The organism is Phyllobacterium sp. GQ127 (assembly GCF_059758635.1).
In genome coordinates, this window is record NZ_JCAXDZ010000005.1 from 230,686 (window position 1) to 288,356 (window position 57,671).

The window sequence follows — 57,671 nt, forward strand, 5'->3', positions numbered from 1 at the left end:
AGCGCTCCGCCAGATCGAGCAGGCGTTCCGTTGCATCATCGCGCCGGTTGAGCACCACGTCTTCGCAGGCCTCACGCAGTTCCGGATCAATGGATTCGTAAACCGCGAGCTGACCCGCATTGACGATGCCCATATCCATGCCGACCTGAATGGCGTGATAGAGGAACACCGCATGCATGGCCTCGCGCACCGGCTCATTGCCGCGGAACGAGAAGGACAGATTGGAAATGCCGCCGGAAATATGCACATGCGGCAAGGTTTCGGTGATCTGTTTGGTCGCCTCGATGAAGGCGACGCCATAGCCATTATGTTCTTCGATGCCCGTTGCGACAGCAAAGACATTGGGATCAAACACAATATCTTCCGGCGGGAAGCCAGCCTCTTTGGTCAAAAGCTCATAGGCGCGGGTACAGATCTCGACCTTACGCTCCAGCGTATCGGCCTGCCCCTCAGTATCGAAGGCCATGACCACAACCGCAGCGCCATAGGCACGAACCTTCTTGGCATAGGCGATGAAGGCTTCCTCGCCTTCCTTCATGGAAATGGAGTTGACCAGAGGCTTGCCCTGCACGCATTTCAGACCAGCCTCGATAACATCCCATTTGGACGAATCGATCATCACAGGAACACGGGCAATGTCCGGTTCAGCGGCAATCAGATTAAGGAACTCGATCATCGCCTTTTCGCTGTCGATCAGGCCCTCATCCATATTGATGTCGATGATCTGAGCGCCGTTCGCCACCTGATCGCGCGCCACATCCAAGGCTGTTGCATAGTCGCCAGCGGTGATGAGCTTGCGGAACTTCGCCGAGCCGGTGATATTGGTACGCTCGCCCACATTGACGAAAGGAATCTCCTTGGTCAGCGTGAAGGGTTCAAGACCCGACAGGCGCATATGGGTTTCAATTTCAGGTATTTTGCGCGGCGGATATTTGCTCACTGCCTCGGCAATGGCCCTGATATGCTCCGGTGTCGAGCCGCAGCAGCCGCCAACAATATTCAGCAAGCCCTCGCTGGCGAAGCCTTCAAGCTGCGCCGCCATTGCTTCGGGGCTTTCATCATATTGACCGAACTCATTGGGAAGACCGGCATTGGGATAAGCGCACACGAATGTGTCGGCAACGTTTGAAATTTCCGCCAGATGCGCGCGCATGGCATTGGCGCCCAAAGCACAATTGAGGCCGATGGTGAATGGCTGCGCATGGCGCACCGAATTCCAGAAGGCGGTGGGGGTCTGGCCGGACAGCGTGCGCCCGGACAGATCCGTGATCGTGCCGGAAATCATCACCGGCAGGGTGATGCCCTTTTCCTCAAAGACTTCGTTGGTGGCAAAGATTGCCGCCTTGGCGTTGAGCGTGTCAAAGATGGTTTCGATCAGGATAATATCTGCGCCGCCATCAATCAGGCCGCGAACCTGATCGGCGTAGGCAATGCGCAGATCGTCGAAGGTGACAGCGCGATAGCCGGGATTGTTCACGTCGGGAGACATGGAGGCGGTGCGGTTTGTCGGACCGAGGGCACCGGCCACAAAGCGCCTGCGTCCATCCTTCTGTTCCGCCTTGATGGCCGCGCGGCGCGCAAGCCTCGCCCCGTCGCGGTTCAGCTCATAGACGACCTCTTCCATACTGTAGTCAGCCTGGGCAATGGTGGTCGACGAAAAAGTGTTGGTTTCCAGAATATCGGCCCCGGCCATCGCATAGGCATAGTGGATATCTTCAATCGCCTGTGGCTGGGTGAGAATCAGAAGGTCATTATTGCCCTGTAGATGACAGGAGCAATCACCAAACCGGTCGCCGCGAAAATCATCTTCATTGAGGCTGAGACTTTGAATCTGCGTGCCCATAGCGCCGTCGAGAATCAATATGCGTTCTTTGGCAGCCTTTGTCAGCGCTGCAAAAACTTCCCTGCCGTCCCGTGGCGCGCCCATGGGACCGAAGAGATTATCAACCGCATTATTCATAACTCGAACGCCTCAAAACCAACATTGGGATGAGGTTTAAGGTTCACATAAAGATATGTTTATGTCAACAAATCAATTCTGCAAGCGGCATAAAATGTCGTAGTTGAACAGGGCGTCTTTTCGTGTTTTCCCGTGCTCTGATGGCTCGCCCTCCTGAGCTAGTCGAAGGGCGAACCACGCATTACATCAATGCCCTCTTCCGGCCCTCTTGACCCTCTCGAAGGACGAAGCACGCATAGCTTCATTGCAATGTCGGTTAACTGTCAGATGGCGGCGGATTGCGGCAGAACAAATGGCATTTGTCCCGCTGGCAAGACACCTACTTTAAGGGCGCATTCATAGACGCGTAAAATACGCTCGTCAGTCAGGACATCCTGCGGGGCTCCTACCTTATCCACATGACCCTTATGCATGACAATGACGCGATCCGCATACATGGAGGTCAGATTGAGATCGTGAAGAATCGCGATCACACCGCCGCCGCGTTTGGCAAAGGATTGCGCGATTTCCATGATGATCAGCTGATGCTTGATATCGAGGCTTGAGACGGGCTCATCGAGAAAGAGAAAGCGCGGTTGATTATCCAGTACCGGCTGCCAAACCTGGCATAATACGCGGGCAAGTTGAACACGTTGCTGCTCACCGCCGGAAAGCTCCTGGTAGAAACGACCGCCGAATCCGGCAAGGTCAACCATTTCAAGAGCTTCGTCAGGCAGGTGTTCAACATTCTTTACGGTGCCAAGTGAGCGGCCGCTCGTCAGTCCAAGCTTGATAATTTCACGGACCGTAAATGGAAATGCCAGCGTGGTGGATTGCGGCAGGACGGCGCGCATTGCCGCCATCTGCCAGAGCTTTAAATGTTTCAGGGAATGCCCGTTGATGGTGGCTGTCCCGCTATAGAGCAAATCACCCGAGAGCGCGCGCATAAGCGTGGTTTTGCCCGAACCATTGGGCCCAACAATGACAGTGATCTCTCCGGCCAAAGCGTCAAAGCTTGCATTGTGCACGATTTGGGTCTTGCCCAGATGAACACCTAAGTCCGAGACGTGAATCATTGTTATAAATCCAGAATGCCGCGTTTGCGCAGCAATATCCAAAGGAAGACCGGAGCGCCGACAGCCGCCGTGACAATACCTATCGGCAGTTCTGCGGGCGCAACGACTGTCCGGCTGACAGCATCGGCCAAAAGCAAAAGGCTGGCTCCAAACAGCGCCGATGCGGGCAGAAGATAGCGGTGATCGGGTCCGATGACGAGCCGCAGCAAATGGGGGACAACCACGCCGACAAACCCGATAACACCGCTCACGGCCACGGAAGCGCCTGTCGCTGCCGCAACGGCGATGATCGCTATGATCTTGAAGCGCTGCACCGGAATGCCGAGATGGTTGGCTGTCGCCTCGCCCAAGGCAAGACCATTGAGGCCGCGCGCCAAAAAGGGCGATACGAGCAATGCAACCACGATGAACGGAGTTGTTGCGGCGATTTTCATCCAGCTTGCTCCGGCCAGTGATCCCAATAGCCAGAAGGTCAGATCGCGAAGCTGGCGATCGTCCGCAATATAGGTAAGCACGCCCATATAGGCTGTCGCCATGGCGCCAAGGGCAATGCCTGCGAGAAGCATGGTGGCGATGGAGGTTTGGCCGCGCCGCGTGGCAACCGTGTAAAGTATGAAGGTGAATGCCAAGGCGCTGACGAAAGCGGCGAGCGGCAGCGAATATAGGCCCAGAAGCGCCATGACGGGTGCCAAGACCGTATTGCCGAGCACGATCACGCTAAGCGCTCCAAGGCCAGCCCCGGACGAGACGCCGACAATGCCAGGATCGGCCAGCGGATTGCGGAAAAGCCCCTGCATGACGGCACCGGAGACGGCAAGCGAAGCGCCGATCAGCGAGCCTAGAATGACACGGGGCAGACGAATATCATAGATGATGATGCTGTCGCGCGCCGACAAAGCGTCTGTGCCGCTATTGCCTGTCTGAAACCATGATCCGACAACGGAAACCACCGATGCATCAGAGGCTCCGGCCGTGAGACTGAACAGGAAAGTCACGGCAAACGCCAAGCCGAGCAACGCGATTACGAACCTGGCCAGAAAAGACCGGTCGCCATCCGCTCGGCCTTTCCTGCTGCCCCGTTCTGAGCGCAGGGAAGCAGGTTTCATGAGAATGGCCTCGCTCATTGGCTTACTGCGTCGCCGTAAAGTCGCTTGGACAAGTCACGAACTGCGCTCGCTGTCCGTGGCCCAAAGCCTAGCAGATATTGCCCGCCCATACGTATGATTGCTTTGTTCTCACCTGCTGGTGTTGAGGCAATCGCCTTATTGGCAAGCAGTTCCTTGTCGACTGTCGCGTGATTGTCGCCGCGATCCATTACCAGGATCACATCGGGTTTTGCCAGCAGGATGCTTTCATCGCTCAAAGCCTTGTATCCGGTAAAACCTTCGACAGCATTGTCTGCGCCTGCGAGTTTAATGATGCCGTTTGCAGCTGAATGGTCGCCAGCGGCCAGAATCTTTCCGCCCTGAATGCTGAGAACGAACAAAACGCGCTTGCGGGTTTTGATGTCTTTCGTTTCAGCCTGAGCGGCAGCAAGATCGGCTTCAACATCGTCCGCAAGCTTTTTGGCCTTGTCTTCAACGCTGAGCGCTTTGCCGACGATCCGGATTTTCTCCGAAACGCTTGTGGCCGTGTAATTTTCAGGAACGAAAACGAAAGGAACACTGGCCTTTTTCAGAAGATCGACAGCTTGCTCCGGGCCGCTGCCTTCCACGGCAATAATCGCAGTCGGATTGATCGAAAGAACACCTTCAGCCGACAAAGCCCGCATATATCCGACATCAGGCAGCGCAAATGCTTCCTTTGGATAGACGCTGGTCGTATCGCGCCCGACGAGACGGCCCTGTTCCCCGAGTGCGAAGATGATCTCGGTGATCGAGCCGCCAATGGATACGACCCGGCTGGTATCGGGTAGCGACCCCGAGACTTCCTTGGCAAATGCATGGCTGGAAAGAGCCAGAACCCCGAAAATCCCGGCAAGAGCAGCTAATTTGACAGACTTGGTCATTTTATGCGGCCACACGCATCAGGCGAGGCAGACTCTCCACGAGATTGCGCCAGTCGGGACGTTCATGAGAACCTTCATGACGTTTTCCAAAGAACTGGATAATCATCTCGCCTTCCGCACCATAGGCCTCAAGAGAGGTTACGTGACCATCTTTGGTCGGTTTGCGTACGGCCCAAAGCTCGGCAATATGATCGGTACGCAGATGCAGATGGAAGGTTTCGTCCATGACATTGATCCATGGACCCATTGGTTTGACATTCTGGACCGGACCGGAATGAATCTGAATGCAGCCGCGATTGCCAACAAAGCACATGATCGGCAATGCTTCCTGTGCCGCATGGTGAACCATTGCCGTCAGCGCATCATTATCCAGCTGCCAGGCATAGTCCTGACCAATCACCTGTACCGCCTGATGACGGGTCATTTCCAGTGAATTCAGGATGCCGAAAAACTCGTGCACATCCTTCATCTGGGTCCAGCGATCCCGCAGGCCGGCAGTATCAAGCTCTTCAAGCTCCCGCTTTTTCTGCTCGAGCTTCGGCAATTCGGTGGTCTCGATCGTCTGGGACTGATCTTCCAGTTTCAGCTTTGCCACCAGAGCTGTGTAGGCTTCCAGATTGGAAGCGGGGCGCAGATGAATCTTGTGAATGGCTTCGCCTGCGGCATCGAAGAATTGCAGGCTACGGCGAACCACATCGCCATCGTCCTTCTCAACGGCAAAACCATGCGCCCAGGATTTGGGAAACAGGCGCAAGTCGATCTGTTCGCCGAGCATCATCGAGGCATGTTTGCCGACGATGGGCTTGTCATAGACGCCGATCTTTTCATGAACGGCGCTTTCATTGCGGGTAAGCGCCATGACTTCGCCGAGAGCTTCGATCTCGGTCAGGAATGTTTCAATCTGTGGTGTGATACGGGTTGCACTGATACCGCAATAGGCGGCGACGAAATCAGCTTCGGATATAGTCAACTGCTGCGCCAGATCGCGCTCACGCATTTTGGGATTGTCTATTCTTGCCTGGCGGATCGCTTCGGGTGTCATTTTATTACCATTCGTAACGTTGGTGATCGATTGCTGGGTCATTTATTCAGGATGAGTTTGCCTTGGCGCGTGATTTTCAAACGATAGAGCGAGCCGGCATGTTCAATGCCGACTTCGCTTGATCCGTCGAATAGAAGATCACTGCCAAACACGCGGATATCTGATTGTACGGGGCGGCTATAGTCTGCTCGCATGGGCGTCATGTTAGGAAGGCGAACCTGCAGATCGATGATTTGGCGTCGCGACATGGCAATGGCCTTTTCGTGCCTTTCTCAAAGGGTGATGGTTGGTCCAAGACCCCTCTATTTAAACTTGACTACAAGTTTCATCTTTATTACTCAAATTAAATAAGAGTCAATGAGTCATGTTTCAGAATTGACAAAACTGTGATCAGGAAATGGACGTCATGGTACACAATACACAGGGCCATTTTATCAGGTTTCTGACGCGGCATTCCCTCGGCCTGCTTGCCGCAACGGGATTGCTGGTTCTCGCCGCAGCAGACATTGCGCCAGCGCAGGAGGGTGCCCCACCGGCGCTGACCTTGGAGCTGAATGCACTGCAGCCTTCGGAAAAGGGCTGCCGGCTAACCTTTGTCGTTACCAATAGTCTTGGCGTGGCCTTGGACAAGGTGGGTTTTGAGGTCGCGCTGTTCAATCAGGCTCAGGTGGTCGACCGTATCACCGTGCTGGATTTCAAAGAACTGCCGCAGGGAAAAACCAAAGTGCGCCGCTTTGATCTTGGTGAGCTTGATTGCACGAAAATAACGCGTGTTCTGGTGAATGATTCAACGGAATGCGCGGGGGCGGGGATAGACCCGAAAGCCTGCATCCGGCAGCTGAATCCTACCACAAAATCCGGTATTCAATTTGGAAGTTGATATTGCACTGATGCTGTGCGTGGTTCGCCCTTCGACAAGCTCAGGAGGGCGGAAGAGGCCATTGATCTAGTGCTTGGTTCGACGGGGCTCACCATGAGGAAAGTAGTGGGTTGCACATCTACCTGAAACATCTTGCTCGAAACGTCTCAAACCAGCTCCCTGCCAAATCTTCACTTTCCGCATGGTGAGCCCCGTCGAACCACGCACAGCATCAGTGCAATGTCCCAGTTGATCGTAAAGATAGGCTGGCGGCTAGTAGCTATTGCAAAACGCTGTTGCAAAAAAGGCCCCTCGCAGGGCCTTTTCCAGCTTCATTCATGTGTCTGATCAGAACGGTGAATCAGGGAAATAGAATTCAGCGGCATTATCCTTGGTGACGAGTGTTGCATCAAGAATATAGCTGCCCCGAACCGGAACCTGATCGTAGAAATTGGCAACGGTCAGTTCCATTGCAGTTGCGATCATTGAAGGTGGATAAAGCACGTTGATCGGCGTCATTGTATCGCCATCAGCAACACGCTTGATCATGTCCTTCATGCCCGCACCACCGATAACCATTTTGATATCGGTACGCTTTGCCTGGCTGATGGCTTCAAGAACGCCAACGGCCATATCGTCATCCTGGCACCAGACCGCATCGATCTTCGGGAATTTGGTCAGATAGTCCTGCATGACCTTGAACGCGTCATCGCGCGACCAATTACCAAACTGCTTGTCGAGTACCTTGATGCCGCTACCTGCAATGGCTTCGTCGAAGCCCTTCTGGCGCTCTTCATCGATAACGATAGGAAGGCCGCGGATAACCACGACGTCACCGGTCTTCAGTGTGTCTTTCAGATAGGTTCCCGCTACGCGGCCAAGCTCCGGATTGTTGCCAGCAACGTAGAGGTCCTGAACTGTCGGATCGGAAAGCGCGCGGTCAACAACCGTGACGAAGATGCCCTTTTCCTTGACCTGGCGAAGCGGGTCGGTCAATTCATCCGAATTGTGTGGCAAGGTCACCAGAGCGTCCATGCCCTGTGTGGTCAGATCTTCCAGCGCATTGGCCTGCGAAGCGCCGTCAGGCGAAGTCTTCACAGTGATCTTCAGACCCGGATGGGCTTTTTCAAGCAATTTGGCGGCACGTTCAGCGTGATAGACAACGCCGCCGGTCCAACCATGGTCAGCCGCCGGAATCGACACGGCAATATTGACCTGTTTGTCTTGCGCGTAGGCGAAGGTCATTGTCGAGGCGAGTGCCGCCCCCACCAGACCCATCATGAGTTTACGCATTTGTTCTCTCCCAATTTTTCGTTCGGGCCTTGATTTCGGCTCGGTGGGTGGCCCCTTTTCCCCCGTCCCGTCTGAAGAGGCAGCCTCCCGCCCCTATTCGTTGTCATCATTTCTTCTTTTGCAGCGTCCGTTGGACGAGCATTGCAATGATGATAATCGTGCCCTGAACGGCTCCGATCAGATATTCGCTGACAATGTTGGACAGCACCATGATGTTGCCGACGATCTCCAGCATGAAAGCACCGCAGATCGTGCCCCAGATACGCCCGACGCCGCCGCGCAGCGCAGTGCCGCCAATGACCACAGCCGTGATTGCCTGCAACTCCCACAACATGCCGGTTGTTGTCGTTGCGGCCCCAAGGCGCGGAATATAAACGACGACGGCGATGGCGACGCAAATACCTTGCAGCACATAGGTCATGGCGCGCACACGGTTGACGTGGATGCCGGAATATTTCGCTACATCCTCGTTAGAACCGACGGCGATCACATGCCTTCCGAAAGATGTTTTGTACAAAATGAAAGCTGCCAGAATACCGACAATTGCGATGATCCAGACGGGAATGGGCAGCCCGATGAATGTGCCGGTGTAAACAGGCCTGAACAGAGCACGCATCGAGGTTGATTTCATGGCGATGGACCCGCCATCTGCCAGCCAGACCGTGACAGACCGGAAGATTGCCATGGTTCCGAGCGTCACGATAAAGGGTTCGATCTTGCCGATCGTGATGATTGCGCCGTTGAGCAGACCCGCCAAGGCGCCGACACCAATAGCGACGACAACGCCAACGCAAAGCATCGCCATGTCGCCATCAATCGCCGCTGAATTCAAGAACAGCAGCATGATGCCCGCAACCAGCGCAGCCATGGATCCGACAGACAGATCAAGACCGCCAGCCGAGATGACGAAGGTTGCGCCAACGGCAATGATTGCAATGAAAGACGATCTGGTCAGAACGTTGAGAAGATTGTCTATCGACAGGAAGTTCGGATTGATGAGCGCACCAAGGACGAACAGCGCCGCGAGCGCAAGGAAGGGAGCAACGGCTGTCTTGTCCAGATCAGCCAGTTTGCGAAAGGCACCGCGTGTATCGGTATTTGTTGATGTGTCGCTCATGCGTTCCCCGCACTGTAAAGCTCTGCTTCGTTGATCTTGACGCCTGTGGCGTGGACGACGATTTCTTCTTCGGTCATTGCATCGCCTGTCACCTCGCCGACGATGCGCGATGAGCGCATGACGAGGATGCGGTGGCAAATGCCTATCAGTTCCTGCATCTCGGACGAGATAACGATGACGGATTTCCCTGCCTTGGCGAGGTTTGCAATGAACTGATAAATCTGTTCCTTGGTGCCGATATCGATGCCGCGCGTCGGCTCGTCGATAATGACGATGCTTGGTTCCAGCAGCATCATCTTTGCCAATAGGAGCTTCTGCTGATTGCCGCCCGAAAGCTGCCCGGCCAGAAGATCACGGCGACGGGCGCGAATGTCGAAATCGCTGATCGCTTTATCGAGACTTTTATCCTCCCGCTTGCGTTCGATCAGCGGCCCTTTGGTAAATTTTTCGAGCGTGGCCAGCGTAAGGTTTGTACGCAGGTCCTGCGCCAGAAGAAGTCCTTTGCCCTTGCGATCTTCGCTCAAGTAAACAATGCCTGCCGCCATGCTGTCACGCACGGTGTGGAATGTGATGGGCTTGCCATTAAATTCAATCGTGCCACTGCCATGGCGCAATCCGACGATGCCCTCAAGCAGCTCTGTACGGCCAGCGCCGATCAGACCGGCAAAGCCGAGGATCTCACCTTTCCGCAAGGTAAAGGATGCGTCACGGGCATAGCCCGGCACGTCGAAATTCTTGACTTCAAGCACCGTCTGGTGCGCGGCCGTATCCTCGCGCTCAGGATAAAGTTTTGACATATCCCGACCGACCATTAATCGCGCCATGTCGACTGGCTGCAATTCAGAGGCGTTGCGGGTTGTAATGAGCTTACCATCGCGCAAGACTGTGATGCGATCTGCAATCGCAGCCACTTCAGGCAGGCGATGCGAGATATAGAGAATGGCCACGCCCTTGTCGCGCAGGTCGCGGATGACTTTGAGCAGCGCTTCGGTTTCGATGGGGGTGAGCGAGGCTGTCGGCTCATCGAAAATGACAACCCGGTGCGGCACCTGCAACGCGCGGGCGATCTGGACCAATTGACGCCGCGCAATGGAAAGGCGGGCAATCTGCGTGGTCGGATCGATATCGGCTCCGAGGCTTCGAACAGCCTCCGCCGACTGCCTGTTCATCTCACGGTCGTTGACCATAAGGCCGCGCTTTAGCTCACGCCCCATGAAAATGTTCTGGGCAACGGTCAGGTCCGGTGCAAGCAGAATTTCCTGATGCACCAGAACCAGACCGCGATGTTCCGCATCGACGGGACCGGCAAAACTCACGGGCTCATTATCAATGGCAACGGAACCGCGTGTCGGCTTGAGGTGCCCGCTGAGGAGTTTCATCAGCGTGGACTTGCCCGCGCCGTTTTCGCCGATGATCGCATGGACCTCACCCGGCATGATCGACAGGCTGATATCGGTCAAAACTTCCACGGGACCAAACGCCTTGGCAATGCCGCGTGCTTCCAGCACCGGTACGTTCGAGGCGTTCAAGGGTTTATTTGTCTCCATCACACCTTCGTCCAAACGCCGCCAGCCTTCGAAGACTTGACCGCAGCTTCAATGAATTCCATGCCGGCCAAGCCATCTTGAACGGTTGGATAAATGACATCCTTCGGCAGTTTTTTGCCGCTGCGAGCCGCAAGAATTGCCTGCGCTGCCTCGGTATAAATATTGGCAAAGCCCTCAAGGTAGCCTTCTGGATGCCCGCCGGGAACGCGCGTTACGCGCGCCGCTTCCGGCGATGCACCGGCGCCGCCGCGGGTCAGCAATTGCTTGGGCTTGCCGAAGGGCGTGTACCAGAGATAATTCGGATCGGCCTGCGTCCATTCCAGCCCACCCTTGGTACCATATATGCGCAGCTTCAGGCCATTCTCATTGCCCGGAGCGACCTGGCTTGCCCAGATCATACCTTTTGCGCCGCCCTCAAAGCGCATCAGAATCTGAACGTCATCATCAAGAACGCGGCCTTCGCCAAAACTGGTCAGCTCGGCGCAAAGTTGCTTGAGCTTCAAACCCGACACGAAGCAAGCAAGATTATAGGCATGGGTGCCAATATCGCCGATGGCGCCGCCGGCACCCGAACGCTTGGGATCAACGCGCCATTCGGCCTGTTTCGAACCGGAGCTTTCTGTTTTCTCGGTCATCCAATCCTGGGGATATTCAGCCTGCACCACGCGTATGGTTCCGAGCAAACCCTTTTCCACCATGGCACGCGCCTGCCGCATCATGGGGTAGCCAGTGTAATTATGGGTAACCACGAAAAGCTTGCCGGTCTTGTCTACCAGAGAGACAAGCTCCTTTGCTTCCTTGACAGTCGTGGTCAGCGGCTTGTCGCAAATGACGTGAATGCCAGCTTTGAGAAAAGCCTTTGCTGCCGGTGCGTGCATGTGGTTTGGCGTGACGATGGAAACGGCCTCGATGCCATCAGGACGCTTGGCCTCCGCTTTTGCCATTTCTTCGAAAGATGTATAGGCGCGATCATCGGCGATGCCGAGTTCGCGGGCTGACGCCTTGGCGCGCGCCGCATCGGATGAGAGTGCGCCTGCAACCAGCTCAAACTGGTCATCCATACGCAGCGCGATGCGGTGAACCGCGCCGATGAAAGCGCCCTGCCCGCCACCGACCATGCCGATACGGATGCGCTTGCTCGCAGGCTTTTCTTTTGATGCTCCAATGGCCATTGCTTTACCCTCTTACTTCAAGCCAAGAATACGGCGATTGGCCGCGTCGTCGGTGCCGGACCCGGCAAAATCGTCAAATGCCCGCTCGGTTACGCGGATCAGATGAGCGTCGATGAATTGGGCACCTTCGCGCGCCCCATCTTCGGGGTGTTTCAACGCGCATTCCCATTCCAGAACTGCCCAGCCATCGAAATCATAGGCAGTCAGCTTTGAAAAGATTGCGCCGAAATCCACCTGTCCATCGCCCAGCGAGCGGAAACGCCCGGCACGGTTCACCCAGGATTGGAAGCCGCCATAGACACCCTGCCGCCCTGTCGGGTTGAACTCGGCGTCCTTCACATGGAAGGCTTTGATACGCTCATGGTAGATGTCGATATAATCAAGATAGTCGAGCTGCTGCAGCACGAAATGCGAAGGATCATAAAGAAGATTGGCGCGCGAATGGTTGTTCACCCGCTCCAGAAACATCTCGTAGGTTATGCCGTCATGCAGATCTTCGCCGGGGTGAATTTCATAGGCAGCATCGACGCCTTGCTCATCGAAATAGTCGAGAATAGGTGTCCAGCGTTTTGCCAGTTCATCAAACGCCGCTTCGACCAGACCCGCCGGACGCTGTGGGAATGGATAGAGAAAAGGCCATGCCAGCGCACCGGAAAAGGTGGGAACGGTCTTAAGGCCCAGATGCTTGGACGCCCGCGCCGCCCGCTTCAGCTGATCAACAGCCCATTCCTGTCGCGCCGCTGGGTTGCCATGCACTTCAGGCACAGCAAAGCCATCCATGAGTTCGTCATAAACAGGATGAACGGCAACGAGCTGACCTTGGAGATGGGTTGCAAGCTCCGTGATCGTCAGGCCGTGGGACGCTGCTGTCCCGGCGATCTCATCGCAATAGTCCTTGGAGTCGGAAGCTTTCTTCAGATCAATGAGACGCCCGTCCCAGGCGGGAATCTGGATACCCTTATAGCCATGGCCAGCGGCCCAACCGCACATGCCATCCAGCGTATTGAACGGCGCAGCATCGCCCGCAAACTGTGCGAGAAAAATGGCGGGTCCTTTAATCGTCTTCATATGTATTCCTCCAATTCCAAAATATAGCCGTCAGGGCATGTTGTCCCTGAGAAAGATATCGATGCGGATATGCTCCTGCCCCGAAACAATGGGGCGGCCCTCTTTCAGGGCAGTCAGGATCCGTGCGGCGCTGCGGGCCATGTGGCCCACATCCTGATTGATGATTGCGTCGATTGTGCCACGCACAAGGTGACGACGTGTTGACGACGTCAATTCGTGGGCAACAAAAATCATGTCAGTTGTGCGCCCGGACGTTTCCAGGGCAGCGATGACACCAGCCTGCCCTCCCCCGGCATTATAGATCGCAACTGTGTCGGGGTGATCTTCGATCAGTGACCGGCAAACGGCTTCCACCCGGGCATTTTCGTCGCGTGCTTCGCGAACCGGCAGGACTTCAAGATTTGGGTATTCGCGTGCAAGAACCTGTTCAAACCCGAATTGCCGCTCGACATGATCACGCAGTGCCAGCGAACCTGCAATCATCCCGACCTTGCCTTTGCGGGTTCCAACGAAGCGGCCGATCAGTGATGCGGCGGTGCGGCCTGCCGCAAAATTGTCGATGCCGACATAATGCGCCCGCCGTGAGTTGGGCACGTCTGATACGAGCGTCAGGACAACAACGCCGGAATCGGCCAGGGTATTTATGGCCTCGGTAACAGCAGGGTGATCCAGAGCGACAACGGCGACACCATCAATGCCTCTTGGAAGCTTTTCCAAGGCGGTGGCAAGTGCTTCGCCATCGAATGTATCGACATATTGAATGGTCAGGCGCACCCGCTCCTGCAATTGACGTTCGCGAGTAGCGCGAAACTCGGCAGCAAGAGCCTGCATGAATTCATTTTCGCCGGTAGGGAGAATGATGCGGAAATCGTAATCGCGTCCGCGAGCTAGCCGCGACGCATGGGGATCAGGAAGGAAGCCAAGCTGTTTGATAGCCGCATTGACGCGTTGGATCGTGCGCGCATGCACACCTATCCTCCCGTTTACCACGCGATCAACCGTTGCAAGACTGACACCGGCTTCTCGGGCGACGTCTTCAAGCGTCATTTTCACCACGAGAATTCTCCTCCGCCTGAAATAGTAATTCAGTCAAATGAGGTGTGCAACTCTTTTTGAGCTTTTTTGATGGGAATTTGATGGGATTGAAATACTGCTTGCAGCGCTACAGCCTGCGCCTCCATCGATGATGAAGGGCACGCGGCGGAAGCGATGCGGAAACGCGGCGAGAATCTGAGGGGGCGAGGAGCAAGTCAATCAGCTTCCTGACCCCATCTTGTGATCATTGGCGTTCAGGGTTCGTTTCGGCCTGTCTTGAACGGCAATATCATTTCATAAGACCTCGCAAGGCTAAGCAGGCGAGCATCCGTTCTAGGTCGGCCTATGAGCTGCATACCCATCGGGAGGCCATTGCGAAACCCGACTGGTACATTGACAACCGGACATCCGGAAAGCGTCGCCAGAGCAACGACTTCCATCCAGCGATGGTAACTGTCCATTTTTCTGTCGCCGATCATTTCGGGCCAATGCAGGTCGGCATCGAACGGGAAAACCTGTGCGGAAGGAATGGCGAGAAAATCATATGTCTGGAACAATTCAAGCATGGTTGCATACCAGGCTGTCCTTGTCTGACTGGCATTAAGGATGTCGATTGCAGACAAGGAAAGACAACCTTCCACCTCCCATTGCGCTTCATCCTTGAGAAGAGCCCGCTTTGCCGGATCGTCATAGAGTGGCTTGAGTCTGGCGCTCAAATTGAATTGACGAAGGGTTGTAAAACAACCCCAAAGTGCCTCAAAGTCGAAATTTGGCAGGACTGGCTCTATTGTGCATTCAATATCGGTCATGGTTTTCAAAGCAGTTTCGCAAAGATCGATAATGCCAGGCTCGAAAACCAGATGGCCGCCAAGATCGCCCAGCCAGCCTATACGAGACGGACCAATTTGTTCATGGCAACTTTGGACAAAGGAAGCAGCCGGTCGCTCTATAGATAGAGGCGCTCGCGGTTCATATCCGGCTTGCACATCCAACAGGAATGCCAGATCTTCGACGCTGCGGGCCATGGGACCTTCAGTGCCGAGCTGGGAAAAAAATGAATCCGCCGCGGGCCAATTTGGCACCAGCCCCTGAGAGGGACGAAAACCGAAAATATTGTTGAATGCCGCAGGATTGCGCAAAGACCCGCCAAAATCACTGCCATCAGCAACGGGTAGCATTCTCAAGGCAACAGCGACCGCAGCTCCGCCGCTCGAACCGCCCGCAGATTTCGACGCATCAAAAGCATTGCGGGTGATGCCGAAAACAGGATTGTAGGTGTGAGATCCCAAACCGAATTCAGGTGTGTTCGTTTTTCCAATAATCAGGGCGCCCGCACTTCGCAATCGTTCCACCGAGAGCGAGTCCATTTCGGGCACAAAGTTTGCATAGATCGGGGACCCGAATGTGGTTCTCAAGCCCTTTGTCATGGACAGGTCTTTAATGGCAATGGGAAGACCGTGAAGTGGACCCGTCGGGCCGTGACGGGAAAGCATCTCATCGGCAGCGCTTGCTTCTGCCAGGATTTCGTCTCGAGGGCGTAAGGATATGATGGCATTGTGAACCGGATTTAAACTGTCGATCCGGCCCAGAAAATCCAGTGTTATATCATAGCAGGAAGCAGTTCGAGCTTGGACGAGACGGCTGAGTTCGGCGGCACCAAATATGGAATAATCAGTCAATAGTCACTCCTGATCGCATGAGAAATGCGGTATGTATTTGCAACCAGGCGTTGAATTTGCGGCTGGCCTTACCGAGCAAGCCAGGCATTGAAGCGCTCTGTCAATACTTCCAGATTGTCGGTCCAGAAATTTTGATTCAGGCGGAATGCCGGATTATCCCCAACGGGCATGATGTTTTTTCTTTCACCCGGCACGCGAGCTGGTTCGTCCAGTTGAATGTGGCCGGCATTGCCGGCCACAAGATTTTATGCGGGTCTTTCTTCGGCAGCATTGGGTCGCCACTTGATGAGCTTGCCTTCAGCGACATCGAGAATTCTGTCGATAATCAGGACGAACACTGCCAGAATAATGATGCCGGCAAATACGCCAACCGCGTCGAAATTGCCTTCTGCCTGGGCGATAAGGTAGCCCAATCCAGCGGAAGCACCGAGATATTCCCCGATAATGGCGCCGACCACTGCAAAGCCTACTGACGTGCGCAGCGATGATAAAATCCAGCTTGCCGCAGCAGGAAAATAGACATGCCTCAACAAATCCGACCGTTTGGCACCGAGGATTTTCGCGTTGGCAAGCACAACAGGATTGACTTCGCGTACGCCCTGCATGGCATTGAAAAACGTGATGAAGAACACCAGCGTGACAGCCAACGCTACTTTCGACCAAAGGCCCAAGCCGAGCCAAAGAACAAAGATCGGCGCGAGAACGACACGGGGTATTGCATTGAGGCCCTTGATAAAGGGATCAAGGATGCGGGCTGCACTGCGGCTGAGACCAAGCCAAACACCGGCGGCGACGCCGAGCGCCGTGCCTATGACATAGCCGAGAACGGTTTCTGTCAACGTAATGGAGACATGCTTGTAGAAGCTTGGTTGGATAATCCAGGTAACAATCTGGTTGAAGATATCCAGAGGAGCTGGGAAGAAGAATACGTCGATGACACCGGCGGTTACGCCCAGTTGCCAGCCACCGAGAATAAAAACCAGAATACCCAGCTGGATGATGCGTTCAGTCACGACGTTCATAGCTTTTCTCCACTTCGCCGCGCAGGCTTGCCCAGATATTTCGGTACAGATCCATAAAGCGTGGATCGAGTTTGATTTCCGCGACATCGCGAGGCCGTTCCAGCTCAACGGGGAAGCTTTCTATGACCCGTGAACGCGGCCCGGCCGCAAGGATGGCGACGCGGTCGCCAAGAGCAATGGCTTCCTCCAAATCATGCGTGATCATCACGACGGCCCGACGCTCTTCCTGCCAGAGCCGTAGAAGTTCGTTCTGCATCAAATGTCGGGTGTGGATGTCGAGCGCGGAAAATGGCTCGTCCATCAAGATGACCTTTGGCGCTGCGATCAGCGCCTGCGCCATCTGTACGCGCTTGCGCTGGCCGCCCGACAACTGGTGCGGATACCGATGCTCGAACCCTTTAAGGCCAACCTTTGCAAGCCAGTTCATCGAGCGTTCGCGGCGCTCTTTGACTGCAATACCTTTAAACATCAGACTGAGTTCGACATTTTCGATGGAGGTCTTCCACGGCAGCAACGCATCTTGCTGGAAGAGATAGCCAATATCATTCTGGATGTTATTGATGAGCGCGCCATCAATACTCACCGTTCCCTTCGTTGGTTTCAGCAGACCGGCAATAGCATTCAAAATGGTGCTCTTGCCGCAGCCCGTGGGCCCAACGATGGCGAGAAACTCGCCATCGGCAACAGTCAAGTTGACATCCTGTACAGCTACATACGTGCCAAATGACATTTCAACCGAGTCAATCGATACCATTGGCCTCGTATCTGGCTCGCCCGGTTGGACGGGCACGGGTTTTAACATAGCCAATGACATGGCTTCCTCCTCGGATCAGTTAGTGGTCTTGCCAGTCACCTTGTTCACGAAATCATTCGTGTAGGTTTTAGAAAGATCGATGGTTGTATTGGCTACTTTCTCATTGAAGCTTTTGAGGACAGCCAACGGCGTTTGAACGTCTGTATCGTTGAATTTGCCACCAACCGAGAAGATGGGCTTGGCATTCTGGACTGCCTTCACATAGGTTTCCCGATCTCCGGAAATGAACTCTTTGGGAAGCTTCTCAACGATATCCTCAGCGCTGTGTTTGTTCATCCATTCCAGTGCTGCAACGGTCGCATTCGTGACCTTCTGGATCGTTTCAGGGTTTTCGTCGATGTAAGACTGCGTGGCATAGAGTACCGATGTGGGATAAATTCCGCCGTAGATTTCCTTGGCACCTTCATCGCTACGGGCATCGATCAGAATCTTGCCGACACCCTTGGCTTCGATGAATGTCGCCGCCGGATCGTAATTGACCAGCAGGTCGACCTTGCCCTGTTCCAGCGCCGCAACAGCAGCCGAACCGGAACCGACGCCGATCAGCGAAACATCATCCGCCGACAGTTTGTGACGCTGTAAATAGTAACGAACGAAAAAGTCTGATGATGAGCCCGGGGCGGTGATGCCGATTTTGGCTCCTTTGATCGTTTCGGGCTTGGCCGGATCGAAAGTGGCGTTTTTTCCTCCGGCAAGAACGAGGCCTGAATTGCGTGCCAGAAGCACGAAACCGACGACTGCCTTGTTCTGCGACTGCATCTGGATCGTATGGTCGTAGAAGCCAACGGCGATATCGGTTGAGCCCGCGACAAGCGCCTGGAGCGTCTTCGATCCACCGGAGGCAAAATTCTCAACAGTTACCTCAAGGCCCTCTTTTTCATAGAGACCCAACCCAGCCGCTACCGGAAAAGGCAGATTGTTGAGATTATAGGATCCGACGCTGATGCGAACGGGTTCGGCGAGAGCCGTTCCAGCAAAAGCCACGGTTGCCGCAAGCGCGAGCACGAGTTTACGCATGATGTTTCCTCCGATTGTAATGTTGTTTGGCTACCCTCCCGGTAGCCATTTCAAATTATGCCGCGCGAACGATGCTGCCGAGCGGCTTTGCAAAGACATGTCCTTCGAATAGTCTCCGCGCTGTTCTAAGTATTCCTGCCACGACCTTTCCTTCGCGGGAATCCAGTTTTACGTCCAGGTGACCACTTGGATGTTCCAGGCTGAGGATCACTGGCGGGGTGTGTTTGCCGATCAGCGATGATGCGATCGTACCTTCACTAATGCATGCGGTTGCAATGCCAACGGCACCCGTCGTCGCCAGGGATGGATGACATTCGTCCGGCATGAAATAACGGACATTGAGATCTCCGCCATTTCTCGGTTTGGAAATCAATACCGGCTTTGGCGTGACCTGATTGCTAACATCTCCCATTCCCATGAGCCGGCCAGCTTCGAGCCGCAAATGCTTCAGCCGTTTCAGCAAGGCGTCATTGCTGTTGAGATCGGCCGCCGTTTCATATCCGCATACTCCGACTGCTTCAGCCTCAACCAGCACCATAGGCATGGCGCAATCAATACAGGTAACGTCGACACCATCGATGCGATCACGTGCGTTTCCCGTGGGGAAGAGTTTTCCCGTTCGAGCACCGGCTGCATCCATAAAAGTCAACGCGATCGGCGCCGCCAGTCCGGGAACGCCGTCGATTGCCGCATCTCCGAGATAAGCAACCTTTCCACCGGGGGTTGGAACCTCCGCTTCGATCAACTTGCCGGTATTCACATTGTGAATTCTGACGCGAGTCAAAGGCCCTGTCGCCGCTACGAGCCCCGCCTCAATCGCAAAGGGTCCAACGGCTGCCAACATATTCCCGCAATTTGGCGAGGTATCGACCAATTGCTGATCAATCCGAATTTGCGCAAACAGATAATCGACATCCGCGCCAGCAATGCTGGAGGGTCCGACAATGGCCACCTTGCTTGTGACCGGATTGCCGCCCCCTATCCCGTCGATTTGAAGTGGATGTCCGGAGCCCATTAAAGACAGAAGAATCACATCACGCTCTGCGCTATTGGAAGGCAGGTCTGACGAAAGGAAGAAGGGTCCTTTTGAGGTGCCGCCCCGCATGAGAACACAGGGAATGGACATCAGGTCGTTCATTATTGCATCACCTACCGATGTGATTTAGGTATCAATGGCCTTATTTGTTCCAGTAAACGGTATCATGATTGATATGTGAAATGCGAAAATCCGAGGGAATGATGCGTTATGAGCATTAATTGCGAAATTCTGGACTTGCGTGCTTTCCTGGCTGTTGTCGAACTGGAGAACTTCCATCGCTCGGCTGAGGCGCTCAATCTGTCTCAACCTGCATTGAGCCGGCGCATTCAAAAACTCGAGCAGGCGATTGGGGGGCCACTGCTGGAACGTACGACGCGGCACGTTTCAACAACTGCACTTGGCGCTGAACTCATCCCGCTTGTGCGCAGAATGCTGGAGGAGTTCGACACCTCGCTTTTCGCAGTTCGGGATACGGGATCGCAGCGTAGTGGATTGGTGACCATTGCATGTCTTCCGACAGCCGCGTTTTACTTTCTTCCCACGGTAATCAAGCAGTTCAACTCGGAGTATCCGCATATTCGTTTTCGAATCCTCGACCTGACCGCCACCGATGGATTGCAGGCAGTTGCGCGGGGAGAAGTTGAGTTTGGTATAAATATTATGGGGTTATCCGATCCCGATCTCATCTTTGAGCGCCTGATAGAAGACCCATTCGTGCTCGCTGCGCGCAACGATCATCCGCTGGCGGCAAAAACCGAATTGGAGTGGGGTGACCTGACGCCGTACCAGTTGATCACGGTTCACAGGTCCAGCGGCAATCGAACCTTGCTGGATGCAGCCCTTGCCAAATCCAATCTCAAGCTTCGCTGGTCCTATGAGGTGACGCATTTGTCGACATCGCTTGGGCTGGTTGAAGCCGGGCTTGGAATTTCCGTCTTGCCAAAATTGGCGACACCTCAGGAAGAACATCCCTTTTTGGTTACAAGACCAATCCGCAATCCAGAGATATCCCGAACAATAGGCATTGTACGTCGACGAGGCGGAACGCTGTCACCCGCTGCTGAGAGGTTTATGACGCTCCTTATCGGTACTTGGGCTGACCCTAACACCCCATAGCCCGTTGCGAGCAGTTGCACGCAATAGAAAATTTCTCTGCCTCCTGCCCTTGAATCGGGAACTGCGGCCGCCTAACTCTCCCCCAACCCGCTGGTCCGGGCCCCTCTGGCAAGTGCCCCGGCGAACTTGTGATGTCGGACCGTTTCCCGACAACGCACGCCGGTGGAGAAATCCTCAATGGAATTCGATTTTTTGTTCATCGACTGGCTGGGTAAGCCGGTCTGGATGTGGCTAAGCTTTTTTGGCCTCGTTCTCGCTATACTGGCATTCGATCTCGGCGTTCTTCACAAGGAAAACAAGGAGATCAATGTGGTTGAGAGCTTGAAGCTCTCTGTTCTTTATATTTCCCTCGGCCTCGCTTTCGGCGGGTGGGTCTGGTGGTATATCGGTGCTGATGCGGGTATGGCCTATATAACGGGCTTCGTCGTCGAAAAGACGCTAGCGCTGGACAATGTCTTTGTTATCGCCCTGATTTTCTCCTTCTTTGCCGTCCCCCGTCTCTATCAGCACCGGGTCTTGTTCTGGGGTATTCTCGGCGTCATCGTGCTGCGCGCCATCATGATCGGCGTTGGTGCAACGCTCGTTGCTGAATTTGCGTGGTTGCTTTATATCTTTGCGGCTTTCCTGATCTTCACCGGCCTGAAAATGCTGGTTATGGAAGAATCCGAGCCTGACATTGCCAATAATGCGCTGGTCCGCTTCATGCGCCGCCGGTTCAACGTGACCGAAACCCATCATGGCGAACATTTCTTCGTGCGGCAGGCGGACCCCAAGACGGGCAAGCTGATCTGGTTCATTACGCCGCTGTTCATGGCGCTTGTTCTGGTCGAGGTTGCCGATGTGATCTTTGCCGTTGACTCGGTACCAGCCATCTTCGCCATCACCACTGACCCGTTCCTAGTCTATACGTCCAATATCTTCGCCATCCTGGGGTTGCGCGCGCTTTATTTTGCTCTTGCGGCAATGATTCACCGCTTCCGCTATCTCAAACCAGCCCTTGCTCTGGTTCTGATTTTCATCGGTTCGAAGGTTTTCGTCGCTGATATGCTGGGCCTTGAAAAGTTTCCTGCCGCGCTGTCGCTGGGTGTCACCTTCGCGATCATAGCCGGCGGAGTGGTCTGGAGCCTGGTCAAGACCCGCAAGGATGAGGTTGAAGTATGACGAGCGACCAAGCCTCGAGCAGGCTTTGAGCGATGCAAATTGCGGGAGGGGGCGTTATGCCCCCACCTCTTGCCTGATCTCGTCCAGCACCTGTTCAATCCCTTCAGCCTTCCCGTGGGCATCAGCACCGTCAGCCTTGGCGGCTTTTACATGATCTGGCTGCTATTATGGGGAAGCTCATAAACTTCGCCCTGGGAATTATATTTTCGCTATAGCAGGAGCAAGTCGCATGGAGCCGGCTGTTGGTGCATTGGCAGCCGGCTATGTCCACATCCGCCTCAAGCACTCAACAATATTGTCACTGTAGTCACTCTGTCTATTTGTTCTGCCGAGTACAATAATGGAACAGGGTGCCCGGCATGCCATGGCTTCAAGAGATCGATATAATGCGGAGAATCTGGCAATCCTGATTGTCCTGGATTATTGACGAAAAAACTGTTGTCCCACGCCCCAACATCGATGACCATTCGAACCGACGGCCCTGAGATGACTGAGAAGTCGTTCAATCGGTAAGTGGCATAGTTAAGCGTGGAACTGCTCCCGCCCAAGGCGATTGGCCCAGTTGACCACTCTTTGTCCGTGAGCGCCTGTAGAGGATGGCGCAAGTGAAGCCTATGGATGGAACCCCACGGAGGGTTCGCGGCGCCCGCTTCCCCCAAAGCAGTATATTCCGTCCAAGCATCTCTAAGGCTTTGGCGAAGGGCTTTAGCAATCTCGGGACTATCCGGCGCTTTTTCCAGCCACGAAGCAATGCTTGGTGCATCAAATGGCATTAACAACGGAATAATTTCCGGTGCGGCCCCTGCCAGTCGAGCGACAAGAGGACCGAGATGCTTGCTGAACCATATCTCAAAAATTGCTGCGGGCGCGGAATGTGCAGCCAGATCGCCATCCCAATTCTGCAGAAGCCGCCACGCCTGTTCATTATTGTCATTGCCAAATACTCGTTGGACTCGCTTCAACACGCGGACGGCAATCGGTGACCGCGTTGAACTCTGAAGCGCTACGCAATCTTCGAGGGAAATCGGCTCGCTGCGGGAAAGCTCATTGTGGAGCGTGTCGTGCCTGCTGCTGTCGAGCCACTCATAGCCGATAGCTGGATTGGATGCGGTCCAAGTGACCGGTACATTCATAGCATTGGCGGTCGCTATAAAACCGCGTGAAGGGTTAATCTCCAAGGGCCCCGATTGCGGTGACAGATAGCCATTCCATTCAAATCGCCCATCGCCAGGAACTGGAAGCAAGCCATCCCAATTGTTGCGAACTGGCGTGGCACCAGACGGCTTCCATGCAATTGTGTTGGCCGTATCAGCATAAATATGATTGACGGAAGGGCAGCCCCAGCCTTCCAGCGTGCTGGAATATTCCGTGTAGTTCGTCGCTTTCATCACGGAGAGGCTAGCCATATAGGGCGCCATGCCCGCGTCCATCCAAACAGTTCGCAAGCCGAAAGCGCGATGGTTTTTTTCATCCTGGTAGATGATCGGACCATGGCGGGTGAACTTTAATTCGACTTTTTGATCGGGGTATCCTTTGACGGGAATTGTCTCGGTGATGGTTTCGACCTGTTCCCAATCGTCTGCGTAGGCATATTGATCAGGATCATCTTTCTTCGTCTGATAGACATAGATATCCTCTTGGTCTGCACCGAAAATGGTAAGACCGAAGGCGATCTTGCCATTATGCCCCATCGATATTCCAGGAACCATCGGCTCGCCTGCACCGATCACGTCTAGACCCGGCATGGTCAGGTGAACGACATATCGTATGGATGGCAAACTATGTGTGCGATGCGGATCGAGAGCGAGTATAGGGCGACCGGTTGTGGTTTTCTCCGCCGATATGGCCCAGTTGTTGGAGCCCTCTTCAAAAGAAGCGCGAACAATATCGCCAGTCGGAGCCACTGTCGTCCAAAGGGCTGCCTCATCCAATGTGGCAGCCAGCCGCTCTTTTGAAAATGTCGCGGGGCTGATGGCAAGGTTGAAATCACGTAGCACCCTGTCCGTCATAATTGCCGGGTCAAAGCCTTCGACCGGCTTGGGCACAATGCCGTGGGACAAATCCTTGCGAAGCATGTCGAGCTTTGCGCCAAGCTCAACGCCCGCAGCAGCCATGACTTTGGAGCGTAAAAGTTCGGAGGATGCATTGCGCGTCAGCGAATGGGTGCGCACCCGCACAACATCTTCCGCCTTCCAGTGTTCTGGCCGATGACCAAGCAATAGGAACTCTGGCGGAAGCGCTATCGAGCCTGCATTGCAGGCATCGACATAAGCATTGATACCGCTCGCAAATGCAGTGCAGATTTCTTCAGAATCCTGCCCGTAAGCTCGCCATTCGGCCGCCATGTCGCCGCGGTAAAGCAACAACCGAGCTGCCCTGTCCTGCTCCAGATAGCCTGGGCCAAAATCACGCGCCAGCAGACCCAGCCCGCGTTTGCGGGCTGTGTCGATCTGCCAGAGACGATCTCGCGCAGCATTCCAGCCTTGCGCAACAAAGAGATCGTGAAGGTTGCTGGCTCTGATATGAGCCACCCCCCACTGATCCACATTAATAGTAGCGTCATCCTTCAGGCCCGGAATCTGGGCTTTGGTCAGTCGGCTTGCATCAGACATGGTAGGACCCGTTGCGCCTTATTCCAGCCGCAGGAACAAGCCTGCGTGAAGACGCGCGCGCTCGATCAGACTGGCTTCGAAGATATGCTCGCCCAAGGTGTGCAGACCATCACCACGCACGCCGATGGAATCAAGTGTCGGCACACCGAGCGCGCCGGTAAAGTTTCCATCGGAACCGCCACCCGAGCTTTGGGCCGTCATGGTAAATCCGACCTCTTTCGCAATATCATTAGCGAAGTTGAAAAGCTGCATATCTTGCGGCTGCCCGGGCTCCCAAACTGGCCGCGTCACCCCGCGCGTGACGATCAGTTCCACATCATCTTTCGCGCCCGCAAGAGCCATGATACGTGAAACACCCTCTTCGAGATCCTTTTGGGTTTTCGCCATGCTGAGCGCCTCGGCTTTGCAGCTTGATGAAACGCAATTGACCCATTGCCCGGCCTGAATAACACCGACAGAGAATGTACAATCTTCCGTCGTGAGTGCTTCGATCTCGATGATCTTTTCGGCCATGCGGCGGATGGCTGAGCGTCCTTCCTTGAGCAGCCAGCCAGCATGACTTGGCCTGCCAATAGTTTCGAGATTGTAGCGCGCAATGGCATAGCGCCCCACGACGGCGCCACCATCACGCCGTGCGGGTTCCGGCACCAGAACATATTTGTTCTTGAGCGCTTCCTGCTCAATCAGATCACGCGTGGAAGGCGTTCCCACCTCTTCGTCGGGCGTCAACAGAAAGGTGACAGGAAGCTTGGTTGCGAGCCCGTTTTTTGCAATCTGACGCATGGCCTCAAGCGCAACGAAATTGCCACCCTTCATATCCTGGATGCCAGGGCCGTAAATCTTGCCATCATCCCGGCGAAACGGATTTACATCAATGACGCCAAGCGGATGGACGGTATCGAGATGCCCTGACACCAGAATGCCGGGCTTGCCATGATGTTCGTGCGGAAACCTTGCGCGCAAAGACCCGCCAAATCCCATTCGCCCCGGAATGAATTCAACGCTGGCACCTGCAGCAGCAAAGTCATAGGCGGCAATGTCCACCATTCGATTGACCGCCGCTGCATCGAAAGTCGGGCTTTCGGTTTCGATCCAGGGGCGCAAACGCGCAATCATGTCATCAAGGTCAAATGGAAGTTCAAACGCGCTCATGCAGCCAATTCCTTGTTAACAGACAAGCGGGTTTCCACGATCCGAGCATAGATAGACGCGCCAATCGGAAGCACTTCCGGTTCGAGTGTAAATGCCGGATTGTGCAAGGCGGCCTTGCCGGCGTGCTGCACGTTAATGTAAGCACCTGGCACCCGGGCGAGCATATCGGCGAAGTCCTCGCTGCCCATAAAGGCTGGGCAGTCATCGCTGACATTTTCCTCGCCGAGCACATCGCGTGCAGCGGCGATATAGGCGTCGGAAAGCTCGTTATCATTACGCAAAACATCGAAGACGTTGCGAATATCGACATCAACGGTCACGCCGTAACCAGCTGCCACGCCTGCGCAAATTTCTCTCAGGCGGCTTTCCGCCACATCGTAGACGTGACGCTCGAAATAGCGGATCGTACCGGTGATCGTGGCGACTTCCGGCACGATATTATAGGCGCTGCCGGTGTGAAATTGGGTGCACGAAACAACGCAGGCTTCAGTCGCGGGGATATTGCGCGAAACGATGGTCTGAATCTGACCAACAAGATCGGCGCCGATTACCAGCACGTCACGTGAATTATGCGGCTGGGCCGCATGACTGCCTTTTCCCGTTAGTTTGATGTCGAAAAAGCTGGCCCCGGCCATGGCGGGACCCTTGCGTATCTGCGCTTTGCCGAGCGTACCTAATGGCTGATTGTGCATTCCGTAGATTTCGTCGCAGGGAAAGCGCTCGAACAGACCTTCGGCGATCATGGTACGCGCACCACCAAGACCTTCCTCAGCGGGTTGAAATACAAAAACCGCCGTGCCTTCGAAATTGCGGGTAGCCGCCAGATATTGGGCTGCGCTCAGCAACATCGTCGTATGACCATCATGGCCGCAGGCGTGCATACGGCCTGGGTTTTGCGATGTATAGGCAACGCCCGAAATCTCGTCGATCGGCAGTGCATCCATATCCGCTCGAAGGCCGATCCGGCGATTGCCAGGATTATGACCTTTCAGAATGCCGACGACGCCAGTCTTGGCAATATCGGTGTGAACTTCATCGAAACCCCACTTCTTTAGAAGATCAGCGACAACGCTGGATGCGTGGTTCTCCTCAAAGCCAATTTCGGGATGACGATGAAGGTCTTCGAAAACCGCGCGCATCTCGCCGGCCTTCTCCTCAATAAACGGTATGATGGGCATAATTTCGTTCCTGTTTGAAGCATTGAAGATAATCGGGGCCGCAAGCAGCGGCCCTTCGATCAGGCGGTGGGACGTCCAGCCGCGAAATCCCAGAAGCGGCCGGGAGCCGCCTCAATCAATGAGCGCGTATATTCATGCGACGGATTGCCAAGCACGTCGGCAGCATTGCCATGTTCGACAACCTCTCCGCGTTTCATCACCAGCACGTCATCACATATCTGTGCTGCGACGCGCAGATCGTGAGTTATGAAAATAATGGCGATGCCGGTATCCTTCTGAAGCTGTGCGAGAAGATCAAGAACCTGTGCCTGTATCGAAACATCCAGCGCGGAGACCGCTTCGTCCGCCACGAGAATGTCGGGCCTGAGGGCAACAGCCCTGGCAATGGCAATACGCTGGCGCTGCCCGCCCGAAAATTGATGCGGATATCGCTTTAAAGCATCCAGTGGCAGCGAGACAATCTTCAACAGACGTTTCGCCTCGGCCACGGCTTCTTCGTAAGGCACATCGTAGTTGAGCGGCCCTTCCGTCAGACTTTGCTCAATAGTCCAGCGCGGATTGAGCGACCGGAACGGGTCCTGAAATACAACCTGCAGTTTTTTGCGAAACGGCTTCATTTCGCGTTTGCCAAGATGTGCAATGTCGCGTCCACCGACAAATATCTCGCCTTCTGTCGGCTCAATCAACCGCATGATCGAACGAGCGACAGTGGTTTTGCCGGAGCCGGACTCGCCGACAATCCCGAGCGTGCGTCCGCGTGGAAGCTCGAAAGTTACGTTGCGTGACGCTTGAACACCCGGCTTGGTGATGAAAATACCGCGGCTTCGATAAGTCATGCCAAGATCGCGCACCTGGATCACAGCTTCGCCGCCTTGCGATGCGCGCGCCAGTCGGGGAATGAGACTTGGCACCGAACCAAGCAGGTCTTTTGTATATTGTTTTTGCGGTGAAGCCAGAACTTGCCGAATCGTGCCGTGTTCTACGATTTCGCCATTGTGCATAACGCAGACACGGTCGGCAATTTCGGCAACCACTCCCATGTCATGCGTGATGAACAGAACCGCCGTGCCATGTTTTGCCTGCATTTCGGCAATCAATGACAGAATTTGCTTTTGCGTTGTCACGTCGAGCGCAGTGGTCGGCTCATCTGCGATCAAAACCACGGGCTCAAGTATGAGCGCCATAGCAATCATGATGCGCTGACGCTGACCACCCGAGAGTTGGTGCGGAAAGCTTTGATAGATGCGCTCAACGTCAGGCAGGTGCACCTGCTCCATAATATTGATGACTTTGATGCGTTTCGCGTCGGCCGACAAATTGGTGTGAATATCCAGAACTTCCATGATCTGCTCACCAACCCGCATAACCGGATTGAGCGCCGTCATTGGCTCTTGAAAAATCATCGAAATGCGTGTGGCGCGCATCTTCTTCATATCGGCGGGAGACAATTTCAGCAGGTCAATGCCGTCAAGTCGAATTGCTCCCGTTTTTACCAACAAAGCATTCTTGGGAAGAAGGCCCATGGCTGTCAGTGAGGTCACCGATTTGCCTGAGCCCGATTCGCCAACGAGACAAACTGTTTCGCCTTTACGGATATCAAGGCTGACGCTGCGAAGAACCTGTGTGCCGCTGGGTAGCGCCACGACGAGATTCTCAATTTCGAGCACGACCGGTTCTGTCGTGAAATCACGATTGCGCAATTCCATTTCAGCCCTCCCGCTTTTTCAGGCGCGGATCAAGCGTATCGCGCGCCGCATCGCCCAGAAGATTGATTGAAAGGACGCAGAGGGTCAGCAGAAGCCCTGGCCAGAGCACAATAGACGGTTTGATGCGGAAAAACTGGCGGCCTTCGGCCATGATGTTCCCCCATGTCGGGATCTCGGTGCTGATGCCTGCCCCGAGAAACGATAGGATTGCTTCGGTCAGAATTGCCGATGCGACGATGTAGGTGCCCTGCACGATAAGCGGAGCCATTGTATTGGGCAGAAGATGCTGGAAAAGAATTTTTGGCGTGCTCGAACCAAGGGCCAGCGCGGCTTCGACGTAGGACTCTTCGCGAGCACTCAGGATTACCGACCGCACCAGACGCACGACGCGAGGAATTTCCGGAATGGTAATTGCTACGATCACCGAGCCAATGGATGGCCCGTTCAGTGCGACCAATGCGATGGCGATCAAAATGGAAGGCATTGCCATCAGCGCATCCATCATGCGCATGATGATCGCATCGGCAGTGCGGAAAAAACCAGCGACCAAGCCGATGAGAATGCCCACGCCAATTGAAGCTCCGGCAGCAAGAAGGCCTATCAACAGGGAAATACGCCCACCGAGAATCATGCGTGAGAAAAGATCACGACCGTAATTATCAGTGCCAAGCAAATAGTCATCCGAAGGCGGCTTGAGCCGCATCAACGGGTTCATGGCCAGCGGATCATGCGGAGCGATCCACGGTGAGGCAAGGGTGAGAATGAGAATTGCGGCAAGGAGAACGCCCGCAATCATCGGTCCGATACCAACGCGTGTAACGCGCGGCAGCGAGAACAGGCGCAGCAACCAATGCATGCCAGTCGATGTCGGTTCAGAGGCCATCAATAGCGTATCCTTGGATCAAACAATGTGTAGGAAAGATCGATCAACAGATTGACGAAGACGTAGAGCGCGCTCGTCAAAAGGATCATGGCCTGAATGACCGGATAGTCGCGCGCCAGAACCGCATCAACCGTCAGACGTCCGATACCGGGAATATTGAAAATGCTTTCCGTGACCACGACGCCCGAAATGAGTAGCGCGAACCCGGTGCCAATAATGGTGACGACCGGCACAGCTGCATTCTTCAAAGCATGTACGAACAGGAGACGACGATCACTGACGCCTTTTGCCCGTGCGGTGCGAATGTAATCCTCGCCCAAAACATCCAACATGGCCGCGCGGGTCATGCGGGCGATGAGCGCGATATAGATCGAAGCCAGTGTCAGTGCGGGCAATATGGCTCGCTCCATGAAACTGCCAAAGCCCGACGAAATTGGTTTGAAACCCTGAACCGGAAGCCAACCCAGATTGACCGAAAAAATGAGCAGCAACACATAACCAACCAGAAAAACTGGAACGGAAAAGCCCAGAACAGAAAAACTCATGACGAGATAATCAATCCACGAACGATGCCGCCAGGCTGCGATCACACCCATCGGAATTGCCGCGAGAACAGCAATAATGATGGTGAGAACCGCTATGGAAATCGTCGGGCCGATACGTTGCGAAACCAGATCGAGCACCGGAACGCCTGATATCAGCGAGACGCCAAGATCTCCCTGCATTATATTGCCCATCCAGACGAAATATTGCGTCAAGATGGGTTTGTTGAGCCCCATGGCCTCCCGAATGCGTTCGAGTTGTTCGCTTGTGGCGGCATCGCCTGCCAGAATTGCCGCCGGATCACCCGGCGTAAGTCGCAGGAGGAGGAAGACAAAAATCGATACCAGCAGCAACACCGGTACAAGAGCAAAAATACGTTTTAAAAGGTAGATAGCCATATGCGCGTCCCGCGAGAGACGGAACCGATACCGAACCGGTTCCGCATTGAATTGGGAGCCATCACGTCAAACGCGATAGCGGCGGGCAGATTATTCTTCGTTCTTTTTTACGTTCCAGAACACCGGGACGGGAGAGCCGAGCATATCGACGACATTGGAACGGCGGCCCTGTGGCGGATTATATTCGCCAAGCGGAATATAGAGGACGTTCTCAAGCGTATGGGCCTGGATTTTCTCAATAACGGCTTTCTGCTCTTCCGGTGTTTTCCCGGCAATATATTCCTTCTTAAGCGCTTCGATCTTGTCATCCTTCGGCCAACCGAACCAGCCCTGATCGCCGCGACCATTGAGCATGACGGAGTTTAGCGGTGTGGCAATTTCCGGAATCTGCCAGTTTGTGAAGAAGATGTTCCAGCCACCCTTTGAGGGCTCATCCTTTGAGGCCCGACGACCGACAAGCGTCTGCCAGTCCATTGGCTGCATGTCCACAGTAAATCCAGCTGCACGCAACTGCTGTGCTGCCACAACCGGTTGAGGAGAGAGACTGGAAACGTCTGTTGGCTGCATCAGTACAACCGGCTTTCCATCATAACCGGCTTTCTTGAGCAGTGCTTTTGCTTCTTCAATATTGCCTTTCCCGACAATGCTGTCAGCGCCGACATTCGTGGCATTAGGCGTGCCGCAGCCGAAAATAGCACCGCAAACCCTGTAATATTTGGGATCGGCCATAAGCGCGGCAAGCACTGGTTCCTGCGACATGGCAAGAAAAGCTGCACGGCGAATGTCCGGATTGTCAAAAGGTGGATGCTTGAAGTTGAGGCGCCCCATGGTCTGATAGCCGAGCGGGTCGCGCTGTTCGAGAACCACCGTGTCATCGCCTTCAAACAGCGACACCAGGTCGACGGGCACCTGCTCCATGTAGTCGACTTCACCGCTTGCAAGAGCGTTAACCGCCGTCTGCGCATCGGTCATCGTGACCCAGCGAACCTTGTCTACATTTACGACTTTACCGCCTGCCATCCAATTGGCTGGTTCCTTGCGCGGTATATACTCTTCGTTTTTAACATAGCTTACGCCAACGCCGGGCTGGAACTCTGCCGGCACAAACTTGAATGGGCCGGAACCAATATGCTCTGTAATGGCGGTATCGGCAGGCGTTGCGGCGATGCGCGCGGGCATGATGAATGGAGGCAGGGCGGCCTGTTTGGAAAGCGTGTCAAGGAAGGGGGCAAATGGCTCCTTGAGTGTCCAGACCAGCGTTTTATCATCGGTCGCCTTCAGGGATTCCGTAATATCCATGATAAGCTGACCGCCAGCATCGCGCTTGGCCCAACGCTCGAGCGAGGCCACTGCGTCAGCGGCTGTTACCGGCGCACCATCGTGGAATTTAAGACCATCGCGCAGTGTGAATGTATAGATCTTACGATCGTCCGAAACGGTCCATTCTGCCATCTGAGGCTGTGGCTTGAAGTTTTCATCGACCGCGATCAGCACGTCGTAAATCATGTAAGCATGATCGCGGGTGATATGTGCTGTGGTGATGATCGGATCAAGGATGCGCAGGTCTGAATGCATGACTGCGGTAAGCGTTGTTTCCGCCCATGCAGCGCTTGTACCAAGCGCGATCAGTGAGGCTGCAATTCCATATTTTAGTTTACGAAGGGTCGGGCTAGGTTGGTGAAAACTGATAAACTTCATCTACTTAGTTCCTCTGGAGGTTGTTCTTATTGTTCTAGTTGAATTCCTGTCCGAGCGGCTCAAGCCTTATGCCCGCCCGCAAGCGCTTCCACGGCAATTGCGCCGGGCTGAGCGGCATCGCACCGGGGGCAATGCAGACAAGAAGCTTTTCCGCGATTGGTGCGAAGTCGGCTCGAAAATGGACGGAGCTTTTATTAACGAGGATGGCTTCCTGTTCTGGTTGAATCCCAACCATGCGATAAAGTTCACGATCTGCCATTTGGGCAAGATTGGTCGTAACAACGATACGCGTCCCGCCGAGTCGAAGGCAGGCAGATGGACCCATATCCAACCATGTGCCACCATAATAGGGACCTGTTGCATGGACCTTGCCGTCAGAGAGTTTCTCGACGGTGAACCGGGCTTTGAACGGCTCGTCGTTATCGATCCCTGATTTGCCGCCAAGCGAAATCTCGATCTCAGCCTCCTCGCCTGCTTGATGCGCAAGCCTTGCGGCTTCAGCGTCGTGGATACACCCAATGGCTGCACGTTCGGCGCCGCTGGCAACAAGTGCACGAAGCATCCCGGTCGTATCCGAACTGCCACCCGCTCCGGGATTGTCTTGAGTATCCGCAATGACGACCGGGCGAACGGCGCTCCGAGCCAGCTCAATCGCCTTTTCAATCCCCTCCTTTGGCTGATAGGCTGTGCCGACAAAAGAGGATTCAGCCGCCGAAAGAGCCGTCATGATATTATCGGCGCACGCATCTACCGCCTGCTTGTCCCAACCATAGGCGAAGACCGAAGGCCCGCATTCGGCAAAGTCAGCAGCGGGGAAGCCCATGAAGAGCGAGGCCGTCAGCACATTCTCTGGCAGATCGACCGTCATGCCATATAGGCCTTTTGCGGGTTCTTCCTGCGTGCACTGCCATGCAATCGGGATCAGATAGTCGCCCTGTCGCATCGCCTTCTGCCAGCCATCAGGCCTGTCCATCAATGCCTGCAAAGCCTGTGCCGACCGATAACCGGTTTCGGCCATATCGACGTGCGGGTAAGTACGAAAACCGACCATGACATCCGAAAGGTCGAACATACGCCGCGTAATATTTCCATGCAGGTCTAATGCGACGGCAATCGGTTCCGATGGGCGGATGGAACGAACCCGTTCAAGAAGCTCGCCTTCGCCGTCATCCACGTGCTCAGCAACCATTGCGCCATGCAGATCGATAAAAATGCCATCCAGAGGCCCGCAATTGCGCAGCCCTTCGACAATCTCGGAAACGATTGTTTCATAGGCGTCTTTGGTCACCGGCGCGGAGGGGATTGCCCCTGCCCACAGGATGGGCACGATTTCCCAGCCGGCCTGTTGCGCAAAGTTCAATGCCCCGACAATACCGAGGTTAACATTCTGCGCATTCTCGAAAATCGCGTTTCCACGGGAGATGGGGATGTATCCGCCACCCTGAACAAATGCTGCCATGGTTGCCGGCGCCGCAGCAAACGTATTTGTTTCATGCAAAAAGCCAGCGACAGCCACGCGTTTTGACACGAGCATACTCCCATTTTTGATTTGCCCCCTCGGGTTGATATGTGTATCTCTCAGCGATACATCTATATTGTTTTTTATGATAGGAACCAATTTTGATGCTTGTCAATCCTCCAATGTCGATTAGAGATTTTTCATGACCACATTTCGAGATCTTCGCGGCATATCCAGTTTCGACCCTGATGAAGGAGAAGCTTACAAGGACGATCCGTTGTTTATGCGTTCGGTCGCAAGAACGGTCGCTGTCATGTCAGCATTTCAGAGCGCGCGTCATCCGTTATCGCTCAGTCAGGTTGCGACAGCTGCTGGTGTGGATCGCAGCGCTGCGCAACGGATCGTTCACTCACTCTTGAAGCTGGGTATGCTCACCCGCGATCCTGAGGATCGCGGCTACCTGCCCGGTCTGCGTGTGCTCGACATGACGCACGATTTGTTGCGACTTAACCCAATGCTCCAGCGCGCAAATCCCGTCATGTTGGAGCTACGCCGCCGTGTCCGTGAGCGTGTCGATCTTTCGCTCTTTGACGATGTGCGCGTCGTCTATGCTTTGCGCATGCCCTCAAAGCATGAAATCTTCAGCGCGACCATTGTTGGACATGCGGTTCCGACTTACTGCACGGCGGGCGGCATTGCCATCCTATCGCTCCTCCCTGACGAGAAGGTCGCCGACATTGTGAAACGCTCGGATTTGACACCTTTTACCAGTCACACCATCCGCACTCTTGATGAAGTTATGGTGCATGTCCACGCCACGCGTGAGCGGGGGCATTCCGTATTATGCAGGCAGTTGTTAAATCATGAAGTGGCAATCGGCGCTCCGATACGAGATTCGAGCGGTGCTCCTATTGGCGCAATCCACGTCGCGGGAAGTCTGCAAGAGTGGACGGCCGAAAGCTTCAGTGACAGCTTCGGTCCGCTGGTGCAAAACGCGGCGCAAACAGTTTCGGAAAAAGCTCCCATCGGGATCCGAAAAGGGATTCAAGAATAGGTCAATGCCCAATAGTCGGCGGCTCTGCTGCGTCTGCTGGCTAAAGCAACCACTTCCAAAACCGTCCATCAAACAGGATCATCATGAGGAAAACAGCCGGGTTGGTACTTTTCGACGGGTTCCTCAGCAAACGCAATAGTCGGGGCCTGACCACGTTTGCCCGGAGCGATGAGCGAAGGGCATAAGTTCTAAACGGAGTGGCCGCAGGCATATCTTTTACGGATTTGCCGAAATGAGTTCTTTCATGACTTTGCCGAACTTGTGTTCGATCTGATCGCGAAGCCGGTGGCGGCCGTGATCAACCTGCTTGATGCCCGTTACCCAAGTCGAATCTACTTTGGCACCATTGGCAAAAATCCATGAGTCCAACGCAACGTCACCGGAAAACAGATCCGGCGTCTGGAGCTGGATGCTGATGAAATCCGCGGGTTTGCCAATGGCAAGGCCTGTCTCGACGCCGAGGGCAGTTCCGCCGCCGCTGACAGCGTGGTCGAACAGCGCCCTGCCTGTCGATCCGCCCGCTGGTGCGAGCACGTTGCGCGAGCGATGCGCCAGACGCTGCGAATATTCTAGCTGACGCAGCTCGTCGCCAATTCCTATCAGAACATTTGAGTCCGAACCGATGCCGAAGCCACCACCCGCTTGCGTGAATAATTGTGCTGAAAATGTTCCATCGCCCAGATTGGCTTCCGTGATTGGGCAGAGACCGGCAATTGCACCGCTGCGGGCCATGGCTTGGGTCTCGTCATCTGTCATATGTGTCGCGTGTATAAGACACCAGCTTTTGTCCAGATCAGCATTTTGGAGCAGCCATTCGACGGGACGGGCACCGGACCAGGCGATGCAATCTTCCACTTCCTTGACCTGTTCGGCGACATGGATATGTTTCGGATTTTTTCCAGCGATGGCCGTCACGGCTTCCAGTTCATCCGGCGTCACTGCTCGCAGACTATGGGGCGCTACGCCGACTTTCGCATCGGGCAAGTCCTTGACTGCCTGCTGGCATCCGGCATGAAGCTTTTCATAAGCGTCCAGTGTGTTGATGAACCGGCGCTGTCCCTCTGAGGGGGCAGCGCCGCCGAACGTGGAATGCGCGTAGAAAACAGGCAGTAGGGTAAGTCCTATCCCCGTCACGTTTGCAGCGGCTGCAATCCGCTCACCCATCTCGGCAATATTTGCATATTGCCGCCCGTCAATATCGTGGTGGAGGTAATGGAACTCGCCGACACGTGTAAAACCCGCCTCCAGCATTTCCATATAAAGCTGCGCTGCGATTGCTTCCATCTGCTCGGGCGTCATTGTCAGAGCAAAGCGATACATGACATTGCGCCAGCTCCAAAAACTATCGGCACCAGGACCGCGGCTTTCTGCAAGTCCTGCCATGCCGCGCTGAAATGCGTGGCTGTGAAGATTTGGCATGCCGGGGAGAATGATCGAATGGCGCTCATCGTCGGGAAGCGGAGCGCTGTCCGGCTGCATAGCGGTAATGCCAGTGCTGTCAAAACTTATGCGGACGTTCTGTTGCCAGCCGGAAGTCGTCAATGCTGCCTGTGCAAATATATGCGTCAATGGTGAATCCTCCCGAAGCGACAGAAAAACCGTTTGCGTTGATCTCAATTATGTCTATACATATTAGCAGGAGATGAAAAGGCGTAAAGCTCATGGGCGGAAATATAATTTCAGACGAAAGTGAAGCTCGGCATGCAGATGTGGAAGTGTGGCGCAATATGCGCCTGCTTACCTGCCAGCGCGATGCAACCGCTATCATTGATCAAGCGGCGATCCTCGTAAAGAATGGGCGTGTTGTTTTTGCGGGCGCGGAAAAAGACCTTCCGGTGGAAGCGCAAGCGGCCACATCCCATGACCTTGAAGGCAGATTGGTGACGCCATCTCTGATCGATTGTCACACGCATCTTGTCTATGGCGGCAACCGCGCGCGGGAATTCGAAATGCGGCTCGAAGGGGCAAGCTACGAAGACGTTGCCCGCGCTGGCGGTGGAATTGTTTCATCCGTCAAGGCAACCAATGCGTTGAGCGAAGATGAACTGATCGCGCAAAGCCTGCCGCGCCTGGATACGCTGCTGGCAGAGGGCATTTCAACCATCGAAATCAAATCGGGCTATGGGCTGAATATTGAAGCCGAGCTGAAAATGCTGCGCGTTGCGCGGCGATTGGCGACCATGCGGCCGGTGCGGATTTATACCAGTTATCTTGCTGCCCATGCGGTGCCGTTTGAATATCGTGGCCGCGCCGATGATTATATTTCTGAGGTCGTGCTACCCGGGTTGGAAGCTGCTCATGCGGAAAAGCTGGTCGATGCGGTCGACGGATTTTGCGAGGGCATTGCTTTTTCTCCAGCGCAGATCACCCGTGTGTTCGACAAGGCAAAGTCTCTCGGCCTTCCCGTCAAGCTTCATGCAGAACAACTCTCCAATCTCGGCGGTGCCAAGCTTGCGGCATCTTACGGCGCGCTTTCCGCCGACCATCTCGAATATCTTGATGAAGAGGGTGCGAAAGCCATGGCAGCGGCTGGAACAGTTGCTGTTTTGCTGCCGGGCGCTTTTTATACTCTACGCGAAGAACAGGCTCCGCCCGTCCAGTTGCTCCGAGAGGCAGGCGTTCACATTGCCGTGGCAACCGATTGCAATCCGGGTACCTCACCGCTCACTTCGCTGCTTTTGACGATGAACATGGCTTGCACGCTTTTCCGCCTGACAGTTGACGAGGCGCTTTCGGGTGCAACGCGCGAGGCGGCGCGTGCGCTTGGCATATTGAATGACACAGGCACGATCGAAGCGGGTAAATCAGCCGACTTCGTGGTCTGGAATGCGACGAGCCCGGCTGAGCTTGTCTACCGTATAGGGTTCAACCCTCTCCACATGCGCATTTTCCGCGGACAAAGGATTACTCGATGACCATTATACTTCATCCGGGCAGTGTTTCGCTCAGCACGCTTGAGACGATTTACTGGCAAGGAGCGCCCGTCAGGCTAGACCCGTCATACCATGCGGGGATTGAAGCCGCCGCACGGCGTATTGCTGAAATTGCCGCTGGCAATGCTCCTGTTTATGGGATCAATACGGGCTTCGGAAAGCTGGCTTCGATCAAGATCGATGCTGCCGATGTTGGAACGCTGCAACGCAATCTCATTCTTTCGCACTGCTGCGGTGTCGGCAATGCTTTGCCGGAAAATATCGTCCGCCTGATCATGGCCCTGAAGCTGATATCGTTGGGCCGTGGCGCTTCCGGGGTGCGTTTCGAGCTGATCACGCTCATTGAGGCAATGCTGGAAAAGGGCGTTATTCCGGTCATTCCGGAAAAGGGTTCAGTTGGCGCTTCCGGTGACCTTGCTCCTTTGGCACATATGGCTGCGGCGATGATCGGCGAAGGCGATGTTGTCTTTGATGGTGCACAAATGCCTGCCGGAGATGGTCTTGCCAAGGCTGGTCTGAGGCCCGTCGTGCTTGCGGCCAAGGAAGGGCTTGCGCTTATCAACGGCACACAAGTTTCCACTGCACTGGCATTGGCTGGGCTGTTTCGCGCCCATCGCGCTGGCCAGTCGGCATTGGTCACAGGTGCATTGTCGACAGATGCGGCGATGGGCTCATCGGCTCCTTTCCATGCGGACATACATTCGCTTCGGGGCCATCGCGGCCAGATTGATACCGGCGCGGCATTGCGCCGTCTGCTTGAAAACTCTCCTATTCGCGAGAGCCATATTGAGGGCGATGAGCGGGTACAGGATCCTTATTGCATCCGCTGTCAACCACAGGTTGACGGGGCATGTCTTGATCTGCTCCGAATGGCGGCGCGCACCCTGGAAATCGAAGCCAATGCGGTGACAGACAATCCGCTGGTCTTGAGCGATGGCTCGGTGGTTTCGGGCGGTAATTTTCATGCTGAACCCGTGGCTTTTGCTGCCGATCAGATCGCGCTCGCCATCTGCGAAATTGGATCGATAGCCCAGCGCCGCATCGCCTTGCTGGTCGATCCGACCTTGAGCTATGGCTTGCCGGCATTCCTGGCTCGCAAGCCGGGACTAAATTCAGGGCTCATGATTGCTGAAGTAACGTCAGCCGCCTTGATGTCTGAGAACAAGCAGATGTCGCATCCGGCCTCTGTCGACTCGACACCCACATCGGCCAATCAGGAAGACCATGTTTCGATGGCCTGTCATGGTGCGCGCCGTCTCTTGCAGATGACAGATAATCTTTTCTCGATCATTGGTATTGAAGCTTTGACTGCGGCACAGGGAATTGACCTGCGTGCACCGCTGCAGACCAGCCCGGAACTCACGCGCGCTCATGGCGTTATTCGAGCAGCGGTGCCTACATTGGAGGAGGATCGCTATATGGCTCCTGATCTGAAGGCTGTTTCAGAGGTGGTTGCTTCCGGCAAGCTGAACGCTGCCATCTCACCCGACATCCTGCCGCTGCTCGATACAAGCTTGTGAGGATCGGTCAATGAGCGCTGTTGAAGTAAAACAAGGTACATCTCCAATTATTCTCGGTTTTCCGCATACGGGTACGGAAGTTCCGGTCGATATCCATGCGCGTCTCAACGAGAATGGCCAGATGCTGGCGGATACGGATTGGCACATTGATCAACTCTATGATGGCCTGCTGCCAAACGTAACTACGGTGCGTGCAACATTCCATCGATATGTCATCGATGCCAATCGCGACCCCGATGGAAACAGTCTTTATCCCGGCCAGAATACAACGACACTGGTTCCGGAAACAGACTTTGACGGCAAGCCGATCTGGTGCGACAAACAGCAACCCACGCCCGCCGATATCAAGCTGAGGCTGGAGGCTTTTCATCGTCCCTATCACGATGCTTTGTCAGCGGAAATCAAACGGGTTCATGACATGCATGGACTGTGTATCCTCTACGATTGCCATTCCATACGCTCGCACATCCCCTTTCTGTTTCAGGGCAAATTGCCGGATTTCAACATTGGTACAAATGAGGGCAAAAGCTGCTCGCCGGAAATTGCTTCGGCAGTGGGGCGTATTGCTTTTGCCGCTTCCGGATATGACGCGGTCATCAATGGACGTTTCAAGGGCGGCTGGACAACCCGGCACTATGGCCAGCCGGAGAAAAACATCCACGCCATACAGATGGAGCTGACGCAATCTTCCCATCTAACGACTGAGGCCCCTCCTTTCGACTATGATGAAGCCAAGGCGGAAAAACTGCGCAAGCACCTCAAAGATATTCTCGAAATTCTTGAACAGACTGCAATCAAACTGGGAAGCAGATATGAACAATCCAAGGCATAATATCCGCGAAATCCGCAGCCCTCGCGGCAATGAACTCAATGCAAAATCGTGGATGACCGAAGCGCCCTTGCGCATGTTGATGAACAATCTCGATCCCGATGTTGCAGAGAATCCGAATGAGCTGGTTGTCTATGGCGGCATAGGCCGCGCCGCCCGCACATGGGATGATTTTGACAAGATTGTCGCCACGCTGAAAACGCTGAACGAAGATGAGACATTGCTGGTGCAATCCGGCAAGCCTGTCGGCGTGTTCAAGACCCATTCAAATGCACCGCGCGTTCTGATTGCAAACTCCAATCTTGTGCCGCATTGGGCGACCTGGGATCATTTCAACGAACTGGATAAGAAGGGTTTGGCCATGTATGGCCAGATGACTGCCGGTTCATGGATTTATATCGGTACACAAGGTATCGTTCAGGGCACCTATGAAACCTTCGTCGAAGCCGGTCGTCAGCATTATGGCGGTAGCCTCAAGGGCAAATGGATATTGACCGGCGGCCTTGGCGGCATGGGCGGCGCGCAGCCACTGGCTGCTGTGATGGCAGGCGCCTGCTGTCTCGCTGTCGAGTGCAATCCGGACTCAATCGATTTCCGTCTACGCACCCGCTATGTCGATGCGAAAGCTGAAACGCTGGATGAAGCGCTCGAAATGATTGACCGCTGGACCAAGGCGGGTGAAGCAAAATCGGTTGGCCTTCTTGGCAATGCTGCGGAAATATTGCCGGAGCTGGTTCGTCGCGGCGTCCGCCCGGATATTGTGACTGACCAGACTTCGGCGCATGATCCGATCAATGGCTATCTTCCTAAAGGCTGGACCATGGCGGAATGGCGCGCCAAACGCGAAAGCGATCCGAAAGCTGTCGAGAAAGCCGCCCGCGCCTCAATGCGTGAGCATGTCGAAGCGATGATTGCTTTCTGGGAACAGGGTATTCCTACGCTCGATTACGGCAATAATATTCGTCAGGTCGCCAAGGATGAAGGTTTGGAAAATGCTTTCGCATTCCCCGGCTTCGTGCCTGCCTATATCCGCCCGCTTTTCTGCCGTGGTGTCGGCCCGTTCCGTTGGGCTGCGCTTTCCGGTGATCCGGAAGATATTTACAAGACCGATGCCAAGGTCAAGGAACTGACGCCCGGCAATACGCATCTGCACAATTGGCTCGACATGGCGCGTGACCGCATTGCTTTCCAAGGTCTGCCAGCACGCATCTGCTGGGTGGGTTTGGGCGATCGCGACCGACTGGGTCTCGCGTTCAACGAAATGGTTCGCACCGGTGAATTGAAAGCGCCAATTGTTATCGGTCGTGATCATCTTGATTCCGGTTCCGTTGCTTCTCCCAATCGGGAAACGGAAGCGATGAAAGATGGCTCGGATGCCGTATCGGACTGGCCTCTGTTGAACGCGCTTCTGAACACTGCATCGGGTGCAACATGGGTGTCGCTGCATCATGGCGGCGGTGTGGGCATGGGCTTCTCGCAACATTCCGGCATGGTGATCTGCTGTGATGGCACGGACGACGCTGCGGAGCGCATCAAGCGGGTTCTGTGGAATGATCCGGCGACCGGTGTTATGCGTCACGCGGATGCGGGCTATGAGATAGCGCTGGATTGCGCCAAAGAAAAAGGTCTCAACCTGCCGGGCATATTAGGCTGATGCATATATTGCGCGCCAGTGATCACAAACAGATGCCCTGGAAAAACGGCGGCGGTGTCACGACGGAGATTGCCGTAGCCCCCGCCGGGGCAGGTGTTGGTGAGTTTCATTGGCGCGTCAGCATGGCGACAGTTGCCTCCGATGGACCATTCTCCTCCTTCGAGAATATTGATCGCATCCTTACGGTTTTGGACGGAGAAGGTATGAATCTCGATGTGGCGGGAATGGAGCCCATTCGCCTGACAACTGCCTCCGAGCCCTTTGCCTTTCCCGGCGATGCTGAAACATCTGCAACACTGGTCTCCGGCACCATCACTGATCTCAATGTCATGACCCGCCGAGGTCAATGGCATGCGACGGTGGAGCGACTGACAGTCAAAGAACCCTGCATTGTAAGAACTGGTTCCGGCAGCAGCATCATTTTTTGCGTCGAGGGAACGCTCGAACTGGCGGATCGATCGGTCCTCACGAAACATGATGCGTTGTTTGTCGGCGAAGCAGATGGTATGGCCACGATTGCTGTTGGGGGCTCTGCGGTTATCTTGATTATTCGCCTTGCGCCCAGTTCGTTGACGAGGCCAATTTGAACAAAGCCACCCTCCCCTCACCTGTTGACCCTGACCAATCCAAAGGCCAGCTGTCTGCACGTATCCGCAGCGATATTGAGCGGCGCATACTTTCAGGGGAATGGGCGCCGGGATATCGCATTCCGATAGAGCGTGAACTGATGGATACTTACGGTTGCGCACGCATGACTGTAAACAAGGCGCTTGTGGCGCTTGCCGCTTCAGGACTGATCGAGCGCCGTCGTCGTGCGGGCAGTTTTGTTTCACAGCCACTTGTCCAATCTGCCGTCATCGAGATTTCAGACGTGAAGGCTGAGGTTGAGGCTATAGGTCAAGTCTATCGGCTGGAGGTTGTCTCGCGTCGTCAAAGGACCAGCACGGCAGCAGATATGAAGCGTCTTGATGTGCAGACCCCTCGCCCGGTTCTGGCAGTGCTGTGCCGGCATTTGGCGGGCCGCCGCGTGCATGCCTTTGAAGATCGTCTTATTGATCTGGTAAGCGTACCCAATGCCAGCGACATTGCTTTTGAAAATGTCCCGCCCGGCACCTGGCTGCGCGAGCATGTGCCGTGGTCTGAAGCGGAGAACCGCATAAACGCATTGAATGCCGATGCTGTCTTGTCCGCCCATTTGGGAATCAAGGAAGGCGCTGCTTGCTTGCAGGTCGAACGTTCGACCTGGCGCGGGACGCAGCCGATCACTGCCGTGCGCATGTATTATCCCGGCGACAGCTATCGCCTCGTCGCGCATTTCAGCCCGAAGGGTAATTAATCAGTCTTGAGCGTGCCGGTTCTCGCACCTTTTTAGCGGGACAAAAAATTTCGCTTGTCATCCCGCTGTTATAAACAGACAGTACAAAGAAAAAATTGCGCAGCTGTGCAATAGGGGATGAAAATGAACGGGCAGGCTTTCCTTAAAGTGGCTGGAATGAGTGTTGGCTATGGGCCGACGACTGTTCTGGACAATCTTGATCTGGACATTGCCAAGGGGGAGTTTGTTGCTCTCCTTGGCTCTTCGGGCTGTGGCAAAACAACTTTGCTGCGCACGATTGCCGGTTTCGCAAAGCCGTTTTCCGGGCGGATCGAAGTTGCCGGTCGCAACGTAACGGAACTGCCGCCCGACAAGCGCGGCATGGCACTCGTGTTCCAGTCCTATGCGCTGTGGCCTCACATGACTGTTGCGCAGAATATTGGCTACGGCCTGAAGCTCCAAAAGCACTCGCGCGAAACCATCAATAGCCGCGTTGCCGAGATGCAGGAACTGCTCGGGCTCTCTGGCCTCGGTAACCGCAAGCCCGGCCAGCTTTCGGGTGGACAGCGTCAGCGCGTCGCCCTTGGCAGAGCTTTGGCAATTGACCCGGAAATTCTCCTGCTTGACGAGCCTCTCTCCAATCTCGATGCGCGCATTCGCCTGACTGTTCGCCATGAAATTCGCGTCTTGCAAAAGCGCCTTGGCATCACGGCTGTTCATGTCACCCATGACCGGGAAGAAGCGATGGTCATGGCCGACCGCATCGTCATTATGAATGCGGGGCGGATCGAACAACAGGGACCACCAGAGGAAGTTTATAACAAACCGGCCTCGCCTTTCGTTGCCGCTTTCATGGGTGCCGAGAATCTTCTGCCGATGCAGGCTCGCGTGCAAGGCGATCTGATTGAGCTAGCTGAAGGCGAGTATAACCAGACCTCGGTTACATCACGCTCCGGCCGACCATTGGCCACCGGTCCTGTGGAGTTGCGGTTTCGCGCGGAAGCTGCGCGACTTGCGCGTGTTCAAGACGTTGCGATGCAGGGCACCGGTCATCTCGAATTGCGGGGGCAAATTGCAAGTGTAAGTTATCCCGGTGGCCATTGGCGTCATGCTGTGCGCCTTGGAGACCGCGAAATACTCGTCGATGCCGACGCGCCATACAATCAGGGTGAAACGGTGAAAGTGCAAATACCGGCGGACTCGCTCTTTATCTTCAATACCTCAACAAATACGGCGAAAATAACATAAAAGCGAAGCGAAACTGCGCTTAGCTTCTGCTGTGCCTTATACCACTAAAATTAACAATCTTGCTCAGGGAGTTACATATGAAAACGCTTCTACAGGCTTCTCTCATTCTGGGACTTGTCACAGGCCCAGCTGCCGCTGCTGATCTGACTGTTTTGACCGCAGGCGATCAGAACATGGTCGACTATATAAATGACTATCTTGGGCCCCTCTTTGAAAAGGAAAACCCTGGAACGACAGTCAGGGTCGTGGGCACGGGTCCGGGCGATGCCGGGTCGCAGAAAATCGTGGAACGTTTCGACGCGCAATCAAAAGCCAACGTCGAAAAGTGGGACGCAGATGTTGCAGTTGTCCACGAAAAATTCGCTGGTCCAATGGTAAAGAACGGCTATCTGGAATCCTATCGCTCGAAGATCGCATCGGGCGAGATGGTGACAAGTGAAAAAGCCAAGATGGCGCTTGGCTCGAATGTCGATGGCTATGTCATGCCCATGTTCTCAAGCCAGACGGCAATCGCCTATAATCCTGCGCTCATACCGACACCGCCAAAGAGCTATGAAGAGCTGGTGAGCTGGGCAAAGGAAAACCCCAAACAGTTCGGCTATAACGGAATCAAGGGTGGCGCTTCCGGCGTCAGCTTCGTCATGGGCTGGATCTATGCGTTTGGCGATGGCGATGCGGCCAAATTGATGAATGGTCCGTTCGATGAAGCCGAAACCAAGAAATGGGACAAGGCATTTGCCGGCCTGAAGGATTTCACGACGAACGCGACCCTTACGCCGGGCAATGCCGGCACTTTGGACATGCTGAGCCGGGGTGAAATAGCCATGGGCCCGGTATGGGTGGATATGTTCTATTCCTGGCAGGCTGATGGCAAACTGCCGCCGGAAATGAAGCTCTTCCTGCCTGCACCCGGCATGCCGGGCCAGCCAATGCATTATGTCATTCCGGCAAAAAGCCCGAACACTGAACTGGCCGAAAAGTTCGTTGCGCTGGCAACCAGCCCGAAAGTTCAGGCTGAAGGCATTGTCAAGCGCTTCAACTGGTATCCAGGCATTGATGCCAAGTTTGTACAGCCGGAGCTGGACAAGGCCAGCTGGGACAAGCTCTTTGTCGATATCTCACCGGAGGATCTTGCAACCAAAGCCAAGCCTTTCCCGATCGCCCCCTATAATTCGGCGATTTTGGAAGCCTATGAGAAGAACGTAGCAAACTAATTTTTGAAGCAGGGGCTTTCGCTTGCGAAGGCCCCTCCCCTTTCCTGTGCAGGTAATATCCATGCGGAAAAACCTCCTCGCCATACTTCTCGTCCTGCCAGCGCTGGTGATGATAGTGCTGTTCTTCATCGTGCCGCTGATTGCATCCATTCTGGGTGCATTCGAAGTGGGCGATGCCTGGGGACTGGGTAATTTCCGCAAATCTTTCGAGCTTTACTCCAGCGATATGATTTTCACGGTGGTCATCGTCACCGTTTCAACGGCTTTAATCGGCCTGTTTTCAATAGCAATCGGCGGATATCTGACGCTTGGGGAAAACCCGCGCGCTGTCGCGATTTTGCGCTGGCTTTATCGCTGGCCCATGTTCATTCCATTCATTGTAGTTGGGCAAATATTGCGGACCTTTCTCGCCAAGAATGGCCTGATGAACAATATCCTAGTCAGCCTCGGCATCCTGACCCCGTTACAAACGGTTGGTTTCCTCGATTGGCGCGGGATTGTCATTGCCTTTGTTTGGAAACAGACACCTTTCGTTACGTTACTTGTGGCTGGCGCCATGGCTTCATTGGATCGAAGCACCATCGAGGCAGCGCGCAATCTTGGTGCGTCGCGCCTTCGCATATTGATTGAAATCGTTCTTCCACAGATTGCCGGAACGCTTCTGGTGGGTCTGATCCTTTCCTTCGTCACCATGATGTCGGTCCTATCGGTGCCCTTGATGATCAATGCGCAATCACCAACCATGCTAACCGCCGATATTGCTTTCCGAATCAATGCCCATGGTGACTATGGGGTAGCTAACGCGCTGGGTATGATATCGTTGATCCTGACCACAGGCGTCGCTCTGATATATCTGAGGCAGACGATGAAGGAGCGTTCATGATGATGCGCTTTGATTTCTGGTGGCTGCCGCGTGCTGTTATTTTGGGCCTTCTGGCCTTCATCATTTTTGGCCCTCTGACCAATCTACTGCTTTGGACCGTTGCCGAGAAATGGTACTTCCCTCACATGCTGCCGCTGGAATACGGTTTCAGCTTTTGGGAGCGCGTATTCTCGCCGCGCGGCAATGCTATGGGTTCTCTGGCGACAAGCATAGTCGTGGCTTCCCTTACAGTCGTCGCGTCGCTGGCCTTGGCCATTCCGGCTGGCTATGCCCTGTCGCGCCTGAAACTGCCCTTCCGCGGGCTCATCCTGCTTGCGTTTCTTATTCCTCAGGCATTCCCCAACCTTCCGGTCTATGTAAATATTGCGCGGTTTTTCTATCAGATCGGGCTGAACGGCACTATTTCCGGTGTGGTGATGGTCCATGTAACCCATGGGCTCGTCTATGCGGTCTGGATTGCGACGGCTGCATTCTCAGCGGTTCAGATTGACCTTGAAGAAGCGGCACGATCCATCGGCGCTGGACCATTCCGGGCCTTTCGCGACATCACCCTCCCCCTCGCCGCGCCGGGGCTTTTAGCAAGCGCAATCTTTGTATTTCTTGAATCCCTGGATGAGTTTACCGGCAGCTATTTTGTTGGCGCGCCTGATGTTAATACCCTCCCGCTTTTGCTTTATACTGCGAGCTCGGGTGGAAATTATCAGATTGCCTCCATAACAGCCTTGCTGTTGCTCATACCATCGATAGGTTTCATGCTGGTGGTAGAGCGATTCTTGCGCGCCGACGTGCTTTCGAAAGTTGGACATTGAAAATGACATCCAAGAAGAAAACCTTCGACAAGGAAAGCAACCAATATGTAAGTGCCTTGCAAGTGGCCAAGCGTGCTGGTGTTTCACGTTCTGCCGTATCGCGCGCGTTCACACCGGGAGCCAGTGTTTCTGCCAAGAAGCGCGAAAAGATTCTGGAAGCTGCGGAAGCTCTTGGCTATCAGGTCAATGATTTGGCGCGCGGCCTTTTGGCCCGTAAAAGCCGGCTCGTGGGCCTTGTCGTAACCAATCCTGAATTGGGTTACCGTTCCCATCTCGTTGCTGCACTGACCAAGGCCTTGATCCATCGCGGCAGCGTTCCTATCGTCATCAATACCGGCCGCACGGAGGAAGAACTGACGGCGGCGCAAAAGACCCTGTTCGGGTATCGCGCCGAGGCGACCATCATACTATCAGGATCCCCGCCCTCTTCTTTCGTTGAACTGGCCAGCCGCAATGGCCAGCCGCTTATCGTACTCGGGCGATCGGAAACGGGTGCCGACGATGTTAATATCGATAATGAAGGTGCCGGACGCGCAGCGGCTCGTTTCTTTCTGGATAACGGCCTTAAGAACTTGGCTTTCGCGGCCACGGTGGTGCGCACGCCCACGACAATCGAAAGAGAGTTCGGGTTTCGGGACGAGGCGGAAAAGAACGGCGCTACTGTTTTGTCCGGAGAAGGCACCAATTCAGACTATCAAGGCGGGCAGGCCGCAGCACGAAAGCTTTTTGGTGGAAGTACGCGGCCTGACGCCGTGTTCTGCGTGAATGACCTCGTGGCATTCGGATTGATTGATTACATCCGCCACAACACGACGCTTTCCATTCCGGAAGACGTCTCGGTTATCGGCTTTGACGACATTCCTGAAGCCTCCTGGGATGCATATAACCTTACGACATTCCGGCAGGATGCCGCCATCATGGCGCAGCATGCTGTTTCACTGCTGGAGAAACGTGAAGCAGACCCTGCTCGCCCGCCTGCGCATGAGCGGCTGGCCACAAGTCTTATCCTGCGGGGCAGCACGCGCCTGCCCGTCAACCGCTCGTAAAACCCGGGACAGCAACAGCGATGAAGATCATTCAAGTGACCGACCTGCACCTCGTCCAGCCGGGTGAACTCCTTTGCGGGTTGGACCCGCTTGATCGGCTTCAAAGATGTATTGAAAATATCAACAAACATCACGCCGATGCAGATATGGTAATTTTCACCGGAGACCTAAGCGATACGGGCGATGAAGAAACCTATCAGCTGCTTGCAACAGAGCTGAACAAACTCGTTATTCCTTATCACCTGATGTTGGGCAATCACGATAATCGCGACGTATTCTTGAGAGTTTTCCCGTCTATCGTCCCAGAAGATGGCTTTGTTCATAGGGTGGTCGATACTGATGAGGGCCGGTTTATTCTGCTTGATACTCTGGAGACGGGAAGGGTGGAAGGCCGGCTGGATGGCACACGCCTCGCTTGGTTGAAACAACAGTTGCAAGATGCGAGCGGCAGATCGGTCTATGTGTTCACCCATCATCCGCCTTTTCCCATTCATATGCCTCATCTGGACCCGATAGGCCTTATTGAAGCTGGCGAACTTTTTGAGCTTTTGAAAGAACACGGGAATGTTCGGCATGTTTTCGCCGGACACGCGCATCGACCTGTTGCCGGAAGCTGGCGCGGCATACCAGTGAGTGTATTGCGTGGCACCAACCATCAATCGGCGCTTGGCTTCGCGCCTGACAAGCTTGCCGTGACGCATGAGCCACCGGTGTATGGCGTGATCTTTATTGATCGCGAGACAGTTATTGTCCACTCACACGATTTTCTCGATACGTCAGCGGCCTATTATTGATTTGTTTCCGCAGGGATGTTCGGCTGTGCTTTACCTTGCCGTATCTCGTGCGAAGGCGTTTGAGCATGAAACCTGCTGTACAATTTCGAAAAGCGCGTGGGGTTGGAAAACTGCAGCTGCGCCGCAACCTGTCTAACGGACAGAGCTTCACCATTCAGGATCATTTCGCGGGCGAGAGCGATGCGCTTTTGTAATAAGACCTGCGTTGGGGTCGCGGCATAGGTTTTGCGAAAAAGCCGCTGCAATGCCCGCACATTAATCCCGGCTGCTTCTGCTATGTTTGATGCTGCGACTGGGTTGGAAATATTTGCCTGCATGAAGGATTCAGCGAGGGTGAGGGGATCTGCGAGGGCCACTTGCTGGTCGGGGGCGTCAGTGTCGAAGCTTTCGGCGTGTGAGGATTCTTTTAAAGCCATGAATGAAACTCATATAATACTGATAAAAACAATTATGGGTTGTGGTGCAAAAAAATTGAAATCGAGAATAGCATTACGTAATTATCGCAACTGCCGTAGGATTGAAATTAAACCTTTGGCTAAGGGAACCTTGCGCGTGTTGACAGCTGACAACGAGGTTAAACTGCAAACAGAGTTGACAGCTGTCAACCGATAGCACCTGTCATCCATTCACTTTTTATAAACCACATTTCCTTACTATTTAAGAAATTGCACTTTTTGTAAGCGAGTACGGTAGTGTCCCAGCGTCCCAAGGCAGTTTCTTCCCACTTGTCTACTCCAGCCATTTCACGGCGGCACCTGCTGCTTGGAGTTGGTTCGATGGCGGCGCTCAGTGCTTCGGGTTGCACACAAACATCGTTTGGTCTGCCGGAGCTGGATGTCGACCCTATCTCCACCAGTGGAGTGCGCCCGCAGATCAGCATCGATAAATCGGTTACCGTTCCCGATGTCATGTATGCCGCGGTGCAGGAGGGGCCTTATCACCTTCCTGCCGTGCCCTATCAAAAAGTGCCGGCGCAATTTCGCAGGCAAGTTGTTCTCGACCCAACCGGCGAGCAACCGGGTACTATTGTCGTGCATCTGCAGCAGCGTTTTCTCTATCTCGTCCAGCCCGGCGGTGATGCAATCCGTTATGGCGTGGGCATTGGCAAGGCCGGTTTCCTTTGGAATGGCCGCGCCAATATCCAGTATAAGAAAGAATGGCCGCGCTGGACGCCGCCTCGCGAGATGATCCAGCGCAAGCCGGAGCTGGTGAAATACCAAAACGGACAAGAGCCGGGACCAGACAATCCTCTGGGAGCACGCGCTCTATATATTTTCAAAGATGGGGTGGATACTGGCTACCGTATTCACGGCTCACCGGAATGGTGGTCGATTGGGCAATCCATGTCGTCGGGTTGCGTCCGCCTTATCAATCAGGATATAATAGATTTGTATAACCGCGTACCTGGCAAGGCGACCGTCGTCGTCGTTTAAAGCATTAAAGGGCTCGGAGCGAAGAGAAGTTAAAACCCTACTATCTTCTGTTTATCCAATCATTTACCATAAATACAATGGTTTATGATTCTGCCGACTTATCCATCAATGACCTGTTTCGCCCGGTTGTCGCCGCCGAGGATGCTCTGGCGCGTCTTGACGAGCGGATTGCGCGCAAGAGCGACCTGAATGAGTCTTCTCGTCGTTACGGAGATGGATTGACGCGCGAGAACGAAGGCTGGATCGCGCGCTCGCATTTCATGGAAGCCTGCAATGCATTGTGGCTCGCTGGTGAACTTGTGCATGTGGAGGATCTCGTTCTCCATGATGCCCGAATGGATATAAGGGCGCCGACTCACGAACTGACGCGGGCACATAATATCTTGCGCGTGCGGCGGCAGATTGCTTCAAACCCACCGGCATGGGCTTTGAGCGCCAAGGGTCTTGCAAGCCTGAGAGGACGTTGGTTCACCGATCCCGTAACGCCGGAGGTAATTTCTGAGCCGGTCAGCAATTCGGAATTCCTGAACGAAAGCAAGACAGATGCCGAGAGCGCATTTGAAGACGAACTTGCACGTTTCGATGCGTTGCTGGACCGGACGAGCCATAGATTGCTGACGCCAGCCAATGCTCCCGCGCCTGTGAGAGGTGAGGGGAGGCTGGAGAGCAAATCTGTTTCGTCAGAGGTAAGTTCGGATGGTGATCCTTTGGTCTACGATCCCGATTGGGACGAAGATGAACGTATTGGTCGATGGTTGGTTGTGCACGACATGACCCGCGATTTGCCGCCGCTTTTGGCAGCGGCGCTGTTATGGGATGCATGGGAAGATATTGAGCCACTTCAGCATCAGCACTGGCTTGGGCCTATGCTGGTTTCTGCGATGTTGCGGGAACGGGGGAAAACACGATCGCATTTGGCCGCGTTTAATTCAGGCCTCCGCAACGTGCCGCGCGACCGCCGCCGGGCACGAGACCGGGCAACCCGCCTCGCAGCATTTCTCGGAGCGGTTGAGGCGGCCAGCATCGCAAACCTCAAGGAAATAGAGCGATTGGGGCTCGCCAGAATACAGATGGAACGGAAACTAAAGGACCGGCGGTCAACATCCAGCCTGCCTGGAATGATCGATCTCGCGCTATCCCGCCCCATGATTTCCGCAGGTCTGGTGGCCAAGGAATTGAAGGTTTCGCAGCGCGGCGCCCTCAATCTAATCGGGGAACTCGGCCTGCGGGAAATGACGGGCCGGGGACGCTACCGGGCCTGGGGTATTATCTGAATACTACTCAGTACAACTAAATTACACGCTGAGTTTGCAAATTTTCAGCAAAATTTGATGATTCTTCGGCAATTTCTCCCGAATTTCCCCACATCTGTGCAGGCTTGGCTGTTTTTTCAAATGAGAAGGCAATCCTTTGTCGAGAGGATTGATTTTCGCCAAATAATACTTGATTATTAAAGTCATAAATATTAAGCCGCCATGCGACTGCGCTCTGCGCATGAGATACGTCCGGCAATCCGGACGAGCCGCAGGACAAAATAAGGATACCGATAAGATGCGAGCAATGGCCACGATGCTTCTATCATCAGGTTCAATATTGTATGGTCTGAGAACAAGTGCTCTTGGTCTGGCAATCGTCTTTGGTGGTCTCGTTCCGTCCATTTCGACAGCGCAGGAAAATCCGGCACCGGCAGCGCAGCCTGCACAGCAGGTGCAACCTGCTGCACCTCAGCCCTCCACGCCAGCTGCCGAGCCAGCGCCCTCAATGCAGATAACTCCGCCGGCTAGCACTGCCGCACCAGCCGTAGAGCCAACCGCTCCGGCAGCCGATGCCAAGGCAACTTTGCCGCATAATCTTTCGCCATGGGGCATGTTCATGGCTGCTGACTGGGTGGTCAAGGGCGTCATGATCGGTCTGGCTTTCGCCTCGCTGGTGACATGGACAGTGTGGCTGGCCAAAACGCTTGAACTGGCCGGTGCCAGAATGCGTGCCTATCGCGCCCTCAATGCCATTGGCAGTGCGCGCACACTTCAAGATGCCGAGCGGGCGCTTGAGGGGAGGGGAGGGCCGGGCGCTCTGCTGGTCAATGCCGCACGCGAGGAAGTGCGTCTTTCTCAAGAAGCGCAGGCGCACACAAGTGCGGATGGTTTGAAGGAACGCGTTGCATCGCGTCTTTCGCGCATCGAAGCCCAGGCCGGCCGCCGCATGAGCCGCGGCACCGGCGTGCTCGCGACCATCGGTTCCACCGCACCCTTTGTCGGCCTGTTCGGTACGGTCTGGGGTATCATGAATTCCTTCATCGGCATTTCGCAATCCCAGACGACCAACCTTGCCATCGTTGCACCGGGCATCGCCGAGGCGCTGCTGGCAACGGCCATTGGGCTGGTTGCGGCTATTCCCGCCGTTGTCATCTATAATGTCTTCGCCCGCTCAATCACCGGCTACCGCCAGCTCCTTGCGGATGCTTCGGCAGGGGTCGAGCGTCTGGTCAGCCGCGACGTTGACTATGCCTGCGTGCCTTCCGCTGCCACAGCGGCAAGGCAGCTTCGTCACGCAGCTGCCGAGTAGGAGCACAAAAATGGCTGGCGGTATCAGGCACAATGTTTCCGACGATGAATTGCAGGAAAACCATGAAATCAACGTGACACCCTTTATCGATGTCATGCTGGTCCTGCTCATCATCTTCATGGTTGCCGCACCACTGGCAACGGTCGATATCAATGTCGATCTTCCCGCCTCGACGGCAACACCCGTACCGCGCCCGGATCAGCCGCTTTATCTTACGCTCAAAGAAGACAAGACAATCTCAATCGGCAATAATTCGGTGACAGCTGACACGCTTGGCAGCTTCGTTGATCAACAAACCGAGGGCGACAAGGAAACCCGCGTTTTTCTGCGAGCAGACAAGTCGGTTGACTATGGTTCGCTCATGGACCTGATGAACAATCTGCGTTCCAACGGCTACCTCAAGATCGCGCTGGTCGGTCTCGAAAGCGTACCGCTCGCTGCACCAGGCGGAAACGCGCAGTAATGACAAGCAGGCCGAGCACCCTCATGGGCGGATTGTTGCACCCCAACTGGTCTGAAGTCGGACGCTGGACGATAGCCGGTATTGTTGTGGTTGCCGTCCATGCTGGTGCCGCCTTGGCGGTTCACACCTATCAGCCGGAAGAGGAAGACGGTGATATCGCCGCGCCGATCATGATCGACATGGAGCCGATGCCGGCACCGGTTGTTGCTCAGCCGGTAAGGGAAGAGCCCGCAATCGAACCGGAACCGGTAGACCCGGAGGTCGCCGAACAGGAAGCGGCAACGCCGGAAGTTGAGCCGGAGCCGCAGGTAGAGCCTGTCGAAGAAGTGGCTGAGGCGGAACCGGTACCCGAAGAGGTCGAGCCACTCGAAGAGCAGACCGAAGAACTGGTTGAACTGCCAGAGGTTGAAGTGCCACTGCCGGTCGTACGTCCCGCGCAGGAAAAGCCAAAAAAGCCTGTTGAAAAGAAGATTGTCCGCAAGGTTGAAAAGCCTGTCACCGCCAAGGTGATAAATGATAAGCCGGTTGAAGAAAAACGCCAGGTAGCGTCGTCAAGTGCGTCGTCGGCTCGCTTAGCGCAAACATGGGGAAAGCGAATTAACAGCTATCTTGCAAGGTTTGCACGAGGAGCAAGACGGGGCAGTCCAGGAAAAGGTGTTGTGGGTATCCGGGTTTCCATCAGCGTCGGTGGCGATATTACATCGTCCACCATAGTTGCAAGTTCGGGGTCAGCAGAAGTTGATCAGTACGCTCTCCAGATGATACGTCGTGCATCACCTGTTCCCTCTGCACCAGATGACTATACTGGTAGTGGCTTTACGCAGGTAGTTCCCATTCGAATGGAATGACGCTTTTCAACTGGCTGATGTGCACATTCGCCAGTACCTCATATTGCAAGAAATATTCAAGGAAGTGGTCAATGACCGAAATCGCCGGACAGAACCAGATGCACTCAGCCTCGCAGGCGGTGGATGAGGCTTTGCTGGAACTTGGCGATGTGAGCTTTGCCATCGAATCGCGAACATTGCTGCAGCCACTCTCGCTGAAATTGCAGTCGCGCCGCGTGACCGGTCTTATCGGTCATAATGGATCTGGAAAATCCACACTGGTAAAGATCCTCGCCCGGCAGCAGCCACCAAGCTCGGGCACCGTATTGTTTGAAGGCAAGGCCATTGAAGAATGGGGCGCTCGTCCCTTTGCCCGCAAGGTCGCCTATCTTCCGCAATATACGCCGCAAGCCGATGGCATGCTGGTTAAGGAATTGGTGGCGCTGGGTCGATATCCCTGGCATGGCGCACTTGGCCGCTTTAGCAAGCAGGATCGTGAAAAGGTCGAAGAAGCGATTGAACTGACCGATATTGGCGGCTTTGCTGATCGTCTGGTCGATACGCTTTCGGGCGGCGAACGCCAGCGCGTCTGGTTGGCTATGCTGGTGGCACAGGATGCAGAATGGCTGCTGCTCGACGAGCCGATCTCAGCATTGGACGTGGCACATCAGGTTGAAATCCTGTCGCTGGTGCATCGCCTGTCGCGCCAGAAAGGGCTTGGCGTCGTGGTCGTCCTGCATGATGTGAACATGGCCGCCCGCTATTGCGATGAAATCATTGCGCTGCACTCCGGCAAGCTGATCGCTCGCGGTACGCCTGATGAAATCATGACATCGGAAAGCCTTGGTGCAATTTATGGCATTGAGATGGACGTCATCCGCCATCCATCGTCAGGTCTGCCAGTCAGCTTTGTAAGATAAAGGGCCGTCAAGACGGCCCTTTCGTTCTGCAAATGAAATTGCAATGATGCTGATTGCGATGCCAATCAGATCTTGCGATTGAAGGCCTCGACAATCAGCTTGATGCCCAGGAAGCCCATGACAGTGCCCGCGGAGTAATCCAGCCATTTTTTCAGGCGGCTGTAGAGGGCGCGCATGCGGAAACCGGAAAATGCCAGGGCGACGATTGTATACCACCCCGCTTCCACCAGAAACAACGAAACCGGGATTGCAAAAAGCAGCCATTTGGCAGGATCAGCGGGCAGTACGGCAGCAAAGATACTGGCGTAGAAGATCGATGTTTTCGGATTGCTGAGCTGGGTAATCAAGCCGGTGAAAAATGCCCGATACACGGTCATTTCCTTGGAACCACGCACCGATTTACCCGTGTCTAGCGGCGCTGAGGCGCCCCGGCAAATACGGTAGGCCATATAAATCAGATAGCCGCCGCCGATTATCTTGAAGGCAAGGTAGAGCCATTCGAACTGCATCAGCAGCGCTGTCAGTCCCAATACGGCCAAGGAAGCGAAAATAAATCCGCCAACACCCATGCCCAGCGCCGAAGCCAGACCATGGGCGCGAGAGCTGGAAAGGGCAATGCGCGACACGAGCACAAAGCTCGGACCGGGGCTCATGGCACCGATCGCCATTGCCGCGATGATACTGACGAGAATTGCAAGTGCGTCCATAATTTCCTCCAAGCTTGTTGGCGCAAACCATCATAGCGTTGTGAAGCGGTGGCTTGTCAATTCAGAATTGCAAGCAAGTTAGGAGCAGGGCTCGGGCGGTATGGCGGCTGGAGATGGAGCGGGAGCAGCGTTCTTCTGTTCCGGCCTCTGTTCTGCGGGCGGTGTTATTGCAGGTTCGGATTTTCGAAGGTCGTTCCGGTTGAACGGTTCCTCCTGCGCAATTGCGCGGAACAGCCTCTTTGCCGGACCCTCCAGCAATTCGACGCGGCCGGGATAATTGGCGGAATCATGCCATGGTGCCGTTAGAAACCGGATATTATCAGACGATATCACGCGCACGGCGAGGGCAAGTTTTATCATCAGGCCGGGCGTAAACTCCGGATCGGTCGTGACGGATCCACTGGCCACGCCCACGAAATGGAGCAGCTTGACAGGATTGAGCAACATGCCGCCACCCATGATCTTTTGCCCCAAGGCAGACAGGAAGCGTTGCTGCCGCTGGATGCGCCCAATATCGGTTCCATTGCTCAGGCCATGGCGCACCCGGACATAGCCGAGAGCCTGTTCCCCGCGCAGAAGTTGCAAACCGGATGGCAGGTCGAGGGGAACATAGGTATCGTGGATCGGTTCGGGCAGACAGACCTCGACGCCGCCGGCCGCATCCACCAGCGTTTTGAACCCCGTGAAATCGACAATGACGAAATGATCAATATGGATGCCGGTGAGCGTTTCAATGGTCTTCCAGATGCACCCGATGCCCCCGGTACTGAATGATGAATTGATAATGCCGCGCTGCGCCCTTTGTCCCGGCAGGCCATTGCGCGCAACGCATCCGGGCAGCCGAACCCGCAAATCCCGCGGAAAGCTGATGATGGTCAGTTCACTGCGGTCGGCAGGCAGGTGCACCAGCATGATTGTATCCGTGCGCTCGCCAAAACGAGCCGCATCATTTCCTTCCCGACGATCCGACCCTACCAGAAGGATATTTATCGCCGATGGTGACGCTTTGGCAGGACGGTTTTCGCCCAGTTCATCGGACGTGACCTTGATGTGCCTGACATTGGAGATCATCGTGAGATAGGTGATGCCAATGCCAAGAACCAACAATATTATAAAGGCAGCAGCAGTCAGGATCGACCAAAGGATCCAACGGGGCATCCGCTTGGACGGATTCTTTTCAGAAAGTGATTCATCGGTCAAATTTATTGCCCATATTAGATGGTGTTAAGATACATCGGGGCGTTGCAGTTGCAATCCCCATCCGGCCCTCGCCACCGTGATAAATTGAGCTAATTCGGAACCTTGGACTGTATGGACGGTTTCCTTTCGGACAACCACCAAAAGGTTCTGAAATCATGACGCTTAAAGCACTTGCCATTAATTGCACGCTGAAGGTCGATGGACAGACGTCAACACAAAGGATGATTGATCTGATTGCCGAATCTCTTGAGCCCTTTGACGTTGAAACCTCATCGCTTCGTCTTGCCGAATTCAACGTCAAACCCGGCGTGAAATCCGATGAGGGTGAGGGGGACGACTGGCCCTCCATAAGAAAGAGACTGCTTGAATCCGACATACTCATTCTTGGCACGCCGATCTGGATGGGCCAGCCTTCAAGTGTTTGCAAGCGCGCGCTCGAACGCATGGATGCCTTTCTGGAAGAAACGGATGATCAAGGCCGCATGCTCACCTATGGCAAGGTTGCAGCCGTGGCTGTTGTTGGCAATGAAGATGGGGCGCATCATGTCTCTGCCGAACTTTATCAGGCCTTGAACGATGTGGGTTTTTCGCTTGCACCAAATGCCGTGAGTTACTGGGTGGGGG

54 protein-coding genes (2 of these 54 only partly in view) are annotated in these 57,671 nt (G+C 54.7%); 23 read left to right on the plus strand and 31 right to left on the minus strand.

What is annotated here, in order from left to right; all coding sequences use genetic code 11:
• The 6 genes from metH to hemP form a co-directional block, all read right to left on the minus strand.
• On the minus strand, nt 1-1,960 hold the 5' portion of the coding sequence (metH, locus tag AC6CHM_RS18780) for a methionine synthase (protein WP_498174036.1). Its footprint begins 1,817 nt before the window's first position; 1,960 of the gene's 3,777 nt are visible here — the first part of the coding sequence; it begins with the start codon at nt 1,958-1,960; the stop codon falls past the left edge of the window.
• 263 nt (nt 1,961-2,223) lie between these two features.
• Complete coding sequence (locus tag AC6CHM_RS18785; RefSeq protein ID WP_115053708.1) at nt 2,224-3,015, minus strand: heme ABC transporter ATP-binding protein; 792 nt, start codon at nt 3,013-3,015, stop codon at nt 2,224-2,226.
• A 2-nt stretch (nt 3,016-3,017) separates the two neighbouring features.
• A complete protein-coding gene (locus tag AC6CHM_RS18790; RefSeq protein ID WP_115053851.1) occupies nt 3,018-4,121 on the minus strand; it encodes a FecCD family ABC transporter permease in 1,104 nt (367 codons plus the stop codon).
• 14 nt (nt 4,122-4,135) lie between these two features.
• The gene (locus AC6CHM_RS18795; RefSeq protein WP_115053709.1) at nt 4,136-5,023 is read right to left on the minus strand and encodes an ABC transporter substrate-binding protein; all 888 of its coding nucleotides are present in this window, start codon (nt 5,021-5,023) and stop codon (nt 4,136-4,138) included.
• Between the two features lies 1 nt (nt 5,024).
• Nucleotides 5,025-6,065 (minus strand): ChuX/HutX family heme-like substrate-binding protein, encoded by a 1,041-nt coding sequence (locus AC6CHM_RS18800; RefSeq protein WP_162802541.1) that lies wholly within the window; start codon nt 6,063-6,065, stop codon nt 5,025-5,027.
• A gap of 38 nt (nt 6,066-6,103) precedes the next feature.
• Nucleotides 6,104-6,259: a hemin uptake protein HemP gene (gene hemP / locus AC6CHM_RS18805; RefSeq protein WP_307276008.1), complete on the minus strand. Its 156-nt coding sequence runs from the start codon at nt 6,257-6,259 to the stop codon at nt 6,104-6,106.
• Nucleotides 6,260-6,471: 212 nt separating this feature from the next.
• Between hemP and AC6CHM_RS18810 the strand changes: the two genes are divergently transcribed.
• The gene (locus AC6CHM_RS18810; RefSeq protein WP_307275930.1) at nt 6,472-6,945 is read left to right on the plus strand and encodes a hypothetical protein; all 474 of its coding nucleotides are present in this window, start codon (nt 6,472-6,474) and stop codon (nt 6,943-6,945) included.
• A gap of 327 nt (nt 6,946-7,272) precedes the next feature.
• On the opposite strand, the gene AC6CHM_RS18815 is transcribed toward AC6CHM_RS18810, so the two are convergent.
• The 12 genes from AC6CHM_RS18815 to AC6CHM_RS18870 form a co-directional block, all read right to left on the minus strand.
• On the minus strand, nt 7,273-8,217 hold the full coding sequence (locus AC6CHM_RS18815; protein WP_115053711.1) for a substrate-binding domain-containing protein: 945 nt from the start codon (nt 8,215-8,217) through the stop codon (nt 7,273-7,275).
• Between the two features lie 106 nt (nt 8,218-8,323).
• Complete coding sequence (locus AC6CHM_RS18820) at nt 8,324-9,334, minus strand: ABC transporter permease (RefSeq protein WP_115053712.1); 1,011 nt, start codon at nt 9,332-9,334, stop codon at nt 8,324-8,326.
• Nucleotides 9,331-10,881 (minus strand): ATP-binding cassette domain-containing protein, encoded by a 1,551-nt coding sequence (locus AC6CHM_RS18825; protein ID WP_115053713.1) that lies wholly within the window; start codon nt 10,879-10,881, stop codon nt 9,331-9,333. The genes AC6CHM_RS18820 and AC6CHM_RS18825 overlap by 4 nt, the downstream gene beginning before the upstream one ends.
• Nucleotides 10,881-12,053, minus strand: a complete 1,173-nt coding sequence (locus tag AC6CHM_RS18830) for a Gfo/Idh/MocA family protein (RefSeq protein WP_115053714.1) — start codon at nt 12,051-12,053, stop codon at nt 10,881-10,883. The genes AC6CHM_RS18825 and AC6CHM_RS18830 overlap by 1 nt, the downstream gene beginning before the upstream one ends.
• A gap of 12 nt (nt 12,054-12,065) precedes the next feature.
• Nucleotides 12,066-13,121, minus strand: coding sequence for a sugar phosphate isomerase/epimerase family protein (locus tag AC6CHM_RS18835; RefSeq protein WP_498174042.1), 1,056 nt, complete (start codon nt 13,119-13,121; stop codon nt 12,066-12,068).
• A 30-nt stretch (nt 13,122-13,151) separates the two neighbouring features.
• A complete protein-coding gene (locus tag AC6CHM_RS18840) occupies nt 13,152-14,168 on the minus strand; it encodes a LacI family DNA-binding transcriptional regulator (RefSeq protein WP_498174190.1) in 1,017 nt (338 codons plus the stop codon).
• A gap of 242 nt (nt 14,169-14,410) precedes the next feature.
• Nucleotides 14,411-15,835 (minus strand): amidase, encoded by a 1,425-nt coding sequence (locus tag AC6CHM_RS18845; RefSeq protein WP_498174044.1) that lies wholly within the window; start codon nt 15,833-15,835, stop codon nt 14,411-14,413.
• A gap of 68 nt (nt 15,836-15,903) precedes the next feature.
• Complete coding sequence (locus tag AC6CHM_RS18850; protein WP_336441961.1) at nt 15,904-16,074, minus strand: hypothetical protein; 171 nt, start codon at nt 16,072-16,074, stop codon at nt 15,904-15,906.
• 6 nt (nt 16,075-16,080) lie between these two features.
• On the minus strand, nt 16,081-16,857 hold the full coding sequence (locus AC6CHM_RS18855) for an ABC transporter permease (protein ID WP_115053717.1): 777 nt from the start codon (nt 16,855-16,857) through the stop codon (nt 16,081-16,083).
• On the minus strand, nt 16,841-17,671 hold the full coding sequence (locus AC6CHM_RS18860; RefSeq protein ID WP_498174047.1) for an ABC transporter ATP-binding protein: 831 nt from the start codon (nt 17,669-17,671) through the stop codon (nt 16,841-16,843). Before AC6CHM_RS18860 ends, AC6CHM_RS18855 begins: the two co-directional genes overlap by 17 nt.
• Nucleotides 17,672-17,686: 15 nt before the next feature.
• Nucleotides 17,687-18,688 (minus strand): ABC transporter substrate-binding protein, encoded by a 1,002-nt coding sequence (locus AC6CHM_RS18865; protein WP_498174049.1) that lies wholly within the window; start codon nt 18,686-18,688, stop codon nt 17,687-17,689.
• A gap of 55 nt (nt 18,689-18,743) precedes the next feature.
• Entirely contained in the window at nt 18,744-19,826 is a 1,083-nt protein-coding gene (locus AC6CHM_RS18870; protein WP_498174051.1) for a 4-oxalomesaconate tautomerase, read from the minus strand.
• A gap of 108 nt (nt 19,827-19,934) precedes the next feature.
• Between AC6CHM_RS18870 and AC6CHM_RS18875 the strand changes: the two genes are divergently transcribed.
• Nucleotides 19,935-20,843: a LysR family transcriptional regulator gene (locus AC6CHM_RS18875; RefSeq protein WP_115053721.1), complete on the plus strand. Its 909-nt coding sequence runs from the start codon at nt 19,935-19,937 to the stop codon at nt 20,841-20,843.
• A gap of 177 nt (nt 20,844-21,020) precedes the next feature.
• Entirely contained in the window at nt 21,021-22,004 is a 984-nt protein-coding gene (locus tag AC6CHM_RS18880) for a TerC family protein (RefSeq protein ID WP_115053722.1), read from the plus strand.
• 278 nt (nt 22,005-22,282) lie between these two features.
• On the opposite strand, the gene AC6CHM_RS18885 is transcribed toward AC6CHM_RS18880, so the two are convergent.
• The 8 genes from AC6CHM_RS18885 to AC6CHM_RS18920 all read right to left on the minus strand — a co-directional run bounded on the left by AC6CHM_RS18885 (nt 22,283) and on the right by AC6CHM_RS18920 (nt 33,708).
• Complete coding sequence (locus tag AC6CHM_RS18885; RefSeq protein ID WP_498174053.1) at nt 22,283-24,616, minus strand: penicillin acylase family protein; 2,334 nt, start codon at nt 24,614-24,616, stop codon at nt 22,283-22,285.
• Between the two features lie 18 nt (nt 24,617-24,634).
• Nucleotides 24,635-25,768, minus strand: a complete 1,134-nt coding sequence (locus AC6CHM_RS18890; RefSeq protein ID WP_498174055.1) for a M20/M25/M40 family metallo-hydrolase — start codon at nt 25,766-25,768, stop codon at nt 24,635-24,637.
• Nucleotides 25,765-26,946 carry a M20 aminoacylase family protein gene (locus AC6CHM_RS18895; protein ID WP_498174057.1) on the minus strand — a complete coding sequence of 394 codons (1,182 nt, stop codon included), beginning with the start codon at nt 26,944-26,946 and terminating at the stop codon, nt 25,765-25,767. The genes AC6CHM_RS18890 and AC6CHM_RS18895 overlap by 4 nt, the downstream gene beginning before the upstream one ends.
• Before the next feature lie 59 nt (nt 26,947-27,005).
• Complete coding sequence (locus AC6CHM_RS18900; protein ID WP_498174059.1) at nt 27,006-28,652, minus strand: ABC transporter ATP-binding protein; 1,647 nt, start codon at nt 28,650-28,652, stop codon at nt 27,006-27,008.
• A 1-nt stretch (nt 28,653) separates the two neighbouring features.
• Nucleotides 28,654-29,448, minus strand: a complete 795-nt coding sequence (locus tag AC6CHM_RS18905; protein WP_370878668.1) for an ABC transporter permease — start codon at nt 29,446-29,448, stop codon at nt 28,654-28,656.
• An 86-nt stretch (nt 29,449-29,534) separates the two neighbouring features.
• Nucleotides 29,535-30,476 carry an ABC transporter permease gene (locus tag AC6CHM_RS18910; RefSeq protein WP_115053728.1) on the minus strand — a complete coding sequence of 314 codons (942 nt, stop codon included), beginning with the start codon at nt 30,474-30,476 and terminating at the stop codon, nt 29,535-29,537.
• Between the two features lie 90 nt (nt 30,477-30,566).
• A complete protein-coding gene (locus AC6CHM_RS18915) occupies nt 30,567-32,174 on the minus strand; it encodes an ABC transporter substrate-binding protein (protein WP_498174062.1) in 1,608 nt (535 codons plus the stop codon).
• A 34-nt stretch (nt 32,175-32,208) separates the two neighbouring features.
• Nucleotides 32,209-33,708, minus strand: coding sequence for a M81 family metallopeptidase (locus tag AC6CHM_RS18920; RefSeq protein ID WP_354345107.1), 1,500 nt, complete (start codon nt 33,706-33,708; stop codon nt 32,209-32,211).
• 127 nt (nt 33,709-33,835) lie between these two features.
• Between AC6CHM_RS18920 and AC6CHM_RS18925 the strand changes: the two genes are divergently transcribed.
• Entirely contained in the window at nt 33,836-34,687 is an 852-nt protein-coding gene (locus AC6CHM_RS18925) for an IclR family transcriptional regulator (RefSeq protein ID WP_336441968.1), read from the plus strand.
• A gap of 216 nt (nt 34,688-34,903) precedes the next feature.
• Here AC6CHM_RS18925 and AC6CHM_RS18930 read toward each other — a convergent pair whose 3' ends face one another.
• On the minus strand, nt 34,904-36,256 hold the full coding sequence (locus AC6CHM_RS18930) for a formimidoylglutamate deiminase (protein WP_498174065.1): 1,353 nt from the start codon (nt 36,254-36,256) through the stop codon (nt 34,904-34,906).
• A 92-nt stretch (nt 36,257-36,348) separates the two neighbouring features.
• Here AC6CHM_RS18930 and hutI point away from each other — a divergent pair, with 92 nt between their 5' ends.
• The 12 genes from hutI to AC6CHM_RS18990 all read left to right on the plus strand — a co-directional run bounded on the left by hutI (nt 36,349) and on the right by AC6CHM_RS18990 (nt 48,932).
• On the plus strand, nt 36,349-37,602 hold the full coding sequence (gene hutI, locus AC6CHM_RS18935; RefSeq protein ID WP_498174067.1) for an imidazolonepropionase: 1,254 nt from the start codon (nt 36,349-36,351) through the stop codon (nt 37,600-37,602).
• Nucleotides 37,599-39,140, plus strand: coding sequence for a histidine ammonia-lyase (gene hutH, locus AC6CHM_RS18940; protein ID WP_115053734.1), 1,542 nt, complete (start codon nt 37,599-37,601; stop codon nt 39,138-39,140). Before hutI ends, hutH begins: the two co-directional genes overlap by 4 nt.
• 10 nt (nt 39,141-39,150) lie before the next feature.
• Nucleotides 39,151-39,972 (plus strand): N-formylglutamate deformylase, encoded by an 822-nt coding sequence (gene hutG, locus AC6CHM_RS18945; protein ID WP_498174069.1) that lies wholly within the window; start codon nt 39,151-39,153, stop codon nt 39,970-39,972.
• The gene (hutU, locus tag AC6CHM_RS18950) at nt 39,953-41,623 is read left to right on the plus strand and encodes a urocanate hydratase (RefSeq protein WP_115053736.1); all 1,671 of its coding nucleotides are present in this window, start codon (nt 39,953-39,955) and stop codon (nt 41,621-41,623) included. The genes hutG and hutU overlap by 20 nt, the downstream gene beginning before the upstream one ends.
• The gene (locus AC6CHM_RS18955) at nt 41,623-42,210 is read left to right on the plus strand and encodes a HutD/Ves family protein (RefSeq protein ID WP_307275876.1); all 588 of its coding nucleotides are present in this window, start codon (nt 41,623-41,625) and stop codon (nt 42,208-42,210) included. The genes hutU and AC6CHM_RS18955 overlap by 1 nt, the downstream gene beginning before the upstream one ends.
• Nucleotides 42,207-42,959: a histidine utilization transcriptional repressor HutC gene (gene hutC, locus AC6CHM_RS18960; RefSeq protein ID WP_115053738.1), complete on the plus strand. Its 753-nt coding sequence runs from the start codon at nt 42,207-42,209 to the stop codon at nt 42,957-42,959. Before AC6CHM_RS18955 ends, hutC begins: the two co-directional genes overlap by 4 nt.
• A 123-nt stretch (nt 42,960-43,082) precedes the next feature.
• Nucleotides 43,083-44,186 (plus strand): ABC transporter ATP-binding protein, encoded by a 1,104-nt coding sequence (locus AC6CHM_RS18965; RefSeq protein ID WP_498174072.1) that lies wholly within the window; start codon nt 43,083-43,085, stop codon nt 44,184-44,186.
• Nucleotides 44,187-44,263: 77 nt separating this feature from the next.
• A complete protein-coding gene (locus tag AC6CHM_RS18970) occupies nt 44,264-45,400 on the plus strand; it encodes an ABC transporter substrate-binding protein (RefSeq protein WP_115053739.1) in 1,137 nt (378 codons plus the stop codon).
• 61 nt (nt 45,401-45,461) lie between these two features.
• Complete coding sequence (locus AC6CHM_RS18975) at nt 45,462-46,283, plus strand: ABC transporter permease subunit (protein ID WP_115053740.1); 822 nt, start codon at nt 45,462-45,464, stop codon at nt 46,281-46,283.
• Nucleotides 46,280-47,092 (plus strand): ABC transporter permease, encoded by an 813-nt coding sequence (locus tag AC6CHM_RS18980; RefSeq protein ID WP_337354826.1) that lies wholly within the window; start codon nt 46,280-46,282, stop codon nt 47,090-47,092. The genes AC6CHM_RS18975 and AC6CHM_RS18980 overlap by 4 nt, the downstream gene beginning before the upstream one ends.
• A 2-nt stretch (nt 47,093-47,094) precedes the next feature.
• Nucleotides 47,095-48,138, plus strand: a complete 1,044-nt coding sequence (locus AC6CHM_RS18985) for a LacI family DNA-binding transcriptional regulator (protein ID WP_337354827.1) — start codon at nt 47,095-47,097, stop codon at nt 48,136-48,138.
• A 20-nt stretch (nt 48,139-48,158) separates the two neighbouring features.
• Nucleotides 48,159-48,932 carry a phosphodiesterase gene (locus AC6CHM_RS18990; RefSeq protein ID WP_498174075.1) on the plus strand — a complete coding sequence of 258 codons (774 nt, stop codon included), beginning with the start codon at nt 48,159-48,161 and terminating at the stop codon, nt 48,930-48,932.
• Here the strand turns inward: AC6CHM_RS18990 and AC6CHM_RS18995 are convergent.
• Nucleotides 48,926-49,348 carry a helix-turn-helix domain-containing protein gene (locus AC6CHM_RS18995; RefSeq protein ID WP_498174077.1) on the minus strand — a complete coding sequence of 141 codons (423 nt, stop codon included), beginning with the start codon at nt 49,346-49,348 and terminating at the stop codon, nt 48,926-48,928. The genes AC6CHM_RS18990 and AC6CHM_RS18995 overlap by 7 nt on opposite strands.
• 360 nt (nt 49,349-49,708) lie before the next feature.
• Here AC6CHM_RS18995 and AC6CHM_RS19000 point away from each other — a divergent pair, with 360 nt between their 5' ends.
• Both AC6CHM_RS19000 and AC6CHM_RS19005 read left to right on the plus strand, forming a co-directional pair.
• Nucleotides 49,709-50,365 carry a L,D-transpeptidase gene (locus AC6CHM_RS19000; protein WP_162802544.1) on the plus strand — a complete coding sequence of 219 codons (657 nt, stop codon included), beginning with the start codon at nt 49,709-49,711 and terminating at the stop codon, nt 50,363-50,365.
• Between the two features lie 77 nt (nt 50,366-50,442).
• On the plus strand, nt 50,443-51,639 hold the full coding sequence (locus AC6CHM_RS19005) for an RHE_PE00001 family protein (protein WP_498174079.1): 1,197 nt from the start codon (nt 50,443-50,445) through the stop codon (nt 51,637-51,639).
• A 16-nt stretch (nt 51,640-51,655) separates the two neighbouring features.
• On the opposite strand, the gene AC6CHM_RS19010 is transcribed toward AC6CHM_RS19005, so the two are convergent.
• Nucleotides 51,656-51,877 carry a hypothetical protein gene (locus AC6CHM_RS19010; protein WP_498174081.1) on the minus strand — a complete coding sequence of 74 codons (222 nt, stop codon included), beginning with the start codon at nt 51,875-51,877 and terminating at the stop codon, nt 51,656-51,658.
• Between the two features lie 39 nt (nt 51,878-51,916).
• Between AC6CHM_RS19010 and exbB the strand changes: the two genes are divergently transcribed.
• The 4 genes from exbB to AC6CHM_RS19030 all read left to right on the plus strand — a co-directional run bounded on the left by exbB (nt 51,917) and on the right by AC6CHM_RS19030 (nt 55,140).
• Nucleotides 51,917-52,930, plus strand: coding sequence for a tonB-system energizer ExbB (gene exbB / locus AC6CHM_RS19015; RefSeq protein ID WP_498174083.1), 1,014 nt, complete (start codon nt 51,917-51,919; stop codon nt 52,928-52,930).
• Between the two features lie 10 nt (nt 52,931-52,940).
• A complete protein-coding gene (gene exbD / locus AC6CHM_RS19020) occupies nt 52,941-53,393 on the plus strand; it encodes a TonB system transport protein ExbD (RefSeq protein ID WP_498174085.1) in 453 nt (150 codons plus the stop codon).
• Complete coding sequence (locus AC6CHM_RS19025; protein ID WP_498174087.1) at nt 53,393-54,241, plus strand: energy transducer TonB family protein; 849 nt, start codon at nt 53,393-53,395, stop codon at nt 54,239-54,241. The genes exbD and AC6CHM_RS19025 overlap by 1 nt, the downstream gene beginning before the upstream one ends.
• A gap of 98 nt (nt 54,242-54,339) precedes the next feature.
• A complete protein-coding gene (locus tag AC6CHM_RS19030; protein WP_435530203.1) occupies nt 54,340-55,140 on the plus strand; it encodes an ATP-binding cassette domain-containing protein in 801 nt (266 codons plus the stop codon).
• Between the two features lie 65 nt (nt 55,141-55,205).
• Here AC6CHM_RS19030 and AC6CHM_RS19035 read toward each other — a convergent pair whose 3' ends face one another.
• A complete protein-coding gene (locus AC6CHM_RS19035) occupies nt 55,206-55,847 on the minus strand; it encodes a LysE family translocator (protein WP_307275842.1) in 642 nt (213 codons plus the stop codon).
• A 78-nt stretch (nt 55,848-55,925) separates the two neighbouring features.
• Nucleotides 55,926-57,047 (minus strand): LCP family protein, encoded by a 1,122-nt coding sequence (locus tag AC6CHM_RS19040; protein ID WP_498174090.1) that lies wholly within the window; start codon nt 57,045-57,047, stop codon nt 55,926-55,928.
• 155 nt (nt 57,048-57,202) lie between these two features.
• Between AC6CHM_RS19040 and AC6CHM_RS19045 the strand changes: the two genes are divergently transcribed.
• Nucleotides 57,203-57,671: the 5' portion of a flavodoxin family protein gene (locus AC6CHM_RS19045; RefSeq protein WP_498174092.1), read on the plus strand. The gene runs 146 nt beyond the window's last position; the window shows 469 of its 615 coding nt (coding positions 1-469); it begins with the start codon at nt 57,203-57,205; its stop codon lies beyond the right edge, outside the window.

Coding starts and splice junctions, on each gene's coding strand:
- AC6CHM_RS18810 (WP_307275930.1), top strand. CDS start 6,472: ATGGTACACAATACACAGGGCCATTTTATCAGGTTTCTGACGCGGCAT.
- hutG (WP_498174069.1), top strand. CDS start 39,151: ATGAGCGCTGTTGAAGTAAAACAAGGTACATCTCCAATTATTCTCGGT.
- AC6CHM_RS18835 (WP_498174042.1), bottom strand. CDS start 13,121: ATGAAGACGATTAAAGGACCCGCCATTTTTCTCGCACAGTTTGCGGGC.
- hutI (WP_498174067.1), top strand. CDS start 36,349: ATGGGCGGAAATATAATTTCAGACGAAAGTGAAGCTCGGCATGCAGAT.
- AC6CHM_RS18800 (WP_162802541.1), bottom strand. CDS start 6,065: ATGACACCCGAAGCGATCCGCCAGGCAAGAATAGACAATCCCAAAATG.
- AC6CHM_RS18860 (WP_498174047.1), bottom strand. CDS start 17,671: ATGTCATTGGCTATGTTAAAACCCGTGCCCGTCCAACCGGGCGAGCCA.
- AC6CHM_RS18820 (WP_115053712.1), bottom strand. CDS start 9,334: ATGAGCGACACATCAACAAATACCGATACACGCGGTGCCTTTCGCAAA.
- AC6CHM_RS18980 (WP_337354826.1), top strand. CDS start 46,280: ATGATGATGCGCTTTGATTTCTGGTGGCTGCCGCGTGCTGTTATTTTG.
- AC6CHM_RS18815 (WP_115053711.1), bottom strand. CDS start 8,217: ATGCGTAAACTCATGATGGGTCTGGTGGGGGCGGCACTCGCCTCGACA.
- AC6CHM_RS18955 (WP_307275876.1), top strand. CDS start 41,623: ATGCATATATTGCGCGCCAGTGATCACAAACAGATGCCCTGGAAAAAC.
- AC6CHM_RS18795 (WP_115053709.1), bottom strand. CDS start 5,023: ATGACCAAGTCTGTCAAATTAGCTGCTCTTGCCGGGATTTTCGGGGTT.
- AC6CHM_RS18900 (WP_498174059.1), bottom strand. CDS start 28,652: ATGGAATTGCGCAATCGTGATTTCACGACAGAACCGGTCGTGCTCGAA.
- AC6CHM_RS18870 (WP_498174051.1), bottom strand. CDS start 19,826: ATGAACGACCTGATGTCCATTCCCTGTGTTCTCATGCGGGGCGGCACC.
- AC6CHM_RS18990 (WP_498174075.1), top strand. CDS start 48,159: ATGAAGATCATTCAAGTGACCGACCTGCACCTCGTCCAGCCGGGTGAA.
- AC6CHM_RS18925 (WP_336441968.1), top strand. CDS start 33,836: ATGACCACATTTCGAGATCTTCGCGGCATATCCAGTTTCGACCCTGAT.
- AC6CHM_RS18985 (WP_337354827.1), top strand. CDS start 47,095: ATGACATCCAAGAAGAAAACCTTCGACAAGGAAAGCAACCAATATGTA.
- AC6CHM_RS18790 (WP_115053851.1), bottom strand. CDS start 4,121: ATGAAACCTGCTTCCCTGCGCTCAGAACGGGGCAGCAGGAAAGGCCGA.
- hemP (WP_307276008.1), bottom strand. CDS start 6,259: ATGCGAGCAGACTATAGCCGCCCCGTACAATCAGATATCCGCGTGTTT.
- AC6CHM_RS18875 (WP_115053721.1), top strand. CDS start 19,935: ATGAGCATTAATTGCGAAATTCTGGACTTGCGTGCTTTCCTGGCTGTT.
- AC6CHM_RS18785 (WP_115053708.1), bottom strand. CDS start 3,015: ATGATTCACGTCTCGGACTTAGGTGTTCATCTGGGCAAGACCCAAATC.
- AC6CHM_RS19035 (WP_307275842.1), bottom strand. CDS start 55,847: ATGGACGCACTTGCAATTCTCGTCAGTATCATCGCGGCAATGGCGATC.
- exbB (WP_498174083.1), top strand. CDS start 51,917: ATGCGAGCAATGGCCACGATGCTTCTATCATCAGGTTCAATATTGTAT.
- AC6CHM_RS18855 (WP_115053717.1), bottom strand. CDS start 16,857: ATGAACGTCGTGACTGAACGCATCATCCAGCTGGGTATTCTGGTTTTT.
- AC6CHM_RS18895 (WP_498174057.1), bottom strand. CDS start 26,946: ATGCCCATCATACCGTTTATTGAGGAGAAGGCCGGCGAGATGCGCGCG.
- AC6CHM_RS18970 (WP_115053739.1), top strand. CDS start 44,264: ATGAAAACGCTTCTACAGGCTTCTCTCATTCTGGGACTTGTCACAGGC.
- AC6CHM_RS18840 (WP_498174190.1), bottom strand. CDS start 14,168: ATGACGCTTGAAGACGTCGCCCGAGAAGCCGGTGTCAGTCTTGCAACG.
- AC6CHM_RS18965 (WP_498174072.1), top strand. CDS start 43,083: ATGAACGGGCAGGCTTTCCTTAAAGTGGCTGGAATGAGTGTTGGCTAT.
- hutH (WP_115053734.1), top strand. CDS start 37,599: ATGACCATTATACTTCATCCGGGCAGTGTTTCGCTCAGCACGCTTGAG.
- AC6CHM_RS18905 (WP_370878668.1), bottom strand. CDS start 29,448: ATGATTGCGGGCGTTCTCCTTGCCGCAATTCTCATTCTCACCCTTGCC.
- AC6CHM_RS18885 (WP_498174053.1), bottom strand. CDS start 24,616: ATGTCTGATGCAAGCCGACTGACCAAAGCCCAGATTCCGGGCCTGAAG.
- AC6CHM_RS18910 (WP_115053728.1), bottom strand. CDS start 30,476: ATGGCTATCTACCTTTTAAAACGTATTTTTGCTCTTGTACCGGTGTTG.
- AC6CHM_RS18865 (WP_498174049.1), bottom strand. CDS start 18,688: ATGCGTAAACTCGTGCTCGCGCTTGCGGCAACCGTGGCTTTTGCTGGA.
- AC6CHM_RS19025 (WP_498174087.1), top strand. CDS start 53,393: ATGACAAGCAGGCCGAGCACCCTCATGGGCGGATTGTTGCACCCCAAC.
- AC6CHM_RS19000 (WP_162802544.1), top strand. CDS start 49,709: ATGGCGGCGCTCAGTGCTTCGGGTTGCACACAAACATCGTTTGGTCTG.
- hutU (WP_115053736.1), top strand. CDS start 39,953: ATGAACAATCCAAGGCATAATATCCGCGAAATCCGCAGCCCTCGCGGC.
- AC6CHM_RS18890 (WP_498174055.1), bottom strand. CDS start 25,768: ATGAGCGCGTTTGAACTTCCATTTGACCTTGATGACATGATTGCGCGT.
- AC6CHM_RS19005 (WP_498174079.1), top strand. CDS start 50,443: ATGGTTTATGATTCTGCCGACTTATCCATCAATGACCTGTTTCGCCCG.
- AC6CHM_RS18880 (WP_115053722.1), top strand. CDS start 21,021: ATGGAATTCGATTTTTTGTTCATCGACTGGCTGGGTAAGCCGGTCTGG.
- exbD (WP_498174085.1), top strand. CDS start 52,941: ATGGCTGGCGGTATCAGGCACAATGTTTCCGACGATGAATTGCAGGAA.
- AC6CHM_RS18975 (WP_115053740.1), top strand. CDS start 45,462: ATGCGGAAAAACCTCCTCGCCATACTTCTCGTCCTGCCAGCGCTGGTG.
- AC6CHM_RS18920 (WP_354345107.1), bottom strand. CDS start 33,708: ATGCTCGTGTCAAAACGCGTGGCTGTCGCTGGCTTTTTGCATGAAACA.
- AC6CHM_RS18995 (WP_498174077.1), bottom strand. CDS start 49,348: ATGGCTTTAAAAGAATCCTCACACGCCGAAAGCTTCGACACTGACGCC.
- AC6CHM_RS18825 (WP_115053713.1), bottom strand. CDS start 10,881: ATGGAGACAAATAAACCCTTGAACGCCTCGAACGTACCGGTGCTGGAA.
- AC6CHM_RS19030 (WP_435530203.1), top strand. CDS start 54,340: ATGCACTCAGCCTCGCAGGCGGTGGATGAGGCTTTGCTGGAACTTGGC.
- AC6CHM_RS18915 (WP_498174062.1), bottom strand. CDS start 32,174: ATGAAGTTTATCAGTTTTCACCAACCTAGCCCGACCCTTCGTAAACTA.
- AC6CHM_RS18830 (WP_115053714.1), bottom strand. CDS start 12,053: ATGGCCATTGGAGCATCAAAAGAAAAGCCTGCGAGCAAGCGCATCCGT.